General features: G+C 67.3%; 50 protein-coding genes (2 of these 50 running past the window's edge). 21 read left to right on the top strand and 29 right to left on the bottom strand.

The features are described 5' to 3' along the window. The 6 genes from mrdA to AC07XP_RS00465 form a co-directional block, all read right to left on the bottom strand. Positions 1 to 1,724 carry the 5' portion of a penicillin-binding protein 2 gene (mrdA, locus tag AC07XP_RS00490; RefSeq protein ID WP_495263455.1) on the bottom strand. It extends 253 nt beyond the left edge of the window, so the window shows 1,724 of its 1,977 coding nt (coding positions 1-1,724); the start codon lies at positions 1,722 to 1,724; its stop codon lies off the left edge, out of view. Between the two features lie 96 nt (positions 1,725 to 1,820). Next, positions 1,821 to 2,933 carry a DUF3800 domain-containing protein gene (locus tag AC07XP_RS00485; RefSeq protein WP_495263454.1) on the bottom strand — a complete coding sequence of 371 codons (1,113 nt, stop codon included), beginning with the start codon at positions 2,931 to 2,933 and terminating at the stop codon, positions 1,821 to 1,823. Between the two features lie 34 nt (positions 2,934 to 2,967). Then, positions 2,968 to 4,176: a branched-chain amino acid ABC transporter substrate-binding protein gene (locus AC07XP_RS00480; RefSeq protein WP_495263580.1), complete on the bottom strand. Its 1,209-nt coding sequence runs from the start codon at positions 4,174 to 4,176 to the stop codon at positions 2,968 to 2,970. 65 nt (positions 4,177 to 4,241) lie between these two features. Continuing rightward, the gene (locus AC07XP_RS00475; RefSeq protein ID WP_159276211.1) at positions 4,242 to 5,003 is read right to left on the bottom strand and encodes an SDR family NAD(P)-dependent oxidoreductase; all 762 of its coding nucleotides are present in this window, start codon (positions 5,001 to 5,003) and stop codon (positions 4,242 to 4,244) included. Next, positions 5,000 to 6,565: a class I adenylate-forming enzyme family protein gene (locus AC07XP_RS00470; RefSeq protein ID WP_495263453.1), complete on the bottom strand. Its 1,566-nt coding sequence runs from the start codon at positions 6,563 to 6,565 to the stop codon at positions 5,000 to 5,002. Before AC07XP_RS00470 ends, AC07XP_RS00475 begins: the two co-directional genes overlap by 4 nt. Before the next feature lie 102 nt (positions 6,566 to 6,667). Continuing rightward, positions 6,668 to 8,431, bottom strand: a complete 1,764-nt coding sequence (locus AC07XP_RS00465) for an acyl-CoA dehydrogenase family protein (RefSeq protein ID WP_495263452.1) — start codon at positions 8,429 to 8,431, stop codon at positions 6,668 to 6,670. Positions 8,432 to 8,716: 285 nt separating this feature from the next. On the opposite strand from AC07XP_RS00465, the gene AC07XP_RS00460 reads away from it, so the two are divergent. After that, positions 8,717 to 9,316 carry a TetR/AcrR family transcriptional regulator gene (locus AC07XP_RS00460; protein ID WP_495263451.1) on the top strand — a complete coding sequence of 200 codons (600 nt, stop codon included), beginning with the start codon at positions 8,717 to 8,719 and terminating at the stop codon, positions 9,314 to 9,316. 134 nt (positions 9,317 to 9,450) lie between these two features. Here the strand turns inward: AC07XP_RS00460 and AC07XP_RS00455 are convergent, their stop codons facing one another. Both AC07XP_RS00455 and AC07XP_RS00450 read right to left on the bottom strand, forming a co-directional pair. Beyond that, the gene (locus AC07XP_RS00455; protein WP_495263450.1) at positions 9,451 to 10,473 is read right to left on the bottom strand and encodes a hypothetical protein; all 1,023 of its coding nucleotides are present in this window, start codon (positions 10,471 to 10,473) and stop codon (positions 9,451 to 9,453) included. Positions 10,474 to 10,535: 62 nt separating this feature from the next. Beyond that, entirely contained in the window at positions 10,536 to 11,876 is a 1,341-nt protein-coding gene (locus AC07XP_RS00450; protein WP_495263449.1) for a UDP-glucose dehydrogenase family protein, read from the bottom strand. Between the two features lie 96 nt (positions 11,877 to 11,972). On the opposite strand from AC07XP_RS00450, the gene AC07XP_RS00445 reads away from it, so the two are divergent. From AC07XP_RS00445 to AC07XP_RS00430, 4 genes are read left to right on the top strand one after another with little or no spacing between them, the layout of a single operon-like run. Continuing rightward, a complete protein-coding gene (locus tag AC07XP_RS00445) occupies positions 11,973 to 13,004 on the top strand; it encodes a glycosyltransferase family 2 protein (RefSeq protein ID WP_495263448.1) in 1,032 nt (343 codons plus the stop codon). Next, positions 13,001 to 14,002, top strand: coding sequence for a hypothetical protein (locus AC07XP_RS00440; protein ID WP_495263447.1), 1,002 nt, complete (start codon positions 13,001 to 13,003; stop codon positions 14,000 to 14,002). The genes AC07XP_RS00445 and AC07XP_RS00440 overlap by 4 nt, the downstream gene beginning before the upstream one ends. Beyond that, positions 13,992 to 14,753, top strand: coding sequence for a hypothetical protein (locus AC07XP_RS00435; RefSeq protein ID WP_495263446.1), 762 nt, complete (start codon positions 13,992 to 13,994; stop codon positions 14,751 to 14,753). The genes AC07XP_RS00440 and AC07XP_RS00435 overlap by 11 nt, the downstream gene beginning before the upstream one ends. Before the next feature lie 8 nt (positions 14,754 to 14,761). Next, positions 14,762 to 15,895, top strand: a complete 1,134-nt coding sequence (locus AC07XP_RS00430; protein WP_495263445.1) for a glycosyltransferase family protein — start codon at positions 14,762 to 14,764, stop codon at positions 15,893 to 15,895. Between the two features lie 69 nt (positions 15,896 to 15,964). Here AC07XP_RS00430 and AC07XP_RS00425 read toward each other — a convergent pair whose 3' ends face one another. Then, positions 15,965 to 16,906, bottom strand: a complete 942-nt coding sequence (locus AC07XP_RS00425; protein WP_307693325.1) for a DMT family transporter — start codon at positions 16,904 to 16,906, stop codon at positions 15,965 to 15,967. Positions 16,907 to 17,042: 136 nt separating this feature from the next. Here AC07XP_RS00425 and AC07XP_RS00420 point away from each other — a divergent pair, with 136 nt between their 5' ends. The 7 genes from AC07XP_RS00420 to AC07XP_RS00390 all read left to right on the top strand — a co-directional run bounded on the left by AC07XP_RS00420 (position 17,043) and on the right by AC07XP_RS00390 (position 22,304). Beyond that, positions 17,043 to 17,639 (top strand): TetR/AcrR family transcriptional regulator, encoded by a 597-nt coding sequence (locus AC07XP_RS00420; RefSeq protein ID WP_495263444.1) that lies wholly within the window; start codon positions 17,043 to 17,045, stop codon positions 17,637 to 17,639. Positions 17,640 to 17,776: 137 nt separating this feature from the next. Then, a complete protein-coding gene (locus AC07XP_RS00415; RefSeq protein ID WP_495263443.1) occupies positions 17,777 to 17,896 on the top strand; it encodes a LuxR C-terminal-related transcriptional regulator in 120 nt (39 codons plus the stop codon). A 192-nt stretch (positions 17,897 to 18,088) separates the two neighbouring features. Further along, the gene (locus AC07XP_RS00410) at positions 18,089 to 19,051 is read left to right on the top strand and encodes a homocysteine S-methyltransferase family protein (RefSeq protein WP_495263442.1); all 963 of its coding nucleotides are present in this window, start codon (positions 18,089 to 18,091) and stop codon (positions 19,049 to 19,051) included. A 367-nt stretch (positions 19,052 to 19,418) separates the two neighbouring features. After that, positions 19,419 to 20,468 (top strand): SAM-dependent methyltransferase, encoded by a 1,050-nt coding sequence (locus AC07XP_RS00405; RefSeq protein ID WP_495263441.1) that lies wholly within the window; start codon positions 19,419 to 19,421, stop codon positions 20,466 to 20,468. Next, the gene (locus AC07XP_RS00400; RefSeq protein ID WP_495263440.1) at positions 20,468 to 21,259 is read left to right on the top strand and encodes a DUF1295 domain-containing protein; all 792 of its coding nucleotides are present in this window, start codon (positions 20,468 to 20,470) and stop codon (positions 21,257 to 21,259) included. The genes AC07XP_RS00405 and AC07XP_RS00400 overlap by 1 nt, the downstream gene beginning before the upstream one ends. Further along, entirely contained in the window at positions 21,256 to 21,876 is a 621-nt protein-coding gene (locus AC07XP_RS00395; RefSeq protein ID WP_495263439.1) for a DUF6134 family protein, read from the top strand. Before AC07XP_RS00400 ends, AC07XP_RS00395 begins: the two co-directional genes overlap by 4 nt. Next, positions 21,873 to 22,304 (top strand): DUF2177 family protein, encoded by a 432-nt coding sequence (locus tag AC07XP_RS00390; RefSeq protein WP_369646504.1) that lies wholly within the window; start codon positions 21,873 to 21,875, stop codon positions 22,302 to 22,304. The genes AC07XP_RS00395 and AC07XP_RS00390 overlap by 4 nt, the downstream gene beginning before the upstream one ends. Here AC07XP_RS00390 and AC07XP_RS00385 read toward each other — a convergent pair. Both AC07XP_RS00385 and AC07XP_RS00380 read right to left on the bottom strand, forming a co-directional pair. Beyond that, a complete protein-coding gene (locus AC07XP_RS00385) occupies positions 22,267 to 22,923 on the bottom strand; it encodes a ChrR family anti-sigma-E factor (RefSeq protein WP_495263438.1) in 657 nt (218 codons plus the stop codon). The genes AC07XP_RS00390 and AC07XP_RS00385 overlap by 38 nt on opposite strands. A 2-nt stretch (positions 22,924 to 22,925) precedes the next feature. After that, positions 22,926 to 23,474: a sigma-70 family RNA polymerase sigma factor gene (locus AC07XP_RS00380; protein ID WP_253252337.1), complete on the bottom strand. Its 549-nt coding sequence runs from the start codon at positions 23,472 to 23,474 to the stop codon at positions 22,926 to 22,928. A gap of 215 nt (positions 23,475 to 23,689) precedes the next feature. Between AC07XP_RS00380 and AC07XP_RS00375 the strand changes: the two genes are divergently transcribed. The 3 genes from AC07XP_RS00375 to AC07XP_RS00365 are packed head-to-tail and all read left to right on the top strand — an operon-like array spanning position 23,690 to position 27,083. Beyond that, positions 23,690 to 25,075: an NAD(P)/FAD-dependent oxidoreductase gene (locus tag AC07XP_RS00375; RefSeq protein ID WP_495263437.1), complete on the top strand. Its 1,386-nt coding sequence runs from the start codon at positions 23,690 to 23,692 to the stop codon at positions 25,073 to 25,075. Beyond that, complete coding sequence (locus tag AC07XP_RS00370) at positions 25,072 to 25,860, top strand: DUF1365 domain-containing protein (RefSeq protein WP_495263436.1); 789 nt, start codon at positions 25,072 to 25,074, stop codon at positions 25,858 to 25,860. Before AC07XP_RS00375 ends, AC07XP_RS00370 begins: the two co-directional genes overlap by 4 nt. Beyond that, positions 25,857 to 27,083: a class I SAM-dependent methyltransferase gene (locus AC07XP_RS00365; RefSeq protein ID WP_495263435.1), complete on the top strand. Its 1,227-nt coding sequence runs from the start codon at positions 25,857 to 25,859 to the stop codon at positions 27,081 to 27,083. The genes AC07XP_RS00370 and AC07XP_RS00365 overlap by 4 nt, the downstream gene beginning before the upstream one ends. Positions 27,084 to 27,361: 278 nt before the next feature. Here AC07XP_RS00365 and AC07XP_RS00360 read toward each other — a convergent pair whose 3' ends face one another. Then, the gene (locus AC07XP_RS00360; RefSeq protein ID WP_492727614.1) at positions 27,362 to 28,303 is read right to left on the bottom strand and encodes a LysR family transcriptional regulator; all 942 of its coding nucleotides are present in this window, start codon (positions 28,301 to 28,303) and stop codon (positions 27,362 to 27,364) included. 136 nt (positions 28,304 to 28,439) lie between these two features. Here AC07XP_RS00360 and AC07XP_RS00355 point away from each other — a divergent pair, with 136 nt between their 5' ends. Genes AC07XP_RS00355 through lhpI form a run of 3 tightly spaced genes read left to right on the top strand, consistent with a single transcriptional unit; the run spans position 28,440 to position 34,387 of the window. Continuing rightward, positions 28,440 to 29,918, top strand: coding sequence for a short-chain fatty acid transporter (locus tag AC07XP_RS00355; protein WP_495263434.1), 1,479 nt, complete (start codon positions 28,440 to 28,442; stop codon positions 29,916 to 29,918). Between the two features lie 16 nt (positions 29,919 to 29,934). Beyond that, on the top strand, positions 29,935 to 33,402 hold the full coding sequence (locus tag AC07XP_RS00350; RefSeq protein WP_495263433.1) for a molybdopterin-dependent oxidoreductase: 3,468 nt from the start codon (positions 29,935 to 29,937) through the stop codon (positions 33,400 to 33,402). A gap of 40 nt (positions 33,403 to 33,442) precedes the next feature. After that, positions 33,443 to 34,387 (top strand): bifunctional Delta(1)-pyrroline-2-carboxylate/Delta(1)-piperideine-2-carboxylate reductase, encoded by a 945-nt coding sequence (gene lhpI / locus AC07XP_RS00345; protein ID WP_495263432.1) that lies wholly within the window; start codon positions 33,443 to 33,445, stop codon positions 34,385 to 34,387. A 21-nt stretch (positions 34,388 to 34,408) separates the two neighbouring features. Here the strand turns inward: lhpI and AC07XP_RS00340 are convergent, their stop codons facing one another. Then, the gene (locus tag AC07XP_RS00340; protein WP_369629361.1) at positions 34,409 to 35,377 is read right to left on the bottom strand and encodes a LysR family transcriptional regulator; all 969 of its coding nucleotides are present in this window, start codon (positions 35,375 to 35,377) and stop codon (positions 34,409 to 34,411) included. Positions 35,378 to 35,480: 103 nt separating this feature from the next. Between AC07XP_RS00340 and AC07XP_RS00335 the strand changes: the two genes are divergently transcribed. Beyond that, a complete protein-coding gene (locus AC07XP_RS00335) occupies positions 35,481 to 36,467 on the top strand; it encodes a Bug family tripartite tricarboxylate transporter substrate binding protein (RefSeq protein WP_082818001.1) in 987 nt (328 codons plus the stop codon). 90 nt (positions 36,468 to 36,557) lie between these two features. Next, positions 36,558 to 38,189: a gamma-glutamyltransferase gene (gene ggt, locus AC07XP_RS00330; RefSeq protein ID WP_495263431.1), complete on the top strand. Its 1,632-nt coding sequence runs from the start codon at positions 36,558 to 36,560 to the stop codon at positions 38,187 to 38,189. Between the two features lie 151 nt (positions 38,190 to 38,340). On the opposite strand, the gene AC07XP_RS00325 is transcribed toward ggt, so the two are convergent. From AC07XP_RS00325 to AC07XP_RS00275, 11 genes are all read right to left on the bottom strand, one after another. Beyond that, on the bottom strand, positions 38,341 to 39,750 hold the full coding sequence (locus AC07XP_RS00325) for an amino acid permease (RefSeq protein WP_495263430.1): 1,410 nt from the start codon (positions 39,748 to 39,750) through the stop codon (positions 38,341 to 38,343). 74 nt (positions 39,751 to 39,824) lie between these two features. Beyond that, positions 39,825 to 40,589, bottom strand: coding sequence for a maleate cis-trans isomerase family protein (locus AC07XP_RS00320; RefSeq protein ID WP_495263429.1), 765 nt, complete (start codon positions 40,587 to 40,589; stop codon positions 39,825 to 39,827). Then, the gene (locus AC07XP_RS00315; RefSeq protein ID WP_495263428.1) at positions 40,586 to 41,632 is read right to left on the bottom strand and encodes a carbon-nitrogen hydrolase family protein; all 1,047 of its coding nucleotides are present in this window, start codon (positions 41,630 to 41,632) and stop codon (positions 40,586 to 40,588) included. The genes AC07XP_RS00320 and AC07XP_RS00315 overlap by 4 nt, the downstream gene beginning before the upstream one ends. 74 nt (positions 41,633 to 41,706) lie before the next feature. After that, positions 41,707 to 43,101, bottom strand: a complete 1,395-nt coding sequence (locus tag AC07XP_RS00310) for an FAD-binding oxidoreductase (protein ID WP_495263427.1) — start codon at positions 43,099 to 43,101, stop codon at positions 41,707 to 41,709. Further along, entirely contained in the window at positions 43,098 to 44,084 is a 987-nt protein-coding gene (locus AC07XP_RS00305; protein WP_495263426.1) for a tripartite tricarboxylate transporter substrate-binding protein, read from the bottom strand. Before AC07XP_RS00305 ends, AC07XP_RS00310 begins: the two co-directional genes overlap by 4 nt. A 70-nt stretch (positions 44,085 to 44,154) precedes the next feature. Continuing rightward, positions 44,155 to 45,348, bottom strand: coding sequence for an amino acid aminotransferase (locus AC07XP_RS00300; RefSeq protein WP_495263425.1), 1,194 nt, complete (start codon positions 45,346 to 45,348; stop codon positions 44,155 to 44,157). A 21-nt stretch (positions 45,349 to 45,369) separates the two neighbouring features. Further along, positions 45,370 to 46,281 (bottom strand): fumarylacetoacetate hydrolase family protein, encoded by a 912-nt coding sequence (locus tag AC07XP_RS00295; RefSeq protein ID WP_495263424.1) that lies wholly within the window; start codon positions 46,279 to 46,281, stop codon positions 45,370 to 45,372. A 109-nt stretch (positions 46,282 to 46,390) separates the two neighbouring features. Then, positions 46,391 to 47,512 (bottom strand): cupin domain-containing protein, encoded by a 1,122-nt coding sequence (locus tag AC07XP_RS00290; RefSeq protein WP_495263423.1) that lies wholly within the window; start codon positions 47,510 to 47,512, stop codon positions 46,391 to 46,393. Between the two features lie 40 nt (positions 47,513 to 47,552). Continuing rightward, positions 47,553 to 48,767 carry a kynureninase gene (gene kynU, locus AC07XP_RS00285; protein ID WP_495263579.1) on the bottom strand — a complete coding sequence of 405 codons (1,215 nt, stop codon included), beginning with the start codon at positions 48,765 to 48,767 and terminating at the stop codon, positions 47,553 to 47,555. A gap of 18 nt (positions 48,768 to 48,785) precedes the next feature. Next, positions 48,786 to 49,727: a tryptophan 2,3-dioxygenase gene (locus AC07XP_RS00280; protein WP_495263422.1), complete on the bottom strand. Its 942-nt coding sequence runs from the start codon at positions 49,725 to 49,727 to the stop codon at positions 48,786 to 48,788. After that, entirely contained in the window at positions 49,724 to 50,563 is an 840-nt protein-coding gene (locus AC07XP_RS00275) for an alpha/beta hydrolase (protein ID WP_495263421.1), read from the bottom strand. Before AC07XP_RS00275 ends, AC07XP_RS00280 begins: the two co-directional genes overlap by 4 nt. A gap of 153 nt (positions 50,564 to 50,716) precedes the next feature. Between AC07XP_RS00275 and AC07XP_RS00270 the strand changes: the two genes are divergently transcribed. Then, the gene (locus AC07XP_RS00270) at positions 50,717 to 51,208 is read left to right on the top strand and encodes an Lrp/AsnC family transcriptional regulator (RefSeq protein ID WP_495263420.1); all 492 of its coding nucleotides are present in this window, start codon (positions 50,717 to 50,719) and stop codon (positions 51,206 to 51,208) included. A gap of 110 nt (positions 51,209 to 51,318) precedes the next feature. Here AC07XP_RS00270 and AC07XP_RS00265 read toward each other — a convergent pair whose 3' ends face one another. The 5 genes from AC07XP_RS00265 to AC07XP_RS00245 form a co-directional block, all read right to left on the bottom strand. Further along, positions 51,319 to 51,555, bottom strand: coding sequence for a hypothetical protein (locus tag AC07XP_RS00265; RefSeq protein WP_495263419.1), 237 nt, complete (start codon positions 51,553 to 51,555; stop codon positions 51,319 to 51,321). A 360-nt stretch (positions 51,556 to 51,915) separates the two neighbouring features. After that, positions 51,916 to 53,529 (bottom strand): GMC family oxidoreductase, encoded by a 1,614-nt coding sequence (locus tag AC07XP_RS00260; protein WP_495263418.1) that lies wholly within the window; start codon positions 53,527 to 53,529, stop codon positions 51,916 to 51,918. A 39-nt stretch (positions 53,530 to 53,568) separates the two neighbouring features. Then, complete coding sequence (locus AC07XP_RS00255; RefSeq protein WP_495263417.1) at positions 53,569 to 55,041, bottom strand: aldehyde dehydrogenase; 1,473 nt, start codon at positions 55,039 to 55,041, stop codon at positions 53,569 to 53,571. A 23-nt stretch (positions 55,042 to 55,064) separates the two neighbouring features. Further along, positions 55,065 to 56,294, bottom strand: coding sequence for an ABC transporter substrate-binding protein (locus AC07XP_RS00250; protein WP_495263416.1), 1,230 nt, complete (start codon positions 56,292 to 56,294; stop codon positions 55,065 to 55,067). Then, positions 56,291 to 56,424 carry the end of a branched-chain amino acid ABC transporter permease gene (locus AC07XP_RS00245; RefSeq protein ID WP_495263415.1) on the bottom strand. The gene runs 886 nt beyond the window's last position, so the window shows 134 of its 1,020 coding nt (coding positions 887-1,020); its start codon lies beyond the right edge, outside the window — the gene reads right to left on this strand; the stop codon is at positions 56,291 to 56,293. The genes AC07XP_RS00250 and AC07XP_RS00245 overlap by 4 nt, the downstream gene beginning before the upstream one ends.

Below are 56,424 nucleotides of genomic sequence, written 5' to 3'. Positions count from 1 at the left end.
GCCATGTACAGCGCGTGGTCGCGCTGGCGCGCCTCCAGGGCCTTGCCGCTCGCGCGCGCCTTCGGGCTCAGGCCCACGGCCTGCGAGGTACCGGTCTTGCCGGCCGAGGTGTACGCTGCGCCCGCGAACACGCGCGTGCCGGTGCCGCCCTTGGTGACCGCCACCATCGCGTCGCGCACCACCTCGACGTGCTTGCGCGCATAGCCCAGGTCCTGGGCCGGTGGCTGGACCTGCCGCACCACCTCGCCGGTCGACGTGTCGCGGATGGCCCGCACCAGGTGCGGCTGGTAGCGCACGCCGCCGTTGGCCAGCGTGGCGTTGGCCGAGGCCAGCTGCAGCATCGTGAAGCTGTTGTAACCCTGGCCGATGCCCAGTGAAATCGTCTCGCCCGGGTGCCAGGTCTTCATGTCGGCGCGCCGGTAGGCCGCGCGCTTCCACGCCCTGCTGGGCAGCACGCCGCGCGACTCGCCCTGCAGGTCGATGCCGGTGAACTGCCCGAAGCCCAGGGGCGCCATGAAGTCGTGGATCAGGTCGACGCCCATCTCGGCGGCCAGCGAATAGAAGTACGTGTTGCTTGAAAACTGGATGGCGCGGTGCATGTCGACACCGCCCAGCCCACCCCGGTGGCTGCGGAAGGTGCGCCCGCCGAAGTTGTAGAAGCCCGGGTCGTTCTCCACCTTGTCCGCGCTGCGCTTGCCGGTCTGCAGCGCCGCCATCGCCATGAAGGGCTTGTAGGTGGAGCCCGGCGGGTAGGTGCCGCGCAGCGCGCGGTTCAGCAGCGGGTTGTCGGGCGACTCGGTCAGCGCCTTCCAGTTCTCGGTGTCGATGCCCTCGACGAACAGGTTGGGATCGAAGGTGGGCTTGCTCACGAAGGCCAGCACCTCGCCGGTCTTCGGGTCGATGGCCACGAGCGCGCCCCGGCGCTCGCCGAACATGTCTTCCACGAGCTTCTGCAGCTTGATGTCGAGCGACAGCATCACCGTCTGGCCCGGCCTGGCGGGGTGGCGCGACAGGCGGCGCACCGCGTGTCCGCCGGCCGAGGTTTCCATCTGCTCCACGCCGGTCTGGCCGTGCAGCGCCTTTTCGTAGCTCTGCTCGATGCCGACCTTGCCGATGTAGTCGGTGCCCCGGTAGTTGGCGCGCTCGTCTTCTTCCCAGTCGTCCATCGCGGTCTTCTCGCGCTGGTTGATGCGGCCGATGTAGCCGATCACGTGCGCGCCCACCTCGCCGTGCGGGTAGGTGCGAAACAGCCGCGCCCGGATTTCCACGCCGGGGAAGCGGTAGCGCTGCGCCGCGAACCGCGCCACCTCTTCGTCGCTCAGGCGGGTGCGGATGGGCAGGGAGTCGAAGCTGCGCGAATCCTCGCGCAGGCGCTGGAAGCGGCGGCGGTCCCTGGGCGTCACTTCGAGCAGCTCGCCCAGCTCGTCGATGACCGTGGCCATGTCGCCCACCTTCGACGGCGTGATCTCCAGCGTGTAGGCCGCGTAGTTGGACGCCAGCACCACGCCGTTGCGGTCCAGGATCTGCCCGCGGTTGGGAACCACGGGAACGATCGCGGTGCGATTGCTCTCGGCCCGGTCCGCCAGCGTTTCATGGCGCACCACCTGCAGGTAGACCAGCCGCGCGCCGATCAGTCCGAATCCGAACAGCACCGCGCAACCGACCACCACCACGCGGCGGCGAAAAAGAGCGAGCTCGGCGGCGGCATTGCGGATTTCATTCATCGGGCGAAACGGGGGGAAAGAAGCGGAGAAGCCAGATAGGAGGCCCTGCTCGCCCGAAGGTTCCGCGTCGGCGGTCGACGAGACGCGATCGTCCGCTCAGGCCCACGCCTCTTCGGCACCGATGCGAACCTGGCGGGTCGGCACCACCTGCTTGAGGCCGTACCCCGTGCGCTCGTCGCCTTCGGAGATCAGCCGCACCATGGCCTCGCGCAGCGCGGGGCACACGCCTGTGCCTGCGTGCAGGTCACGAAAAAACCGCATCGTGGCGCCCGCCACCACCTCGGCCATCTGCACGCCCGCCGCTTCGTGCGACTGCCTGAAATCGAGGGCGGCCACGTCCTCGAAGCGGTGGTCGGACGGGGGCGTGCACAGCAGCGCCATCGCACTCTCCGGTCCTTCGGCGGCGGCCTTCCCCTGGCCCAGGATGCGCTGCACCTCGAAATTCTGGTCATGCACCAGCCGGACATCGGCCAGGCAGTGCCGGTAGTAGAGATGGATCCGCGCGTAGATGCGCATGAACGACGTCAGGTTCGGCAGCGTCCAGGCCTGCGTCGACGACGTGTTGAGCTCGGGCGGCGGAAGAAACTCCAGCCAGGGCTGGTGCTGGGCCTCGCTCAGCGCGTGGTACTCGGTGTTCGCCGCTTCGACGATGCGGCCGAACCCCTTGGCGACCTGCGCCGCGGCCTCTTCCTCCTCCTCAGCGGTGTGCGTGGCCAGGTCGCGCAGGCTGGCAAACGATGCGTGAAGTGTTCCAGCCTCCGGCGTCAGGCAGGACGCGACGAAGCTGTCGAGCACCTGCGCATCGGCATGGGCGTGCAGGAAATCCGAGACGGCGTTCCTGAGGAAGTCCAGCCGCATCGACTCGGGGTAGCCAAGGCAGGACGGCAGCAGCTGGAACGACGTGATGCAGGTGCAGAGGAAGTAGCGCTTGTCGACCAGCTCGACGAACAGCGGGGCCCGCCGGTCGAGCAAGGCGTGGATCACGGCCGCGGAGAACTCCGGCCTGGAGGCCAGCGATCGGGCACCGGGTTCGCCCGAGGGAATGCGATGGCGATCGCGCAACGCCCGGAGGCGCGCATCCCACTCCTCCTCGTCTTGCAGCCCGACGCCCGCCAATGCAAAGTAGGGTTGCCGCTTGAAGTCGTAGCCCGTGCCACTGTCGACCATGTCGCCGCTGTGGCCGCTTTCGTCGATGTAGATGGTCGTCATGGTGCCGGGCCGAACGCCTCGCGCCGTCGTGCGGTCACAAGGGCCTCTTCATGCGGCAGGTCGTGGCCTGCTCGGCCGCCTTGGCGTCCACGCTCGCGATCTGCTTCCAGCCGAAGCCGGTGCCTTCCTGGTCGTAGCGGACGGCCGAGCCGTCGACCTTCTCCCAGCTCTGGACGAACATCGCCTGCTGGGCCTGGTGGTCGGACTTGCGCAGGACCACGGGACCGTTGATGCCGTCGAAGCGCAAGCCCTCGAGCTGGGCGGCCACCTTCGCCGGCTCGGCGGACTTCGCGCTGCGGATGGCGCCGGACAGCGCGACGACGGCGTTGTAGCCCATGCCGTTGATGAAGTCCTCGCCGAACTGCTTCTTGAAGTTGGCCAGCACGGCCGAGCTCTTCGCACCGGGGTCGTTGGGGTTGAAGGTCGAGACCAGCTTGACGCGGCCCTCGCCCGTCGCGCCGATGGTGCCGGGCACGCCGTAGTTGCTGCCGTTGAAGGTGTAGAAGTCGACCTTCAGCCCGAAGTCGTTGGCCGCGCGCACGATGAGCGCCAGGTCGGAGCCCGAGCTGGCCGTGATCACCGCGTCGGCACCGGACTGGCGGATCTTGGCCATGTAGGGCGCGAAGTCCTTCACCTGCGCGGTCGGGTGCAGGTCGTCGCCCACGATCTCGATGTCGGCGCGCTTGCGCGCGAGCGACTCGCGCGATGCGCGCGCCGTGTCCTGCCCGTAGGCGTAGTTGGGATTGAGCAGGTGAATCTTGCGGATGTCCTTGCGGCCGGCCAGGTAGGTGGTGAGCGCGTCGACCTTCATGTCCGAGTGCGCGTCGGTGCGGAAGTGCCAGTAGCTGCACTTCTCGTTCGTGAGCACCGGCGCCTGCGACGCGTAGTTCAGGAAGACGATCTCCTTGCCCGGATTGCGGGCGTTGTGCTTGTCGATGGCCTCGCCCAACGCGATGCCCACGCTGGACGAACTCGCGCCCTGAACCACATAGCGGATGTCCTTGGCCACGACCGTGCCGAGCAGCGCCACGGCCTCCTGGGGCGACAGCTTGTTGTCGAAGGGAACGATCTCGAACTGGTAGGGCCCCGCCCACCTCTCCTCGTTCGCCACCCGCGCCGCGTACTGGAAGCTCTTCAACACGTTCTGCCCCAGCCCGGCCATCGGGCCCGACAGCATGTCGAGCGTGGCGATCTTCACGGTCGGCACGGGTTGGGCGCTGGCGGCCAGGGCGATGCACAGCATCGGCGCGACGATGGTTTTCTTCAGGCTCACGGTAAGTCTCCTTGTGGATGTCGATCTGCGGGTGTTCAGACGATGACGGCGCCGCCGTCGGCGACAAGCGTCTGGCCGGTCACGAACGCGGCCGCGGGCGATGCCAGGAACGCGATGGCGCCCGCAATCTCTTGCGGCTGCCCGACGCGCCGCAGCGGCAATTTCTTCTGCGTGAACGACTGGATCTCGGGGTCCGCGAGCAGCATGCCGGCCATCTTGGTGTCGATCAGGCCCGGCGCGATGCAGTTGACGCGAATGCCCTGTGGGCCCCACTCGACCGCCAGGTCACGGGCCAGTTGCATGTCGCCGGCCTTGGACAACCCGTAGGCACCGATCGTCGAAGAGCCCTGCAGGCCCGCGATGGACGAGACGATCACGATGGCGCCGTTGCCCCTGGCCTGCATGTCGGGACGAACGAGATTGGCCAGCCAGAGATTGCTCAGCACGTTGTTGCGCACGATCTTCATGAACATCTCGTCCGCGATCTCGGCCAGCGGCCCGTAGTGCGGGTTGGTGGCCGCATTGCAGACCAGGATGTCGATGGCGCCGAAGCGCTCGCGCACCTGCGCCACCATCGCGCGCAGCTCCTCGGGCTGCGAGATGCTGGCCTGGCAGGCAAAGGCCTGCCCGCCTTGCGCCCGGATGCCCTCCGCCACTTCCTCGCAGGCCTCGAGCCGCCGGCTGGAGACACAGACTTTGGCTCCGAGCAGCGCCAGGTGCTCGGCGGTGGCGCGGCCGATGCCGCGGCTGGCACCGGTCACGACGGCGACTTTTCCGTTCAGGTCGAACAGGTTCATGCGTGGATATCCTTGGAAGTGGAAAGAAGAGAGGAAGCCGGTGCGCCGATGTCTTGCCGCAGCAGGTGCTTTTGCAACTTGCCCGACGGCGTGCGCGGCAGCGTGTCGACGCAGACGTAGTCGCGCGGAATCTTGTAGCGGGCCAGCTTGTCGGCCAGGAAGGCCTTGAGTGCCTCCGCGTCCGGCTGCCGGCCGGGCCGGGGCACGATGACCGCCACCACGGTTTCGCCCCAGTCCGGGTGCGGGCGGCCGATGACGGCCACGTCGGCGAGATCGGGATGCGGCGACAGCGCGTCTTCCACCTCCTTGGAGTACACGTTCTCGCCGCCGGTGGTGATCAGGTCCTTGAGCCGGTCCACCACGTAGTAGTAGCCGTCCTCGTCGACCCGGGCCAGGTCGCCGCTTCGGTACCAGCCGTCGGGTGTGTAGGCGGCGCGCGTGGCCTCAGCATCGTTCAGGTAACCGCGCATGGCGGCTTCGCTGCGCAACTGGATCTCGCCGACCTGGCCCGCGGGCGCCGCGCCGCCGTCTTCAGCGACCACGCGCACCTGCACGCCCGGCAGGCTGGAGCGGCCGATCGATCCCGCCTTGCGCAGCGCGTCCTCCGGGAACAGCGCGGTGCCCAGCGGGCCCATCTCGGTCATGCCGTAGACCTGCATGAACTGCGTCGTGCGATAGCGTTGCATGAGCCGCTTCGCCATGTCCTCGCCCAGCGGACCGCCACCGTAGATCCACAGCCGCATCGAGCCCAGGTCGTGGCGGTCGAAGTCAGCGAGTTCGAGCGGCGCGAGCAAGGCGATGGGCGCGCCGAAGGTCAGCGTGACGCGGTGCCGCGCAATGGCTTCCAGGAATCCGCGCGGCGCGTACTCGCGCAGGAAGACCAGCGTGCCGCCCATCAGCAGCGTCCCGAAGGTCCAGTTGTTGAGCGGCGCCGCATGCCAGATCGGCATGGCGATGAGCATCCGGTCGTTGTGCGTCATCGACAGGGCCGCCGCGCAGACCAGCGCCGTGGTGAAGACCGCGCGGTGGCTGTGCAGGCATCCCTTGGGCTGGCCGGTGGTGCCCGAGGTGTAGAGCACCTGCGCCAGTGCCTCGTCATCGACCGGCGCAGGCAACTCGCCCGCTTCGGTGCGCTGCACCAGCGTGTCGAAGTGATCGAAGCCGACGTCCACTGCGCCGGCCATGTCGCCGGTGCCCAGCAGGCAGGCCTCGGTCTCGATGCGTTGCGCCAGCGTGCCCAGGGCGACGTCGATGATGCAGAGCCTGGCGTCGCTGTGGCGCAGGATGAACTCGACCTCGGGCTTCTGCAGCTTGTGATTGACCGGCACGATGACCGCGCCCAGGCGCAACGCGCCCAGCACGCCGATGAGAAAGTACGGCGTGTTGAAGCACATGAGGGCCACACGGTCGCCCTGCCCCACGCCCCGGTCGCGCAGCACCTGCGCGGCGCGGCGGCTGAGCGCCTGGATCTGCGCGTAGCTGAAGGCCTCGTCGCCGTAATGCAGCAGCGTCTTCGTCGGCCAGCGCGACGCGCTCTCGTCGAACATCGAGATCAGGTTCATGAAGTTTTTTTCCAGTTGGATGCCGGGCCGGGCAACGCGATGCCGCCGGGCTTCGCATCCCGTGTTGTTCTGGGCGCAGCCGGGAGCGGCTGCGCGGCGGGATCAGAAGAAGTCGGCGTCCAGCGCCATCACGGCGTCGTCGTCCCGCGCGGCCACCTGCAGGTGCTGCTCGACCTCGGGGAACAGGTGCGCGAAATAGAAGCGGGCCGTGGCCACCTTGGCGATGTCGAAGGCATCGGACTGTTGCGCGTCGATCCTGCGCTGCGCGATCGAGGCCATGCCGATCCACTGCCACGCGAGGGCCAGCACACCGACGATGCGCAGGCAGCTGTGGCCGGACGCGCCAACCTGGTCGGGGTGCGACGGCGCCCGCGCGATCAGGTGCCGGGTCAGCGCATCGAGGCGCACGCACAGCGCGCGCGTCTGCGCCACCCACGGCTGTAGCACCGGATGCGCCTCGTTCTTCTCCAGGACCTGGTGCACCACGTCCATGAACCCGCGCAGCCTTGCGCCCCCGTCGCCGAGGATCTTGCGTCCGAGCAGGTCCTGGCCCTGGATGCCGTTGGCCCCTTCGTAGATCTGGCCCACGCGCACGTCGCGGAGGTACTGGTGAACGCCGCTGTCGTCCAGGTAGCCCCAGCCGCCCATGACCTGCTGCGCCAGCGTGGTGCTGGCGTAGCCGTTGTCCGTCGCGAAGGCCTTGAGCACCGGCGTGAGCAGCGAGACGAGCTCGTCGGCCTCGCGGCGCACCGAAGGCTCGGGGTGGAGCTTCGAGCGATCGACCTGCAACGCGAGCCAGTAGGCCAGCGCGCGCGAACCTTCCGTCCAGGCCTTCTGCACCAGCAGCATGCGGCGCACATCGGCATGCACGATCAACGGATCGGCGGCAGGCTGCGCCTCGGGCCTGCGCTCCCCGCTGAAGCCGCGCCCCTGCAGCCGCGTGCGGGCGTGATCGCGTGCAAGTTGGTAGGCCGCCTCGGCCTGGTTCACGCCCTGCATGCCCGTGGCCAGGCGGGCGATGTTCATCATCACGAACATGGCCGCCAGGCCGTTGCCGGCGGTGTTCAGCAATTCGCCCCGCGCACCGTCGAGCCGCAACCAGCAGGTCGGCGTGCCGCGGATGCCCATCTTGTCCTCGAGCCCTTCGCAGCGCACGCCGTTGCGCTCGGCCGCGCCGGGCAGGTGCCGGGGCACGATGAACAGCGAAAGCCCCCGCGCGCCCTCGGGCGCGCCCGCGATCCGGGCCAGCACGAGGTGGACGATGTTGTCCGCCAGGTCGTGCTCGGCGGCCGTGACCATGCGCTTGAGGCCCGCGAGGCGATAGCTGCCGTCCGGCTGCGGAACGGCCACCGTGCGCAGCAGGCCCACGTCGGTGCCGGCCTCGCACTCGGTGATGCACATGCTGCTGGTCCACGCGCCGCTGGCCAGGTGCGGAAGGTATGCCGCCTGCTGCGCGGGCGTGCCGTTGGCCCGGATGCATTCGTAGCCGCCGCGTGAAATGCTGTGGTACATCAGCCAGGAATGGTTGGCCGAGCCGATCAGCTCCGTCACCAGATGGGTCAGCACCGTCGGCCACGCGCGGCCACCGTGCTCGAGCGCCGCGCCCAGGCCGGCCCAGCCCTTGCCCCGGAACACGTCGTACGCGGCCTTGAAGCCGCCGGGGGTGGCGACTTCGCCATCGCGCCAGGTGCAGCCTTCGCGGTCCGCGCTCTGGTTGAGCGGTGCGAGCACCTCTTCGGCGAAGGCCGCCATGTCCTCCATCAGCGCGTCGATGTCTTCACGGGCGATGGCGCCGGGCAGGCGAAGCGACTTCAGTTCTCCGTCGATGCCGAGCAGATCGTTCAGGACGAAGCGCAGTTCGCGCAAGGGTGCTTTGTAGGTCGCAGGAGGTGACATGCAAGAATGACGAGTGCGCGCGTTGGCCTTGGGTTGATGTGAGGTTCGGGGCTCGCGGCCACCAGCTGCCTCGGGTTGAAAGAAGTCTAGGAAATCGACCGGGCAGGCATGTTCAGTTTTCGGGACACGCGCCGAAGCGTTGATTTCCCTCTGCAACGAGGCCCTCCTCCTTGCGTGCGCCGTCCCGGTGTTCGCTTTTCAGCCATGACGACCGCCCTCAAACCCCGACGCAAGCCCTCCCAGTCACGCGCATGGATGACGTCCATCGCCATCCAGGATGCCTTCGTGCTCCTGCTGCTGGAAAAGGGTTATGAGAAGACGTCGATGCGCGACATCGCCAACGTGGCCGGCGTCAGCGTCGGCAGCGTCTACCAGTACTTCCCCGGCAAGGAAGCGGTCGCGGCCATGACCGTGCGCACCTGGGTGCGCAAGCTCTCGACGGCGCTCTCGAGCGCGGTGGATGACGTCGTCCAGGCGGAAGGCCAACGCACGCTGAGCGAGATCACGCGTCTGCTGGCGCAGACCCAGGTGCACACGATGCTCGAGGGCGGCGGGCGCTGGCGGGTGCTGAGCTCCATCGAGCGCCGCGTCTCGCCGCAGCTCGTCTACAACCGCCTGTACCAGCACAACGTCAACCTCTTCGGCAAGGCACTGACGAGCGCGGTGGACTGGCCCGAGGGACTGCACGATGCGCGCGTGGCCTTCGGCGCGTACACCGTCGTCGATGCTTTGGTGAAGCAGACGCTGCTGGTGAGCGCCGCCCTGCCGAGCGCGGACGTCATGGTGGAGGAGGTGCTGCTGGCGTTGGACGGGTATCTGCACGCCGTGCGCCAAAGCAACGCGCGCCAGGAATGAGCGCAGGCCCGAATATGCGAGTGGGGATGCCCAAGCCGGTCAGTGCGGCCCTGCTCATGCAGGCCGCCTCCGAATTAATGAGTACAGACATCACCTCGCAGTTCAATGCGACGACAACACCAAGGGTCGCGATGTCACCGCCACCATCCGCCATCGTCCCACAGGCCTGATTCCTCGATCGCCTGTCGCGCGAGCTTGTGCTCGCGGGCGCTTTTCAACCCCACCATCAGGCGCCTCAGGGGGCCGGGCTGACGCAGGAGACTCTGGGCGTCACCGTGCGCCAGCGCTGGCATCTGAAACATGGCCAGGCTTTCGAGCGCCGGTGCAGAGGCCACCCACCTCAGGTCCTTCAGCCCCACGTTGTTGAGGACGATCAGCGCCAGATCCTTGAGCGCAGCCAACGAGGGCAAGCTGGCAAGGTGTGGCTGATCTTGCGCGGTCAACCTTTGCAGCGTCTCCAGTTGGCTGACGACGGACAGGTCCGACAAATCCTTGATCCGCAACAGTGCCAGGTGTCTCAGGGCGTTCAGGCCCGCAAGCGTGTCCAGGTTCTGCGCGCTTCCGAATCCCAGTTGAAGCATATGCAGGTGGGGCAGATGCCCTAGAAAGGCCAGATTCGACAGCGGCATCCCCATGAGGGACACCTCATTCAAGGTCGACAGCTTTCCAATCACCTCGAGGCCTCGCGTGTGGCCTGCAACAACGAGTTGCCTCAGATGGGAAAAGCGCTCCAGCCCGAAAAGATCGGTCTTCTTCGTTTTCGTCTTGCCGATTCTGAGTCTTTGCAGGTCTGTGGGCACTGCGTTCAACACATCCAGCGAATCTGCTTCATACACATCAAAGACGAACTCCTTCAGCTTCGGCAAGGCATCTACGGCATCCGCATTGCTGACCCGGGTGAGGCAGTCAAGGCTCAACCTTTCGACATGGGGCATGAGCCTCAGGCAAGAAAGATCGCACACACGCGCGTAGCTTCCATACATCCGCCATGTGATGTCCGGCCGATGCCTGAAGAGATCTTCGTTCAGGATTTCCAGCAGCGAAGGCGGTACCTCCTGTGTGGCGGAAAATTGCAGGATGGACAGCTCGCCGTTTGCGGCCAGTTGCCGGACCTGTTTTCTTGTCCAATCAAGCTTCAGTTCGATTCGTTCCGACATGGGGTTGACGTTTTCAATGGATCAAGAAGCCGGCGAGTGACCGGCACGCTGCTGACGACGATTCAGCGCCGCACTGACCGGCCGCGCCCGATGCCGTAGTACGCGATGCCGGCGGCTTCGACTTCGGCGGCGTCGTAGAGGTTGCGGCCGTCGAAGATCGCGGGCGCCTTCAATGTGCTGGCGATGCGCGCCAGATCGGGGCGACGAAACACGGGCCATTCGGTCACGAGCGCCAGCACGTCGGCGCCCTGCAATGCGTCTTCGGGCGTGTCGCACCAGCGCACGTCGCCGCGCTCGCCGACGATGGCGCGCGCGTTCGGCATCGCCGCCGGGTCGTGCACCTGCACGTGCGCGCCCGCCGCCCACAAGCGCTCCAGCAGCACGAGGCTCGGCGCATCGCGCATGTCATCGGTGTCGGGCTTGAAGGCCAGGCCCCAGAGGGCGATGGTCTTGTTCGCGATGCGGCCTTCGAAGTGATGCGTCATCAGGTCGAAGAGGCGCCCCTTCTGCTCGTGGTTCGCGGCCTCGACGGCCGCGAGGATGCGCAGCGGCTGCCCCTCGCGATCGGCGGCATGCCGCAGCGCTCGCACGTCCTTCGCCAGGCACGAGCCGCCATAGCCCGCGCCCGCTTGCAGGAAGTCGGGGCCGATGCGCCGGTCCGAGCCGATGCCGCGGCGCACCATCTCGATGTCGGCGCCCGCATGCTCGGCCACGCGCGCCATCTCGTTCATGAAGCTGATGCGGGTCGCGAGCATCGCGTTGGCGGCGTACTTGGTGAGCTCGGCGGAGCGCCGGTCCATCACCAGCAGCTGCTTCGCCGGGTCGCGCACGAAGGGTTCGTAGAGCCGTGTCAGCAGGCCGATGGCCGCGGGGTCGGTCGCACCGATCACCACGCGGTCAGGCTGGCGGCAGTCGCGCACGGCCGAGCCCTCGCGCAGGAATTCGGGGTTCACGGCCACCGCGACCCGATGTGCCGCACCGCGCTGCGAAAGCGCCGCGCGCAGCACGGCCTCGACCTGCTCCGCGGTGCCGACCGGCGCGGTGGACTTGCAGACGACCACGGCATCGCGGTCCCGGTGCTGCCCGACGCTGCGAGCCACGGCCATCACATGCCGCAGGTCGACATCGCCTTGCGCATCGGCCGGCGTGTTGACCACGATGAAGAGCACGTCGCCATGCAGGCTCGCCGCGCGCTCGTCGGCCGTGAAGCGCAGCTTCCCCGTCGAGAGGCCTGCGGACACCAGCGCCTCCAGCCCCGGCTCGTGCAGCGGCATCCGGCCCTGCTGCAGTCCCTCGATGCGGCCGGCATCGGCGTCCGCACACAGCACGTCGTGCCCCGCTTCGGCCATGCAGGCGGCGAAGCTGAGGCCCACATAACCGGCGCCGAAGATGGCGAGCCTCATGCGCAGCGCCCTCCCCCAAGGCACTGGCCGCGGCGGCGGTTGTGAGATAAAAGCAGGATGCAAGCCTTCAAAACAATGTCCCGACAGGAAAATTCGATGATGCCCGATCACGTTGCCGCGCGTTGCGCGCTGGTCCTGGAGACCAACAACCTGCGCGGCGGAGCGGATGCCGAAGCCGCCGCAAGCACCAGCCTGCAGCGCCTGATCGCCCTGTTGGCGAAGCAGAAGCTGCCGCTCTCGGCCCTGGCCCAGGTGGTCATCACGCACGACGGCCTGAGCGCCGCATCGTGCGAGGCCGTCACGGCGCTGGCGGGCCGCCCCATCGACTTCGTGCGCATCGACGCCGCCACCGGCTACTACGACGCCAAGAACGTCGGCTTCGCGGCCACCGATGCGACGCGCTGCGACCACGTGGTGTTCGCCGATGCCGATTGCCTGCCCGACGACGACTGGCTGCTGCAGATGCTCACGCCCTTCACGCGCGGCGCCGATGCGCCCGCGGTGGTGGCCGGCCGCACGAGCTACGCGGCCAGCATCGTGGGCACCGCGCTCACGACCATCGACTTCATGTACTTTCCCAACGCCGACCACGCGGGCGCGACGAGCAACTTCTACGCGAACAACGTGGCCTTTCGCCGCGACGTGTTCGAGCAGCACAGCTACCAGGCGCTCGATGGCGTGTACCGCGCGCACTGCCAGGTGCTGGGCATGCGGCTGAAGGCAGCGAACGTTCCCATCCACTACGCGGCCGCGGCCCACACCGAGCACCGCCTGCCCGACACGCGTGCCGAAGCGCTCAAGCTGCGCTGGATGCGCGGGCAGGACACGTATTCGCTCACGCCGCACCTCTTGCGCAGCTATGTGTCGGCGCGCTGGCAATGGCTTGCGAAGAGCGGGCCGATCGGGCCGCTGTGCGTGCTGTTCACGCGGCTGGGTTTCAGCGTGCGCGCGCTCAACCACCAGGACCTGCCGCCCCTGCGCGGCCTGCGCTGGCTCGCCGGCGTGGCGCTGATCGTGGGCTTCTCGACCATCGACATGCTCGGCGCCTTCGCGCGCGGCATCGGCCTGCACACGACGGGCCGCACGAACGCGGACGCGCAGGCGCTTTCGTACCATCGCCCGACATGAACAAGAAAAACATCCTCATCAGCCTTCTCGTGCTGACCGGCGCATGCGCCACGGCGGGCGCCGCCGACTTCAGCGGACGCGGCGTCTTCAATTTCAAGTCCGACAGCGGCTGCCCCTTCTCCGCGCTCGCAGGCCCTGCGAACGAGTGCAACCGCCTCGCGCTCGACGATGCCGACACGCGCGCCGCACTCGACAGCACGGCGCACACCCTGCGCTTTGCGAACCCGCGCAGCTACGGCCGCAAGACCATCGTGGGCGACGTGCTGCTGCAAGGCTCCGGCCAGTCGCGCCACAGTGGCCAGCGCGTGCCGCTGACCTTCCATGCGTTGCTGAGCCGCTCGGGCAACGAGTGGTCGGTGAGCAACCATGCGCACTCGCCCGTCGGCGGCGAATTCAGCGACATCCGCATCGACCCGTACCAGGTCGTGGTGATCGAAGGCGGTGCCGAGCGCGTGGTGCTCACGCCGGCGCAGATCGCCGAGACGCTCTCCAGGCCTTCGATCGCCGCGCGGCTCGCCAACGAGTTCGTGCAGGTGCGGGACAACCGGAAAGGCGGTGCCACCGATGCGGACATCACCGTCGGCCTGGGGTTGAGCCGTGCCTCCAAGTCGGTGGCGCGCGCGCATTTCCACGCGCCGGGGGCCAAGGGCGGCGAGCTGTCCGAAGCGATGCGGCAAGGCGACTGGTCGCTCGAGCTGCAGGCGCTGAGCGGGCAGATTCCGCGCCAGGTGGTGCAGCGCGACCTGTTCCTCTATGGCCTCGAATCGCAGTCGCTGCTGCTGCCGCTGATGCAGCGCGGCTTCCACAAGAACGAGAAGCTGGTGCTCGGTGCCGCGGGCGGCAAGGGCTACGTGCGCTACGACGGCCAGCAGCGCGAGTTCGCCGGTGCCGATGCATCGGCGCGCGCCTTCCTCCAAGGCAGTTTCATCGGCCTCGTGCTCGGTTGGCAGCAACTGCAGCCGCAGACCCCGGTGGCCAAAAAAGCCGATGGACGCTGACACCGCCCAGGCGAACGCGGCATTCGACTGCCTCTCGCCGCCGCAACTGCGTGGCTGGCCGGCGCTGCAGGCCCGGCTGGTGCACCACATCAAGCGCGCCGCGTTGCGCCAGATGCATGCGAGCCGCGCCGGCGAAGTGATGTTGCTGCGCCTGTATCTGATCGGCGAGGAATCGTCCGAGCAGGCGCTGCAGCGCGAGCTGCGCACCAACGCGCCCGAGTGGCTCACGCGCCAGCTCGACCAGCACCTGGCCGACGAGCAACTGCATGCGCGGCTCTTCGCCGACGCCATCGTCGCGCGCGGCGGCACGGCGCAGGCGGCTGCATCGCCGGAAGCAGCACCGAAGCCCGACTGGCTGAGCCAGCGCAAGCTTGCGCGCTGGCAGCGTCTCATCCAGCGCCATGCGCCGCACTTCGCACATGGTGGCCTCGTGCCGGCGTATGCGATCGGCCTTGCCGCCGAGCAGATGGCCTCGCGCATCCTGCAGCGCCACTGCGCGCTGATCGGCCCGCGGCATGCGCTGCACCCGCTGCTCACGCGCGTGCTGGCCGACGAAGACCGGCACATCCGCCTGTGCAGCCACACGCTGCAGCGCTGCGTGGCGCCGTACGAAGAAGCACGGCTCGCGCAGCTGATGCGCGAGGTGCGCGACACCGAGCGCGGCTTCGGCATCACCGGCGCGCTGGGCATGTACCTCGCGGGCGTGGCCTTGCGCCTGCGCCCCGGCCGTGCGCGGCCGGTGGCGGCCTGAGTCCGTCGATGCCGACGCGCATCGTCTACCTCGCGACTGCGGACGCGCGCGGCCACCTGATGCGCGCGCAGCTGCTCACGCATTCGCTGCGCGCCGCGGGCGCCAGCGTGCAGGTGCTCACCACCTCCGATGAAGGCGCGCGCTTTCTCGCCGGCTTCGGCATCGAGGCGCCGGTGCTCTCGCGCCATTACGCGGTGCAGTTCGACCGCGAGCAGAACATGCTGCGCCGCGAAACCGACCGCAACGTGGCGCACTACGTGTTCCGTCCGGAGCGCATGCTGCGCGACATCCTTCGGCTGCGCGCGTGGTTCCGCGATGCGGACCTGGTGGTGAACGATTCCTTCCACCCCGCGCTGCTGTTCATGGGCTGGATGCCGGTCTGGCGGCGCAAGGTGGTGCATGTGTACGGCGCGAGCCTGCGGCACGCGCTGCAGACCAACTTCAGCGGGCGCATGCCGGCGTGGATGGCGAGCATCTTCGGCCGCATCGTCGCGTGGCAGATCGACCGCAGCCGCGCGCGCATCGCGCACGATTTCGCCTACGGCGAGCCCCAGCCCGATGGACACGGCGGCCACCGGCTCGCCACGCCGGTGGCCGTAGTGGGCGTCGACACGGAAGCGCACGACGACCTCGCACCGCAGGCCGCCGTGTACCTCAACCCGCATTTCAAGGAAGCCGCACTGGCCGACGGCCTGGAGCGCGGGCTCGCCGAGGCGCGCGCGCCGGCGCACCTCGTCGGCGAAGGCTATGCACAGCGCGCGGGCTGGCACGCGCAGGACGAGCACTGGATCGAGAGGGCTGCGCGCAGCGCCTTCATCGTCTCCGCGCCCGGCATGGCGGCGCTGTCGGTCGCGGCGGTGTACCGCAAGCCGATCCTGCTGCTCCTGACCGACCAGCCCGAGCAGGCGATCAATGCGCAGCGCGCCGCGCAAATGGGCCTGCACCATCGCATCGTGGTGTGGCAGGGCCGCACCGAGGATTTCGCGCGGGCCGTGACGACGGCTGCCCACAAACTGATCGCGCTGGCCGACGACGGCAGCGGTCCACAAGCGGCGCAGAAAGGCCGCGAGGCCGCCATGGCCCGACTGCAGCACTGGACGGTGCTGCTCCACGGCCTCGCGGCTGCGCCGCCTGTTCGATGAATGAACCAGCGAGGAAGCTGCGCCCTTCGATGCAGAAACTCCTCGACGGAAATTGCCGGGTTCAGGGACTCAATGTCCCCTGGATTCAACGGGGGACGAAGATCGACGTTGCTGTATCAGCATCGCCGTCATGCCGCCTGTGACGATGACAAGCCCGGCAATGGCTGTGGCGCTGGGCCGCTCGTCAAGGACCAGCAGGGCGAGCAGCGTCGCTGCGCCGGGAACGAGTGCAGCGAACGTGGCACCGACGGCTGCGCCCAGAATCTGCACCGACTTGCTGAAAAAGAACAAAGCCACCGTGGAGACCATCACCCCCTGATAGAACGCCTGCACACCGATGTCACCCAGTGGCGCTTGCAACAGGTGCAGCCCGCGCGTCGCGAGGTAGGCGGGCAGGTAGATGATCATCGAGAACACCGAAACAATGGCGGTGGCGTGCAGCGCCGATGCAGAGAACTGCTTGGACGAGACCGTGTAGATGGCCCACAGCAGCCCGCCCAGAAGGAAGATCAGGTAGGCCCACGGCGAGGAGCGGACGGCGCTGAAATTGTGGAAGCCGACCAGCGCGACCCCGAGGATGATCAGCGCAATGCCCGCCGTCTCCCTGCGCGAGAGCCTGGCGCCGAGTCCCCAGGCACTGATGAGCGCCGAGAACAGGATCATGCTGCCAGGCGTGACCACGGCGAACTGCTCCACCGGCGCCATGCCGAGGCCGAAGGCGACCACCAGCATGTAGGGCGCGCCAATGCCGGCGGTCATGAGCGCGATGGCTGTCCAGCTCAGCCCCATGAGGCCTCGTCGTACGAGAAACGGCAACAGCATCACGCCCGAGACCGTGTACCGGATGCATGTGATGTCGTAGACGTCCAATGCCGTGTGAGTCAGCCCGAAGCGAGTCACGACCGGAAAGGCGCCCCAGATCAGGGCCGAAGCGAGTCCGAACAGCACACCCACCCATCGACGATCGATGCCGATTTGGGAAACAGGCGGTGAGGCAGAAAGCCGAGTCATCGATTGGGGTTCCTTCAGAACGATGGAAGTGTCTTGCCTGGCGCCGCGGGCATCGCCTGCGTGGCGGACGGACTATCATTGACAGTATTGTCAAGTTTGACTACGTTGTCAAAAATAGAAAGCGCGAGGATTTCTCATGGCAGGAGTCAGGCAGTTCGATGAGGCCAAGGTGTTGGACGCCGTGCTGGACGTGTTCTGGCAAAAAGGCTGGCGGGCCACGTCCATGGCCGATCTGGCAGAGGCCGCCGATGTGCAGCGTGGTTCGCTCTATCACGCCTATGGCGGCAAGGAGGAACTGTTCTTGCTGGCCTTCGAGGCGTACGCCACCAGGTTTCTGGACAACGCGCGCACAGCCCTCGACAAACCGCGCGCAGAGACGGCGTTGCGCGCCTTCTTCAAGGTCGCGATCGCCAACATGACGCAAGGCGTACCGCCTCGGGGCTGTCTCACCACGAAGACGGCAACGGAGGTCGACGGTGCAGGCCCGCGCATCCAGGAGCGGCTGCGTCAGTTGCTCGACGAGCTCCAGGGCGTCGTCTCAGCCGCCATGTCGAAGGGAGACATGTCGGCACAGCTTTCACTGTCCCCCAAGGAAACCGCGCAGGTTGTCATCACATTCACCCGAGGCTTGGCGGTGATGGAGCGGGTTTATCAGAACGCGCCGTCTCTTCATCGGATGGCCGACGCGGTGATCAAGGCCTTGGTTCCGAATGTGAAGCGCCGAACGAGCTGACGCCGTTGCACGGAGCCGCCGGGTGCAGGCGTCGACCAGAAAGGCTCAGCGGTTCGAGCATCGCCTGACTCCGCGCGAACAAACGGTCATGCGCTGGATGGCTGCTGGAAAGCGGCAGGCGGAAGCCTGCATCCAGCATGGACCTTTCCGAACGCACCATCGAGAATCACCTGCGGCGTGTCCGCCGACGTTTGGGGGCCACGACGACAGCCGAAGCTGTTCGCATGGCCATCCGATCCGGAGAGATCACTCCGTGAACTCCAGCCCCTTCGTCAGGCTTCGAGTGACCGCCACCGGCAGTTGATCGACAGCCGAAGCCTGAAGGGGGAGAAAGGCGCGCCGCCGGCCAGGCACTTGGCCCGCGAGGCGCTCACTGTCATCATCCGCTTCGCGGGCCCGGCGCCTTGGCGGCTGCGGCCATTCGGACACCCGAATGAGAGGAGTCAGCGATGGCAACCTACAGGAGCGCATTGCCGCAGCTCGGTGATGATTTCTTCATGGCCGACGGCGGCATCGAGACCACCCTGATCTTTCTGGAGGGGCAGGAACTTCCCGACTTTGCCGCCTTTCACCTGCTCCGGACGCCGGAAGGCGAAAGAGTGCTGCGGAAGTATTTCCGGACCTACGCGGCGCTGGCCAGAAGCTTCGACGTCGGGCTGATTCTGGAAACGGCAACCTGGCGGTCCAATCCAGACTGGGGGAGCAGGCTGGGCTACGGCCCCGAGGAGCTCGCGGCGGTCGACCGGCAGCTGGTGGGTCTGCTGGAGGACGTCCGCGATGCCTACCAGACCCGCCGGACGCCGATCGTCATCAGCGGATGCCTTGGACCTCGCGGCGACGGCTATGTCCCGGACCGTGCCATGTCGGTGCGCGAAGCGCAGGACTACCATCGTGCGCAGGTCGAGACCTTCGCCGGCACCGCGGCCGACCTGGTGAGCGCCATCACCATGAACTATGTCGAAGAGGCGTCGGGGATCGCGCTGGCAGCGAAGCAGGCGAACATGCCCGTCGTCATTTCCTTCACGGTGGAGACCGATGGCAGGCTGCCGACGGGGCAGTCCCTGGCGGACGCCATCCAGCAGGTGGACGGCGCCACCGCGGGTTATCCGGCCTACTTCATGATCAACTGCGCCCACCCCAGCCACTTCCAGCAGGTGGTGCATGGCGACGCGCCGTGGGCTGGGCGGATTCGCGGTCTGCGCGCGAACGCCTCCAGGATGAGCCATGCCGAGTTGAACGAGGCGCCCGAACTGGATGCGGGCGACCCGGTGGAGTTGGGGCAGGCCTATGCCGCGCTCAAGATGCACCGGTTGAAGCGCCTCAATGTCATGGGCGGTTGCTGCGGCACCGACGACCGCCACGTCAAGCAGCTTGCAATGGCCTGCCTGCCCTTGTTCCGGGGCGTGGTCTAGCCGTTCACTCAGGGTTCGCACCCGCCCGCCCATCCGGCGATTCAGACGGCCCCTGCGTCTGCGATCGGGATCGTCGGCCGGTCGCGCCACGCGCCGATGCATCAAGCCTCGTGAAATCAACGTAGGCGCGGGCTCAGCCCTCTCTTGACGCCGGGAGCCGTGTGCACAGCTACGTCCGCTTCGCAGCTCTCGCGGTGCATGTCCAGTTTGTCCAGAGATAGTGGGCCTGGCCTGTAGCGCCGCCAAGTGACCGACCGCCGTACTTCGCACCGTCGCCTCAGTCCCCATGCGCTGAAGCCGACGCACAGTGATCCATTGCGGCCGGCCTGGCGTAGGAAGAAGAGACTCTCTTCCTGCACCCACCGCCATGCCCCAAGCCTCGAGCACCTCCACTGCCATCCATTGGGTTGAACAAGGCCTGGTGCCCGACGGCGCCGTTCGGCTGGGCGTGCGGCGGCTGCTGCGCCAGCGCCTGGTCGAGCTGGACAGCGGCGACCCGGAAGCCGTCGCCCTGCGTTCGGAGGCATTTTTCGACGGACTGCGCGAGGCACCGCTGGCCCTGCTGCCCGAGAAAGCCAACGAGCAACACTACGAGCTGCCCGCCGAGTTCTTCACAGGCGTTCTGGGGCCCCACCGGAAGTACAGCTGCTGCTGGTGGCCTGAGGGAGTGCAGACGCTCGAGCAGGCGGAGGCGGCAGCCTTGGCCGAGACCTGCGCACGTGCCGGCCTGGCGGATGGGCTGCGCATCCTGGAGCTGGGCTGCGGTTGGGGTTCGCTGAGTCTGTGGATGGCCGAACACTTCCCACGCGCCCGCATCACGGCGGTCTCCAATTCGCACTCGCAGCGGCTGTTCATCACGGCCGAGGCCGCCGCACGCGGCCTGGGCAACCTCGAGGTGATCACCTGCGATTTCAATGATTTCGAGACCGGCGATCGCTTCGACCGGGTGGTGTCGGTGGAGATGTTCGAGCACCTGCGCAACTGGCCGCGCGCCTTTTCGCACGTGGCCCGCTGGTTGAAACCGCAGGGGCGGTTCTTCATGCACGTCTTCGTTCACCGCGAAGCGCCCTACCCGTTCGAGGAGCGCGATGCCAGCGACTGGATGAGCCGCCACTTCTTCTCCGGCGGCATGATGCCCAGCGACGATCTTGCCCTGCGCTGCCAGGACGACTTGCGCCTGCTGCACCGCTGGCGCTGGGATGGCCGCCACTACGCGCGGACCTCGGCCGCCTGGCTGGCGCACATGGACGCCCGGCGGGTCACCCTCATGCCCCTGCTGGCCGCCGTCTACGGAGAGCGCGACGCGCCGGTGTGGTGGACCCGCTGGCGGCTTTTCTTCATTTCGGTGGAAGAGCTGTTCGGCTACGCCGAGGGCGGCCAGTGGTGGGTCGGCCACTACCTGTTCGAGAAACGGTGATGCTGTCGCTCGCATGCCTGGGTCTGGCGATCGCCCTCGGCCTGGCGTTGCCCGTCTGGGTGTTCAGCGTCGCGGTGCGCGACGCCAGCCTGGCGGACCGGATCTGGCCCCTGATGATCGCGGCGCCGGCCCTTGCCTACGCTGGCGCCCATGCCCGCGCGCTCGACGCTCGCAGCGTCTGGATGCTCGGGCTGCTGCTGGCATGGGCTTGCCGGCTGGCGCTGCACATCGGGCGCCGCAACTGGGGCCACGGCGAAGACCGCCGCTACCAAGCCATGCGTGCGCGCAACGAACCACACTTCGGACTGAAAAGCCTTTACCTCGTGTTCGGGCTCCAGGCGGTGTTGGCATGGATCGTCGGTTGGCCGCTGCTGGCCGCGTTCGCGCACCCGTCGCCCCTGTCCTGGCTGGACGTGCTGGCCCTGCTGCTGGCCGGCGGCGGTGTGGTCTTCGAGGCCGTGGCCGACGCCCAGCTCGCCCGCTTCCTGCGCAACCCGCACCGCGAGGATGCGGTGATGGACCGCGGCCTCTGGGCCTGGTCGCGCCACCCCAACTACTTCGGCGAGGCCTGCGTCTGGTGGGGCCTCGGGTTGGCAGCGCTGTCGGCGGGCGGATGGGCCCTGGCGTGGTGCCTGGTGTCTCCGCTGCTGATGACCGTCCTGCTGCTCAAGGTGTCGGGCGTGGCGCTGCTGGAGCACGACATTGCCGAGCGCCGGCCCGCCTACCGCAGCTACGCGGCACGCACCAGTGCCTTCATCCCCTGGCCGCCGCGGCGTGGCGCCCGTCCATGAAGCACCGGGCCTTGGGGCTGATGCTGGCACTGGCGACCTGCCTGGCCGTGGCACAGGAAGGTGACGAGGAAGCGGGCGAATGGCACTTCACCGCCATGCTCGATGGCAAGCCGATCGGGACCCATCGCTTTGTCGTCGGCGGCACGGCGGCGACGCGCAGCGTCGACAGTCGTGCCCTGTTCACCGTGCGCATGCTCGGCATCCCGGTCTACCGCTACCGGCACCAGGCCGAGGAGCGCTGGGCCGGAGACTGCCTGCGTGAGCTGCGCGCCGAGACCGACGACGACGGCACCCGCCAGCAGATCGCGCAGCGCTTCGACGGCGACTGCCCGATGAGCTTTGCCTACTGGAATCCCCGGCTGGTGAAACAACAGCGCCTGATCGATCCCCAGACGGGCAAGGTCGAGCCGGTCCGCTTCGAGCCGCTGCCCGATGCGACCCTCGAGGTCCGCGGTCAGCCCGTGCGGGCGCGCGGCTGGCGACTGCAGGCGGCGCAGCAGCGCATCCGCATCTGGTATGCCGCCGACAGCGGACGCTGGATCGGGCTCGACGCTGACACCAAGGGCGATCGCCAACTGAGCTACCGACTGACCTCTCCTCCACGGAGCACCCCATGAAGCCATCCCCGCGTACCTTGCTCGCTGCCTACCTGTGGGCGCTCGTGTGTTTTCTGGTGCTGGACGCCGTCTGGTTGTCGGTCATGGGACCGCGCCTGTACCAGCCCGCGCTCGGTGCGCTGATGGCGCCGCAGGTGGACTGGACGGCGGCGGCGCTGTTCTATGCGCTCTACCTGGTCGGCCTGGTCGTCTTGGCGATCGCGCCGGCACTGGAGGCTGGCGAGCCCGCCGTGGCGTTGCGTCGCGGCGCGCTGCTCGGGCTCGTGGCCTACGCGACCTATGACCTGACGAACCAGGCCACACTGCGCGACTGGCCCTGGGCCGTCACGGCCGCCGACCTGGCATGGGGCACGGCCGTGAGCGGCGTGTCGGCGTGGGTCGCGGCGCGCATCACATCCCGACCAGCGCGCCGAAGAAACGCGCAATAGCCCCGTCGAAGTGCAGCCGGCCGTCCAGCGAGGCGAGGCAGATGCACTCGCTGCCGTCCTGGACCACCGGCTGGTGGTTGATCTCGGCATCGGCCGCATCGAAATCGCCGGCGCCGAACAAGGCACGGCCATCGTGGAAGCGGCCGTGCAGCACCTGGGTGAACTCCTGCCCCTGGTGCGTGTGCTGCGGCAGGTACTTGCCGGCCGCGATGCGCAGAAGAAAGACGTTGGCCTCCGGGGCATCGGGCACCGTCACGCGGCTCCAGCGCATGCCGGGGCCGATCCAGCGCCAGGGCGTGGCACTGCAGTGAGCGAGCGCGCGCGGCCAGCGCGCGCCGGGTGGCAGCGGTGGGGGCGCGCTGACCCGCACGCGAGCGGGTTCAGCGCCTTCGTGCGCATCGATCCGGGCCCAGGTGCGCGACAGCGCGTCGTCGGCCATCGGGACCGCTTCCAGGCCGTCGAGCAGGATGCCGCCCACGGCATCGAGTGCGCGCGCCCGCTCGCGGCACAGCGGGCACAGTTCCAGGTGGCTGGCCAGGACCAGTCGCATGCCAGCCGGCAAGTGGCCGGAGGACCCGGCCAGCAGCAGGTCGTCGTCGGGGTGGTGTCGGATGTCCATCGTCAATGTTCCAGCAGGCGGCGCAGTTGGGCGACCGCCAGGCGCACGCGCGACTTCACCGTGCCCAGCGGAATGCACAGCTGGGCCGCGATGCGGGCATGCGGCGCGTCTTCAAAATAGGAAAGGTGCAGCACCTGCTGCTGCTCGGGCGGAAGCTGGCGCAGCGCGCCGCGCAGCCGTTCGCTCAGGCGCGCGTCGTGCAGCTGGTCTTCGACGGCCGGGTCGTCCGAGGGGAGCAGGTCGAAGTCGACTGCGTCTTCAGACGACTGCACACCCTGGCGCCGCCGCAGCGCGTCCACACGCAGGTTCCGCGCGATGGCGAAGATCCAGGTCGTGGCGGCCGCCCGGGCCGGATCGAACAGCGCGGCCTTGCGCCAGACGGTGACCAGGGCTTCCTGGGCCAGTTCCTCGGCCTGGATGGCCGGGCTGCCGCTGTGCATCAGGTAGTGCTTGATGCGCGGCGCGAAATGCGAGAACAGCTGCGCGAACGCGTCCCGGTCCTGTCGCTGCGCCACGGCGGCCATCGCCTCGGCCCAGAGGTCGTCGGGCAAGGCAGATGGCTCGGAATCGGGGGAGACAACGGTCAAGAGGGACGCTCGACGACTGCGGGGCAACGGAGTGCCCGCAGAGGGGTTGGACGGATCAGGAGCCGCGGTCATGTGCTGTCATACGCAAGGAAGCCGCGTTCGGATCATCGCAGCGACACGCCGGTAATCCAAACGGCCATTTCCTGCGTACAGGCAGCACGACCCGACGGAGACTCTCCATGCTGCCTCTTCTTGCCCCGTCTGCCGCCTTGCCGACGCCTGCCTCCGTGCCTCCCGAGCAGCGCATCGCCGTCGTCGGCACCGGCATCTCGGGCCTGTCCTGCGCCTGGCTGCTGTCCCAGCGCCACGAGGTCACGGTGTTCGAGAGCGAGCCTCGGCTGGGCGGCCACAGCCATACCGTGGACGCGCCGGGCCGGGAAGGCCCGGTGCCGGTGGACACCGGCTTCATCGTCTACAACGAGCCCGCGTACCCGAACCTCACCGCGTTGTTCCAGCATCTGGCCGTGCCGACCGCGGCCTCGGACATGTCGTTCGCAGTGAGCCTGGACGCTGGCGGGCTCGAATACGCCGGCACCGACCTGCGCGGCTTGTTCGCGCAAAAGCGCAACCTGGCGCGCCCCCGCTTCTGGGCCATGCTGCGCGACCTGCTGCGGTTCTACCGCGAGGCGCCGCGCGATGCGCAGCTCGCAGGCGACCAGGCGCTCGACGACTACCTGGATGCCCACGGCTATGGCCGCGCGTTTCGCGACGACCACCTCTACCCCATGGCTGCGGCCATCTGGTCCACGCCGGCGGCGCAGGTGGGGCGCTATCCGGTGGCAGCCTTTGTGCGGTTCTGCGAGAACCATGGGCTTCTGCAGATCAGCGGCCGCCCCATCTGGCGCACCGTGGTGGGCGGCAGCCGCGAATACGTGCGGCGCCTCAGCCAGCCTTTCGCCGACCGCATCCAGCTGGACCGGGCCGTGCTCGAACTGCATCGCGAGCCGGCGGGTGTGCGGCTTCGCACGAGCGCCGGCTGGTGGCCCGAGCGCTTCGACCAGGTGGTCCTGGCCACCCATGCGGACCGCTCGCTGGCGCTGCTCGACGTGCCCGCCGGTGCCGAGCGGGCCCTGCTCGGTGCCCTTCCCTACAGCCGCAACCTGGCCGTGCTGCACCGCGACCCTGCCCTGATGCCGGCGCGGCGCGCCGTGTGGTCGAGCTGGAACTACCTCGGCACGCGCGGCAGCGGGGCGGCCCCGACGGTGACCTACTGGATGAACCGGCTGCAGCCCCACCTGCCGCAGGGCGCGGCGGCCGAGCCGCTGTTCCTGACCCTGAACCCGGCGATCGACCCGCGGCCCGAGCACCTGATCCGCACCGAGGTCTACGACCACCCGCTGTTCGATGCCGCGGCCATGGCCGCGCAGCGCCAGCTGTGGCAGCTGCAGGGCCAGCGCCGCACCTGGTTCTGCGGCGCCTACTTCGGCGCCGGCTTCCACGAGGACGGATTGCAGGCCGGCCTGGCCGTCGCCGAAGCGCTCGGCGGTGTGCGCCGGCCCTGGCGCGTGGCGCAGGAGTCCGGGCGCATCCACCTGCCGCACCCCGCGCAGGCCGTCGCCTCATGAACGCGCACGAAGGCTCCGCGCTCTACATCGGACGCGTCATGCACCAGCGGTTGCGGCCGAAGCGGCACCGGCTGAGCTACCGGGTCTACAACCTGCTGATCGACATCGACGAACTGCCGCAACTGCACGCCCGGTTGCGCTGCTTCTCGGTGGACCAGTTCAACCTGTTCAGCTTCCATGCCGCCGACCATGGCGACGGTTCGGGCCGCGACCTGCGGGCCCAGGTGGAAGCGCGGCTGCGCGAGGCCGGCCTTCCAACCGGCGGCGCGATCCGGCTGCTGACCATGCCGCGGCTGCTCGGCCACGTGTTCAACCCGCTCAGCGTCTGGTTCTGCCATGCACCCGACGGCGCGCTGCAGGCGCTACTGTACGAGGTCAACAACACCTTCGGGCAACGGCACAGCTACCTGATCCCGGTCGCTGATGACGGCGCGTCCGTCGTCGAGCAGCACTGCGACAAGCAGATGTACGTCTCTCCCTTCAACGGCATGGACCTGCACTACCGGTTCCGCGTCGCACCGCCGGGCGAGGCGGTCTCGGTCGGCATCAACGTGCACGACGCGGCCGGCGCCGTGCTCAACGCGCGGCTCGACGGCCAACGTGTCCCCCTGAGCGACCTGGCGCTGCTGCGCGTGTTCATCACGCATCCGTTGCTGACCCTCAAGGTGGTGGCCGCCATCCACTGGCAGGCCCTGCGTCTGTGGATCAAGCGCGTGCCGCTGCATCCGCGACCGGCTGCCCCCGACCACGACCTCACCATCGTTCCTTCGAACAAGACCCCATGAGCCTGACCACACCTTCCGCACCCGCCCTCGATGCCGCGCCGGTCTTCTCGCCGCTGCGCCGGCTGCTGGCCCGCACGCGTTTCGGCCGGCTGAGCTTGAGCCTTCCGGGCGGCCGGTGCATCGAGGTGGTCGGCCGCGAACCCGGACCGCACGCGAGCCTGCGCCTGCTGAGCTGGCGCCCTCTGCTGCGCCTGGCGCTGCAAGGCGATCTGGGCCTGGCCCTGTCGTTCCGCAATGGCGAGTGGGAAAGTCCGGACCTGCTGGCCTTGTTCGAATTCGGCCTGGCCAACGAATCGGCCTGGGGATCGCTGCTCAAGGGGCGCGGGCTGGCGCGCTGGGCGGCGCGGCTGCGGCACCTGACCCGCAGCAACAGCCGGCGCGGAAGCCGGCACAACATCGCATTCCACTACGACCTGGGCAACGCGTTCTATCGGCACTGGCTGGACGACAGCATGCTGTATTCGAGCGCGATGTTCAGCGACGCCGACGACGACACGCTGGAAGCCGCCCAGGCGCGCCGCCTCGCTGCCATCGCCGAAATGCTCGACACCCCGCAAGGGGGCGACGTGCTCGAGATCGGCTGCGGCTGGGGAACGCTGGCCGCGAGCCTGGCCCGCCGGCACGAAGCGCGCGTCACCGGCGTCACGCTGTCGAGCGAGCAACTGGCCTTCGCCCGCGAACGCGCGCAGGACTGGGGCGTGGCCGACCGGGTCGACCTGCGGCTGCAGGACTACCGCGACGTGCAGGGCCGGTTCGACCGCATCGTGTCCATCGAGATGATCGAGGCCGTCGGCGAAGCCTACTGGCCCACCTACTTCGCCACCTTGCGCGAGCGCCTCAAGCCCGGTGGCGTCGTGGTGCTGCAGGCGATCACGATCGCCGATGCGCAGTTCGACAGCTACCGCCAGGGGACCGATTTCATCCAGCACTGCATCTTTCCCGGCGGCATGCTGCCCAGCCCGCGCGTGCTGCGGGAACAGGCGCAACGCGCAGGGTTGGTGATCGAGGCTTCCCGCTGCTTCGGCAAGGACTACGCGCGAACCCTGGCAGAGTGGCGTCGCCGGTTCCTCGCCGCCTGGCCGCAGATCGAGCCACTCGGCTTCGACGCCGCGTTCAAGCGCTTGTGGACCTACTACCTCTCCTACTGCGAGGCCGGCTTCCACGCGGGACTCGTCGACGTCGGCCTCTACCGGTTGCGCGTCGCCGAAGCCGGAACTGCCTGATCGGTCGGCGCAGTGCGAACCGCCCCCTTCCTTCTTCTTAACAGGGTGACACACCGCAATTCCGGCCGTTCTGAAATATCCTGTGCGAACGCAGCAACTGCTGCCCGTATTGCGCGGCCTGCCGGGACAATGCCGATGAGGCTGCCAGAGACGCGGTCCTGGACGCGATTCTTCTGGCTTGCGATAAGCCCGCCTTCGATGACTGGGCGACAACTGCCGGTAGCTGTCGCTCACCCCACGCCTGCCATGCGTGTCGCAGGAAGCGGCCCACTCGAAAGCTACAGCGGCTCGTCATCCATCCGCGGCTGTGACTCTCTCGTCAGCGTCTTGGCCAACAACCGCAAGGTACTCGCAGAGGCTGCCGTAGCCTCGGAAAGAACAGCCCCGCGCCGATAGGCCAGTCCCAGGTCCATCGAGGGCACCGCGCTGGACACCACCGTCCTGCGAATACGCCCACCATCGTGCGACCATGGGCGAAACACCAGATCCGACAAGATCGTCACACCCACGTTCTGTGCAACGAGGCTGCGCACGGCCTCGATCGATTTGGTGCGGAACACGACCTTGGGCTTGAGCTTCATCGCGCTCCAGTAGCGGCCCACGGTGTCCACGTGCTCGTCCATGTCCAGCAGCACGAAGGGCATCTGCGCGATCTCGCGCAGCGACACCGACTTCTGCGCCACCAGCGGATGGTCGAACGACGTCCACAGACGGCGCTCCGACTTCAGCAGATTCTCGCGACGTATGTCCGGGGCACGAGACAGGTTCGACACCAGGACCACGGCCAGGTCGAATTCGCCGCTGCGCAAGCCGTTCTCGATCTCCACCCGGTTGCGCTCCACGGGCTCGAACTCGACCAGCGGCAGTTGCCTGCGCATCGCGCCGATGATCTTCGGCAGCATGTATTCGGACACGGTGTCGGTGATGGCGATCTGCACCCGCCCCTCGACCGAGGACACCGAGTTGCGTGTCTCCTCCACCGCCGCATCGAGCGTGTGCAGCATGTGCTCCGCATGCCGCAGGAAGCCCTCGCCCTGCACCGTGAGCCGCAGCCCGTCGGAGTGCCGCGTAAAGAGCTGCACCTTCAGCGTCGACTCCAGGTTCTTGAGCGAAGTGGTCAGCGACGGCTGACTCACATAGCAGCGCTGGGCTGCGCGGGACACCTGCCCCGTGTGCGCTGCGGCCACGAAGTGCTGCAGCTGCTTGATCGTTATCGACATAGATACATCCTATATCGCTCTATTGAAAATAGAGATTATGAATTGTCGATGGCAATTCCTAACATCCGGGCAGCACGCCATGTCAGGCGTGTGACGAGGACGCCCACCGTTCCAGCAGCAGTAGCAGGAGACCCCCATGCCATCGACATCACACACTTCCGCCGGACACGGCGCCCACCCTCCTGTACCCCAAGAGGCCTCGACCGATGCCGGCCTGTTGAGCCGCCTGGGCCTGCGTTTCACCGCCTGGGCCGAGCGCTGGTTTCCCGACGCCTTTGTGTTCGCGGCCATCGCCGTGGTGGTGGTCGCGGGCGCCGCGCTACTGAACGGATCGAGCCCGCAAGCGGTGGCCAAGTCTTTCGGCGACGGCTTCTGGAGCCTCATTGTCTTCACGATGCAGATGGCGCTGGTGGCCGTCGGCGGCTACGTGGTGGCGACCTCGCCGCCAGCTGCGCGACTCATCCGCAAGCTGGCCGCACTGCCCGTGTCGGGGCGCCAGGCCATCGCGTATGTGGCGGCGATCAGCATGATCCTGTCACTCTTCAACTGGGGCATTTCGCTGATCTTCAGCGCGCTCTATGTGCGCGCGCTGGCCGGCCGCCTCGACCTGCGCATGGACTACCGCGCGGGCGGCGCGGCGGCCTATCTCGGCATGGGCGCGACCTGGGCGTTGGGGCTCAGTTCGTCGGCGGCGCAGTTGCAGGCCAACGCCAGCAGCCTGCCCAAGAGCATTCTGGACATCACCGGCGTGATCCCGTTCAGCCAGACCATCTTCCTGTGGCAGTCGGTCGCCATGGCGCTGGTGTTGATGGTCGTGTCGGTGGCCATCGCACTGTGGTCGGCGCCCGACGCGAAACACGCGGTCACGGCGCAGGACCTGGGCGTGGACCTCACGGAAGCCAAGCCCGCTTCCGCCGAGTCCGCCGAGCGCCGCCCCGGCGAGTGGTTCGAGCGCAGTCCGCTGCTCACGCTGCTCCTGTGCGCGCTGGGCTTCGGCTGGCTGGCGCAGGAGTTCATGGCCAAGAGCCCGTTGATCGCGATCTCGGGCCTCAACACCTACAACCTGCTGTTCCTCATGATCGGGCTGCTGCTGCACTGGCGCCCGCGCAGCTTTCTCGACGCGGTGTCGCGCTCGGTGCCGTCGACGGCGGGCGTGATCATCCAGTTTCCTCTGTACGGTGCCATCGCGGCCATGCTGACCGGCGCCAAGGGCGACGCAGGCATCACGCTGTCGGACCGCATCGCGCATCTGTTCGTAAGCATCTCCAACGTCGACAGCTTCGCCGTGGTGATGGGCGCGTATTCCGCCGTGCTGGGTTTCTTCATTCCCTCGGGTGGCGGCAAATGGATCATCGAGGCGCCCTACGTCATGCAAGCGGCCAACGACCTGAAGGTCCACCTGGGCTGGGCCGTGCAGGTCTACAACGCGGCCGAGGCGCTGCCCAACCTGATCAACCCGTTCTGGATGCTGCCGCTGCTGGGCGTGCTGTCGCTGAAGGCGCGCGACATCGTGGGCTTTACCTTCCTGCAATTGCTGGTGCATGCGCCGCTGGTGCTCTTCATGCTCTGGGCCTTCGGGCGCACGCTGAGCTATGTCGCGCCGGTGATGCCTTGAGCCGCGCAGATTCCGGATGCAAGTGATGACGACGACGGCGCCCACGCAAACCAGGCAGGGCTACTGCACGCTCTGCCGTTCGCGCTGCGGCACGCTCAACGAGGTGCGTGACGACATGCTGGTGTCGGTGAGGCCCGACGCCTCGCACCCCACCGGCCAGGCGATGTGCATGAAGGGCAAGGCCGCGCCCGAGCTCGTGCACAGCCCGCACCGTCTGCGCTACCCGATGCGCCGCACGAGGCCCAAGACCGAAGCGGATCCGGGCTGGGTGCGCATCGGCTGGGACGAGGCACTGGCGGAGACCGCCAAGCGCCTGAGTGCCATCAAGGCCGAGAGTGGTGCCGAGTCGGTGGTGTTCGCCGTGACCACGCCCAGCGGCACGCCACTGACGGACAGCATCGACTGGATCGAGCGCTTCGTGCGCCTCTTCGGCAGCCCCAACATCTGCTACGCGACCGAGGTCTGCAACTGGCACAAGGACTTCGCGCACGCCTTCACCTTCGGCTGCGGGATGCCTGCGGCTGACTACGCGCAGGCCGAACTGATCGTGCTGTGGGGACACAACCCTGCGAACACCTGGCTGGCGCAGGCCAACGCGATCGGCCGAGGCCGCGCGAACGGGGCGAAGATGGTGGTGATCGATCCGCGCCCCACGGCGCTCGCGCGGCAGGCTGACACCTGGCTGCCCGTGCGGCCCGGAACCGATGCGGCACTGGCGCTGGGGCTGATCCACCTGCTGATCGCGGACGCGCGCTTCGACGAAGGTTTCGTGCGCGCGTGGACCAATGCACCGTTGCTGGTGCGCAGCGACAACGGGCACTTCCTGCGCGAGCAGGACCTGTGGCCCGATGCCCAGGGCAACCGCTTCGTGGCGTGGAACGACGCGCTCGCCTGTGCGGTGCCCTATGACACCGAGCAGGCAGCGAAATCCCAGGACGCAGCCCACTTCCGCCTGCGCGGTGCGGTCGAGATCGACGTGGGCGCACATCGCTTGTCGTGTGCGCCAGCGTTCGAACTGCTGGCCCAGGGCTGCGCGGCCTACACGCCGCCGAATGTCGAACGCATCACCGGCGTTGCTGAAGCGTCTTTGCGCGCGGTCGCAGAGCTTTTCGGCACTTGCCGCCGCGTGGCCTATCACGCCTGGACTGGCATCGGCCAGCACACCAACGCGACGCAAGCCGAGCGCGCTGTCGCCACGCTGTATGCGTTGTGCGGCAGCTTCGACCGCATCGGCTCGAACCGCGTTCGCGTCGGTCCGCGCGTCAACGCCGTCAACTCGCTCTCACTGCTGCCCGACGCGCAGCGCGCCAAGGCCCTCGGTCTGGCGCAGCGCCCGATCGGCCCTCCCGCGCACGGCTGGGTGACGGCGCGCGACACCTACCGCGCGATTCTCGAAGGCGAGCCTTACAGGGTGCGCGCGATGATGGCCTTCGGCACCAACCTGCCCGTGTCGCAGGCCGACACCGCACTCGCGCACCAGGCACTGTCGCAGCTCGAATTCCACGTGCACTGCGATCTGTTCGAAACACCTGCCGCCCGGTATGCCGACATCCTGCTGCCGGTCAATACGCCCTGGGAGCGCGAAGGCCTGCGCGTCGGCTTCGAGATCGACGACCGTGCGGCCGGCTGGGTGCAGTTGCGCCAGCGCATGGTGACGCCACGCGGTGAATCGCGCGCCGACAACGACGTGCTGTTCGACCTGGCCGTTCGCCTGGGCATGGGTGACGGCTTCTTTGGCGGCAGCCTCGACGCGGGCTGGAACCACATGCTCGAGCCACTCGGCATCACGGTCGACCAGTTGCGTGCCCGGCCCGAAGGCATGGCCTGCGCCATCGACGCGAGCGAGCAGAAGTACGCCCGCGCCACGCCCACCGGCGTGCGCGGCTTCGACACCCCGACGCGACGCGTCGAGCTCTATTCCGAAACCCTGCTGCGCCACGGCCAGCCGCCGGTCGCCACCTTCGTCGAACCGGCAGACACGCCGCGCGATGCGAAGGCCACGCGCCAGGGCCGCTTTCCCTATGTGCTGAGTTCGGCCAAGAACGGCTTCTATTGCCACAGCCAGCACCGCAGTCTGGCCTCGCTGCGCAAGCGCGCGACCGATCCGGTGGCCGAATTGAGCCCCGCGCTCGCGGCCGCCAAGGGCATCGTCGACGGCGACTGGATGCGCATCCGCACGCGCGTGGGCGAGGCCCGCTTCGTCGCACGCGTCACGCCCCAACTGGCGGACGACGTCATCGTGGCCGAGTTCGGCTGGTGGCAGAGCTGTCCCGAGCTCGACCGCGACGGCCTGCCGATTGAAGGCGCGTTGGGCAGCAACTTCAACGCGCTGATATCCGCCGACAGTTGCGACCCGGTGAGCGGCTCGGTGCCGCATCGCTCGTTTCTCTGCGACATCGAACGCGACCCGGCCACAGAGGTGCGGCAGCGCAAGTGGTCCGGCTACCGCCCCTTCCGCATCAGCGCGCTGCGGCCTGAGGCCGACGGTGTACTCGGCATCCACTTCGAGCCGGTCGACGACAGCGAACTGCCCGATTACCGCCCCGGTCAGCACCTCGAAATGCAATTGCATCTGGACGACGGCACGCAGGTCACGCGCGCCTACTCGCTCACGGGCGCGGCCGAGGTGCCGGGCCGGCGCAGCTACAGCGTGGCCGTGCGCCACCAGCGCGGCCGCTCGGCCGACGGCACGCCGCACGAGGGGCGCGTGTCGAGCCATCTGCACCGCGCGTTGAAAGTCGGCGACACCCTCGCGCTGCGGGCGCCGTCCGGCGGCTTCGTGCTGCCGCGCCACTCGCCGCAGCCGCTGGTCTTTTTCGCGGGCGGCATCGGCATCACGCCCTTCATCAGCCTGCTCGAATCGCTGCCCGACGGCGCGCAGGGGCCGGCCATCTGGCTCTACTACGCCAACCTGAACAGCACGACCCACGCGTTTCGCGAGCGCATTGCACAGCACTGCGCGCGGCTGCCGCAGTTGCAGGTTGTCGACCACTACAACGCACCACGGCCGCAGGAGCGCCAGGGCATCGACTACCAGTCGGATCGCTTCATCGAAGCGAGCGTGGTGGACGACGCGTTGATCGCGCAGCGCGCCCGCTTCTACCTGTGCGGACCGCCGGCCATGATGGACGCGGTGACCGCCGGCCTCGTGGCGCGGGGCGTTCCGCGCTTCGACATCTTCAGCGAGGTCTTCCGCTCGCCCACCACGCCGCCCGCCGACGGCGACCAGCGCTTCACCGTCAGCTTCGCGCGCTCGGGCCGCGCCCCCGCAACGTGGACGCCCCGGCAGGGCACGTTACTGACCTTTGGCGAATCGCTCGGCGTGCAGATGGCCAGCGGCTGCCGTGTGGGCCAGTGCGAGAGCTGTGCGGTGCGCGTGCTGAGCGGCAAGGTGCGCCATCTGCACGGCAGCGAACCGGAAGACCCGGCCGTGTGCCTGGCCTGCCAGGCCGTTCCACTCGAAGACGTGGTGCTCGAGGCATGACGGCCGGCACTTTCACTCAACTGACTCCATCCGTGACCCCATGAAAATCATCGATACCGAAAGCACCCGCCGTGCCTTGCCCTTCGACTGCCTGATCCCGGCGCTTAGGGAGATGTTCATCGCCGGCTGCGAGGTGCCCTTGCGGCACACGCATTCGCTCCAGGCCGGGACGCACACCTCGCCCCGCACCGTGCTGGTCATGCCGGCGTGGCAGCACGACCGCTACCTGGGCATCAAGACAGTGACCATCTTCCCGGACAACGCGCAACGCGGCCTGCCTGGGCTGTTCTCGACCTATGTGCTGTACGACGCCAGCACGGGCGAGCCGCTGGCGCAGATCGACGGCAACGAGATCACGTCGCGCCGCACCGCTGCCGCATCGGCCCTGGCCGCGTCCTATCTCGCGCCTGCCGATGCGCGCAGCCTGCTGGTCGTCGGCTGCGGGCGTGTCGGCAGTCTGATTCCCGAGGCCTACCGCGCCGTGCGTCCGATCGAACGCGTGGTGGTGTGGGACCGCGACGAATCTGCGGCGAAGGCACTCGCTGCGCGGCTGTGCGCGCAGAACATCGAAGCGGCCGTTGCGCCGGACCTTGCCCACGCGGTGAACGATGTCGACATCGTGAGCTGTGCCACGCTCGCCACGCAACCTGTGGTGCAGGGCGCGTGGCTGCGGCCTCGCAGCCACCTCGACCTGATCGGCAGTTTCACGCCGCAGATGCGCGAAGCCGACGACGCCTGCTTTGCGGGTGCACGTCTGTTTGTCGATACGCAAGAGGCGTTGCAAAAGAGTGGCGAATTGCTCGGGCCCCTGTCGCGCGGCGTGTTCGCCGCCGACGATGTGGCAGGGGAGTTGGCCGACCTGGCCGCGGGCCGGATCCAGGGACGCGCCGAGAGTAACGGGCGGACCGTCTTCAAGGCCGTGGGCACCGCCTTGGAGGACCTGGCCGCGGCAGTGGTGGTCTACGAAGCTTCTGGTTCGACCTGAGACACGTGCCTTGGCCGACCGCTAAGCGCTGGGCGCCTCCTGCACGTGTGCGGCAGGCAAGCCCCGCGCGTGCGCCTTCAGGCAGGCAATGAAGTCCATGAGCGTGGCCGAGACGTGCTCGCGGTTCCACACCACGGTGATGGGGCCGAAGCGGATGTTCGAATCGATGGCGACCTTGCGGAACAGCCCCAGCGAGGCCATGTAGTCCGCCATGGATTCCGCGCACACGCCGACATAGTCGCCCTTTTGCAGCAGCGCCTGCATCATGGCCAACGAGGCGGTTTCTGCCTTGGGCACCAGCCACGATGCCTGTTGCTCGATGAGATAGGCATCCATCTGGATGCGAGTGAGCGTGCCAAGGGGCGGCATCACCCAATGCTCGCGCAGCACGTCGGCAAAGCCCAGCGGCTGGTTGCTGTTCCAGTGCTTGCTGCCCTGGCCGATGACGATGCTCACCCGGTCGTCAAAGAGCACGTGATGCGCCAGTTGCGGCTGGTGCGCCCGCGCATCCAGAACGCCGATCACGGCATCCATGGCACGCGTGTCCAAGCCTTTGAGCAGGTCGTCGAACAGGCCGTCGTGGATGGACACGGCCACGTCGGCATGGCGCTGCTGGAACGCGGTCACGGCTTCGGGCAGGCCGCCGGCGATGCCTGCCCAGACGCTGCCCACGTTCAGTCGCGGCACGCGTCCCGCAGCCACCGCATGCATTTCGAGGCCGGTGCGGGCGATATCGCCCAGCACCGTGATGGCCAGGCGTTTGAGCAGATGCCCGGCAGGCGTCAGCTGCACCTTGCGCCCGCGCACCACCAGCGGCGTGCCCGCCACGCGTTCGAGCTCTGCCAGCCAGTGCGACATGGCAGATTGCGTCATGTGCAGCCGCGCCGCCGCTTCGGTCAGCGTGCCCGCCTCGTCCAGCACCAGAAAGGACTCCAGATGCCGGACCTTGATGCCTCGTGCCCATGACAGGCCTTCCGAACGCTCGATCATGAGTAAACCTTCATGCATCCATTTTGCATTTTCACTAGGCAGATGGCAGGGGTTGTCATGAAAATTACTTCATCTTCCATGACAGACCCTCTGAGGAATCCCTGTGCCCAAAGCAATCACGAACGTCTACAAGATCCTGATGGGTGTCGCGGTCGCAGCCGCCACGGCCACCACCGTGTTCGCGCAAGCCTCCTACCCCAGTCGTCCCGTGCGCCTGATCGTGTCGCAGGCCCCGGGCGGCAGCAGCGACACGATCGCGCGCATGTGGGCTGAACACGCAGGCAAGGCCATTGGCGCCACCATCGTGGTGGAGAACAAGCCCGGTGCGGGCGGCCTCATTGCCGCCCAGAACGCGCTGAATGCGCCCGCCGATGGCTACACCCTGCTGCTGGGCAGCGTGTCGCTGATGGTGCTCAATCAGTTCACCTACAAGCCACTGCCCTACAACCCCGAGAAGGATTTTGTTGGCGTGACCATGCTGACGACGGTGCCGTTCGTGCTGTCGGCCAACCCGGCCACGGGCATCAAGACGCTCAAGGATCTGACGGAAAAAGCCAAGGCGGCGCCCGGCAAGCTGAACTTCGCGTCCGCCGGCCTGGGCAACTCCACCCATCTGGCGGTCGAGCTGGTGTCCAATGCCCTGGGCATTTCGATGACCCACATCCCTTACAAGGGCGAGGCCGACGGCATCCTGGCCACCATCGGCGGGCAAACCGAGGTGATGGCCCCGGTGTATGGCACCGCCCTGCCCCACATCAAGAACCACAAGCTCAATCCACTGGCCGTGTTGTCGCCGCAACGCACCCCTGAGCTGCCCGATGTACCCACCCTGGGTGAGCTGGGTGTGAAGGGCTTTGACAACATGGGCTGGAGTGCCGTGGTGGCACGCGCCGGCACGCCGGCCGACATTGTGGAAAAGCTCAACAAGGCGACGACGGCCTTCCACCAGAGTCCCGACGTGCAGGCCAAGCTCAAAAGCATGGGCGTGATCCCCATGTCCGGCCCTTCCGCACTGGTCATGGAAACGGCGGCGCGTGACGCCAAGGCCTGGGGGCCCACGCTCGGGGCACTGAACCTCAGCGCCAAGTAAGCCGGCGACCGCACAAGCACCGCCCCCTTTTCTTCCATCTTCACCCCTTGCCGTATCGCCGATGCAGCAAGGGGCTCGTCTTCACACCTCATGAAAAAAGAAGCAATGGTGGTCTGCCCGCAGCCGGAGGCGGCCGAATCCGGCATCGACATCCTGCGCGCAGGCGGTAACGCGGTGGATGCCGCCGTGGCCACCGCGCTGGCCCAGACCGTGGTCGATCCGCTGATGTGCGGTATCGCAGGTTTCGGCACCGCCGCCGTCTACCTGCCGGGCGCCCAGGTGCATGAATATTTCGACTTCCACTCGCCCGCGCCGCTGGCGGCCAGGGAAAACATGTGGGAGCACCTGCTGGAGGGCGAGACCAAGGACGGCTTCGGTTTCATCCTCAAGGGCCGCGTCAACGACATCGGCCCCCAGTCCATCGGCACGCCGGCCACGCTCAAGGGCCTGGAGGCCATGCACCAGGCGCACGGCCGCCTGCCGTGGCAGCAGGTGGTGGAGCCCGCCATCCGCTGGGCCGCGGACGGCTACTTTGTGCGACCCGGCATGCACGCCTTCTGGATCGACGAACCCACCATGGGGCGCGTCGGCAACCTGGAGCGGCTGCAGTACTGCGAGGAAAGCCGCCAGCTGTACTGCCGCCCCGATGGCCGCCCCAAGCCCATCGGCGCACCACTGCGCAACGAAGGCATGGCCGCCGTGCTGCGCCAGATTGCCGAAGAAGGTGCGCGCCCGTTCTACCAGGGCGACCTGGCGCAAAAGATGGTGACGCACCTGCAGTCGCTGGGGGCGCTGATCACGCTCGACGACCTGGCCCGGTATCAGGTGCAGCGCAACCCGCCGTTGGTGGGCCGCTACCGCGACCGCACCATCACGACCAACCAGCCCCCGGGCGGCGGCGCCATGCTGCTGGAGATGCTCAACATCCTCGAGCACTTCGATCTGGCGAGCCTGGAGCACAACAGCCCCGCCTACCTGCAGCGGGTGTGCGAGGCCATGAAGAAGGCGACGATCGACAAGGACCGCTGCATCGGCGACCCGAAGTTCTTCGATGTGCCGCTGGATCAGCTCCTGTCCAAGGACATGGCCCGGGAAGTGGCCGAGCAGATCCGCACGGGCCATCGCTTCAACGTGGAGCGCGTGAACCCTGGCGCGCCCGTGCCGCGCGACACCACCCACCTGAGCGTGGTGGACGCCGACGGCAACGCCGTGTCCCTGACCCACTCGCTGGCCATGCCCTCAGGCATCATCACCCCGGGCATGGGTTTTCTGTACAACGGTTGCATGGGCGTGTTCGACCCGCGTCCGGGCCGCGCCGGCAGCATCCAGCCGGGCAAGAGCCGCTTCACTTCGTCCTGCCCCACCATGACCTTCAAGGACGGCGAGCTCGACGTGGTGCTCGGCGCCCCGGGGGGCACGCAGATCGCCATGGGCGTGCTGCAGGTGCTGCTCAACGTGATCGATCACGGCATGGAGATGCAGGCAGCCGTGTCGGCACCTCGCTTCTCGTCCACCAGCAACTCCATCGACGTGTGCAACCGCATTCCGCGTTCCACCACACGCGCGCTGGAAGCACAGGGCTACGCCATTGGCCGCAACCCGTACAACTACACCATCGGCTGGGTGCACGGCGTGCAGGTCCAGGCCGATGGCCTGCACGGCGGTGCCGACCCCGGCCGCGATGGCGTGGCGTACAGGCTGCGCATGGATCCGGCGCACTGATCGGCCACCGGAGTTCCCGAGCAGCACGATGCGCCGGAACCCACGGGTCTTCAAATGAGCCAGGGCAGCGGCCACGTCGTGCCCGGGACATGGACAGTCCGCGATGGCTGCGTTCCTGCCCATGGGTCGAAACAAGGGATGGCGTTTCCCGTCAGTTGGCGAATTGCTTCGGCATTTCCGGGCGTCGCCACCGTGCACACCGGTAAGCGGCCAACACGGTTCCCACCCAGATCGGCATCGCAAGCGCCGAGGCACGAATCGCAGGCGTCAGAAGAATCACGACGACGACCAGCACGAGGAACCCGAGGCACAACCAGTTGCTCACGGGGCTGCCCGGTGCCGGGAAACCCGTGACGATGCCCAGCGCGCGCATCCTTCGCCGGAACTTGAGGTGCGTCAGCACGATGACGAACCAGGTCAGCACCAGGCACGCCACGGCCAGCGAGATCAGCAGCTCGACGGCCCCGTTCGGCATGACGTAGTTCAGCACCACGCACGAGCCCGTGAAGAACGCCGGCAGCAGGATGGCGGCCGAAGGCACGCCGCGCCGGCTGACCTTCGCCAGCCCCTTCGGGGCATGCCCTCGTTGTGCCATGCCGTACAGCAGCCGGCTGTTGCCGTACACCATGCCGTTGTAGACCGACAGCGCCGCCGTCAGGATGATGAAGTTCAGGGCATCGGCCGTGAAGCGGTTGCCCAGCGCGGAAAAGATCCTGACGAACGGGCTGCTGCCATAGGTGTCGCCGCCCGCCTGCAACGACGCCAGCAACTGGGTCCAGGGCGCCAGGCACAGCAGCACCAGCATCGAGCCGATATAGAAGATCAGCACCCGGAAGATGACCTGGTTGATGGCCTTCGGAATCGTCCGCCCCGGCTCGGCCGCCTCCGCAGCGGTGAAGCCCAGCATCTCCAGGCCGCCGAACGAAAAGAGGATCAGGGCCATCGCCATCACCAGGCCGTGCACGCCGTTCGGAAAGAAACCACCGTGGCGCCACAGGTTGCCGACGCTGGCCTGCGGCCCGCCGTCCCCGGAGATCAGCAGGTAGCCACCGAGCGCGATCATGCCGACCACCGCCGCGACCTTGACCATGGCGAACCAGAACTCCGTCTCGCCATAGACCCGCACGCTGACGAAGTTCATGGCGTTGATGAGAACGAAGCAGACCGCGGCCGTGACCCAGGTCGGAACTTCGGGCCACCAGAACTGCACGAACTTTCCCGCCGCCGTGAGCTCGAGCATGCCGACAAGCACATACATCACGACGCAGTTCCAGCCCGCGAAGAAGCCCGCGAAATCACCCCAGTGCTCGCTCGCGAAATGGCTGAACGACGACGATGTCGGCGTCTCGACCAGCATCTCGCCGAGAAAACGCATGATCATGAAGGCCACGATGCCGCCGATGCCGTAGCCGAGGATCATCGAGGGGCCGGCCAGCTCGAGCACGCCCGCAGAGCCCAGGAACAGGCCCGTACCGATCGTGCCGCCCAAGGCGATCATTTGGATGTGCCGGTTGCTCAGCCGGCGCTGCAGATGGCCCGGGGTGGGCTCGTTGCCTTGCATGGGTTTGTCTTCCTTTTTCTTGTGGCCGATGGGCCTGGTTTTCTTGAGCGCGCACCACTGGCGCTTCGGGTCGGCTAATACCTGCCGCCGAGCAGCGACCCGCTCCCCGGCGCATGGGTGCGCAGGCCCAGGCGCTTGAGCATCATGAAAGTCGTCGACACCGCTGACGACACCACCGGCAGTCCGGTCCGTTGCTCGATGAGATCGACCGATGCCAGCGACGGCATCTGCACGCAGGCCGATGCCACGATGGCATCCACACCCGCGGTCTTCAGGCGCTTCGTGATCTCCGCCGGAGCCAAGGGGTCCTGGCGCCCCACTTCCAGGTTGTCGGGAATCTCCAGCGAGATGCTGTCGACGACCTCGATGCCTTCGTGCTCGATGTAGTCGATCACCAGCTGCGTCAGCGGCTTCATGTACGGCGCCAGGATCGAGACCTTCTTCGCACCGATCGCATGCAGGCCGTCGACCAGCGCGCCCCCCCGGGCGGTGGCCACGACAGGCGCGGGCGCTGCGTTGTCCACGGTCCGCTGATGCAGCCGTTGCTCGGAGATGCGGTGATACCCCTTGCCCATGCTCATGATGGCCACCAGGCAGGCGTACCCGAGCACGTCCACGCGCGCATCGGACAGCTCCAGCGCGCAGCGGTCGCTGTCGGCGTCCATCGCGGCCAGCTCTTCGCGCGTGACCTTCTTCATGCGCATCCGGCTCGCGTGGAAGCTGAAGCGCTCGGGCGCCACCGCTTCGCGCGCCCGCAGGATCGCGGGGATCTCGGTTTCCATGGTCGTGTTGGACGACGGCACGATCTGCCCGATGCGAAACACACGGCCTTGCGTCATGGCGTGCCCTCCCCGGCCTGGCCTGCGGCAAGCGCCATCGGCAACGCCGCACCGCCGCCATCACCCGGGTCGGGAGCGTCGTCGTCGCGAAACCGCGCCGGTGCCAGTCCCCGGCGATCGACGCGCAAGTCGAAGATGTCGAAACGGTTGTAGTGCCCCGTGATGTCGTGCATCTGTCGCGGCTGGATGCAACGCGACAGGTCGATGTCGGCATAGACGATGCCTTCTTCGTCGATCAGCGGCTTGCCGATCACGCGGCCGTCGGGCCCCAGGATGCCCGAGAAGGCGCTGCTGCGCCGCGACAGCAACTCGCGCGACTTCGGATGCGTGGCGGCCATGGCCTCGATGATGTCCTCGGAGACCGTCGAGCACGAAACCACGGTGAACACCTTGCCTTCGAAGGAATGCGCGGCGGCCCGAAGGCGGATGGCCTCGGCCATGTCGTAGTCCGGCGGCGCGACCGGCAGCGAGATGTAGCTGGCCACGTGCACGAGCTCGCCCTGGGCGAGCAGGCTGAACCGGGCCAGCGTGTTGGTGTTCTCGCCGCAGGCCAGCGACCCCAGCGGACCCACCGCGGTCTGATGCACGCGCAGCGACGAGGCATCGCCGTTCGCCCAGGTGAGCTTCTCGGCCCAGGTCGGCACCAGCTTGCGGTGGCGGCCCAGCAAGGCGCCATCGGGGCCGATGGTCAGCAAGGTGTTGTAGAGGGTGCCGACGCCGGTCGGGCTGCGCTCGTTGACGCCGATCACGACATGAGCGCCGTGGTTGCGCGCGGCCTGCTGCAGGCGCTGCACCTGCGGCCCGGGCACCTCGATGGCCGAGCGGCACAGCCGTTCGAACCACGGGCTGCCCTCGATCGGGTTCATGACCCAGTTCCAATACGGATAGCCGGCCACGAAGACCTCGGGAAAGGCGATGAGGGTGGCCCCGTGCGCCGCGGCTTCGGCGATGAGCGCGCAAGCCTTGTCGATGGTCGCGTCGGTATCGAGGTACACCGGCGCGGCCTGCACGGCCGCGGCCTTGAATGTGGGCAGATCAAGCATGTGTCTGTTTCCTGTAGTTCGGGATTGCAATGAAAAGAAGAAGAAGAAAAAAGGCGCGCCGATGCGGCGGGCCGTCAATGCGCGGCGTCGACCGTCGTGCCCACGACCCGCCCGGGATTGAGAAGCCCCAGGGGATCGAGCGACTGCTTGAGCCGCCGCATCAGGTCGATCTCTTGCGTCGTTCGCGTGACGGAGAGCCACGGCCGCTTCGCCATGCCGATGCCGTGTTCGGCGGACACCGCACCGCGGCAGCGCGCCAGCGGTTCGTAGACGAGCGCTTCGACGATCCGCTGGATGCCGGGCTCGTGCGAAGCGGGTGCCACGGAGACATGCAGGTTGCCGTCCCCGATGTGCCCGAAGACCCAGCAGCGTCCACCCGCCCAGCGGCGCCGTACCTCGGCCTGCAGCTGGCGGACGTAGGCCTCCATCTCCACGATGGGCAGCGACACGTCGAAATGAAAGACCGGGGAGAAAGCGTGCAGCGCCTCGACGCTGTCGCGAATGCGCCAGAACGCATCGCGCTGCTCGACGCTCTGGGCGATGGCGGCATCGGCCGCCCAGCCCGCCGTCATGGCGGCCTCCAGTGCATCGGCAAAGCGCGCGGCGTCCGATTCGCCCGCGGACCCATCGCACTCGACCAGCACGCAGAGCGCAGGCTCGCGCGCGAAGGGCGAGCGCCCCTTTGCCGGCGAGGTCGTGACCAGGTGGAAGTAGTCTTGCCACATCACCTCGAAAGCGGCCAGGTCCCCGGCCAGATGGCGTCCCATGTGCTGGAGCAGGCGCTGCACGCTGTCAAAGTCGTCGCACGCGACCAGGGCCGTGCATCGGCTGGTCGGCATTTCGTGCAGACGTAGCACGGCGCGCGTGACGACGCCCAGTGTTCCTTCGCTGCCGATGAACAACTGCTTGAGGTCATAGCCGGTGTTGTTCTTCAGCATGGCGTTCATCGACGAGATCACCGTGCCGTCGGCCAGCACCGCTTCGAGCCCGAGCACCGAAGCGCGCGTCATGCCGTAGCGGATGACGCGGGTGCCTCCGGCATTGGTGGCGATGCTCCCGCCGACGGTCGCGCTGCCGCGCGCGCCGAAGTCGACCCCGTAGCACAGACCTTCTTCTTGCACGGCTTCCTGCAGTACCTGAAGTACCACACCCGCCTGCACGGTGACGGTGCGCCCGACGGCATCGATCCCTTCGATGCGGTTCATGCGTTCGGTTGAGAGCACCAGCTCGCCCGGCCCGGCCTCGCAGCCGCGGACCAGCCCGGTGCGCCCGCCCTGGGTGACGACGGGTTGCCGCGCGTCCTTGCACAGGGCCAGCACGGCCGAGACTTCCTGCGTGCTGCGTGGGCGGACGATGGCCAGGGCCGCGACGTCGACGCCCGTCAGCACACCGGCTTCGCCCGTCACCGCGCGCAACTCTTGCAGCAGCGCGCCTGGCGCCGCCTGCGATCCTGATGCGCCTGTCGTCATTGCGGAACGTAGCCGGCGTTGCGAACCATCACCGACCACGACCGGGTCGTCGCCGCCATGCGCTGCGCCAGCTCGGCCGGCGTGCTGGCGCTGGGAACGATGCCCAGCTTGTTGAGCTTGTCGGCGAAGCTCGCGGAATCGACGATGCGTACGATGGCCGCGTTGTAGCGCTGCACCAGTTCGCGCGGCGTTCCCGTCGGCGCGAACATGGCGGTGAAGATCACTTCCTCGTAGCCCTCGATACCCAGCTCGGCATAGGTCGGCACCTCCGGCAGCAGGGGAAGCCGCTTCGTGCCGTTGACTGCGACGATCCGGATCTTTCCGGTCTTCGCGTGCTGCAGCATGGTCCCGACCGAGCCGATGCCGCCAGACAGTTGCGCGCCGACCAGGTCCAGCGCGATGGGACTGTCGCCGCGGTAAGGCACCGACTGCAAAGGGGCGCCCAAGGCCCGGCCGACGAGGCCCACCGCGAAGTCGGGTGCGCTGGCCTGTGCCGGCACACCGACATTGCCCTGGCCCGGGTGCGTCTTCGCCCACTGGGCGTATTCGCGCAGGCCGGCATTCGCAACGTCCACCGCCGTGGTGCTGATGGCGAAGACGTCGGGGTTGATCGCGACCAGCCCCACCGGTGCGAAGTCCTTGACCGGGTCGAAGCCCGGCTTGCGCATGGTCAGCGGAATCATCGACACGGTGTTGCTGTTGGCCAGGTAGAGCGTGGCCCCGTCCGCCGCGGCAGCCTTCAGCGCCAGCGCCGCCACCTGCCCGCCGGCCCCCGCACGGTTCTCCACGATCACGCTGCGCCCCAGTTCGCGCTGCATTCCCTCCGCCAGGACACGGGCGATGGCGTCGGTGCTGCCGCCGGCGGCATAGCCGACAAGCACCCTGATCGGCCCCTCCTCCGCAGCCGATGGCTGCGCCACGCACGCGCAGCCGATCAGCAGCACCGTTTGGAAGAAACCGAAAACAATCTGCCTGGTTCTCATGATGAAGACTCCTTCGAAGGGTATGAAGCGTGGGGAAGAAGAAAGAGGAAGCGCCTCGAACGGCACGACCTCAGCCGATGACGCGCGCGATCGCATCGGCCACGCGATCCACGTTGCCGCCGTTCAGGCCCGACAGGCACATTCGCCCGGAGCGCACCAGGTAGACCGCGTGCGACTCCCGCAACGCATCCACCTGCGCGGGCGAGAGGCCCGTGAAACTGAACATGCCGCGTTGGCGCAGCAGGTAGCCGGCGTCGTACCCGGGAAGACGCTGGCGCAGCGCCTCATGCAGTGCGACGCGCATGGCGTTCGTGCGAAGGCGCATGCCTTCGACCTCGCGCGCCCATGCCTCGCGCAAGGCGGCGTCGTTCAGCACCTCGGTCACCAGCCGTCCGGCGTGCATCGGCGGGCTGGAATAGTTCTGTCGAACGATCGCCTTCAGCTGCCCTAGGACGAGCGTCGCCTGCGCGGCATCGGGGCAGACCACGCTGAGCGCACCGCAGCGCTCGCCGTACACGCCCATGTTCTTGGAAAAGGAATTCGCGACCAGCAGGCCGAGCCCCGCATCCGCCAGAAGGCGGACGGGTGCCGCATCGGCCTCCAGCCCTTCGCAGAAGCCCTGGTAGGCCAGGTCGACGAAAGGGATCAACGCGCGCTTGGCCATCAACGCCGCGAGCTGCTTCCACTCGACGGCAGTCATGTCGACACCGGTCGGGTTATGGCCGCAAGCATGGAGCAGCACCACGCTGTGCGCGGGCAGTGTGCCGACGGCCTCGCACATGGCGTCAAAGCGCAGGCGCCCTGTGCCGTGGTCGAAATACGGGTACGCACACACCGCCAATCCGGCGCTCTTGAAGACGGCGCGGTGGTTCTCCCAGGTCGGGTCGCTCACCCAGACTCCGCTGCCAGGAAAGGCCTGCCGAAGAAGCTCGGCGCCGACGCGCAGCGCGCCACAGGAGCCGACCGTCTGGAGCGTGGCAATGCGGCCCGAAGCGACGGCCTCATGGCCGTGCCCGAACAGCAGCGCGCGCACGGCCTGCGAGAAATCCGGCTGACCCTCGATGAGCAGGTAGGGCTTCGCCCCTCCGCGCGCGGCCATTCTTCGCTCGGCTTCGCGCACGGCATCGAGCACCGGCAGCGCTCCGGTTTCGTCGAAGTACATACCGATCGACAGGTTGACCTTGTGCGTCCTGGCGTCGCGCATGAACGCCTCGTTGAGCGCCAGGATCGGATCGTCGGGACTGGCTGCGAGGTGGCTGAACATGGGGCGTGCCTCGTTGCAGGCTCAGACAGCGACCACGGGATGGCGCAACGTGCCGATGCCTTCAACACCGGCCTCCACCACATCGCCCGGCCACAGCCATTCCTGTGGCGTGCGGCCCGCGCCCACACCCTCGGGCGTGCCCGTGGCGATGATGTCGCCGGGCTCCAGCGAGATGCCCGCGCTGATGTCTGCGATCAGGTGTGGCACATCGAACAGCAGATGGCGCGTGTTGGACGACTGCTTCATCTGGCCGTTGACGGTGAGCCAGAGGTTCAGGCCGTGCGGGTCAGGGATCTCGTCAGCGGTGACGATGCAGGGACCGAACGGACCGTAGGTGTCCTGCCCCTTCGAATAGATCCATTGCCCCGCGCGGCGGCAGTCGCGGGCGCTCACGTCGATCATCACGCTGTAGCCGAAGACATGCGACAGCGCCGCCTCTTTGGTCACGCGGCTGGCGCGCGTGCCCACGACCACCGCGAGCTCGACCTCCCAGTCGAGCTGTTGCGTCAGCCTGGCGTTGTGCGCAATCGCTTCGCCGGGGCCGATCACCGTGGTCGGCGGCTTGGAGAAGATGACCGGCTGCCTTGGCAATTCCTTAGCGGTGTCGAGCGTGCGGCTCGATTCGGCCACGTGCTCCACGTAGTTGAGCCCGATACCAAAGATGTTCTTGCGCGGCCTGGGAATCGGCGCCAGTAGGCGCACGTTGGCCAGCGGCTGCGCCGATGCAAGGGGCCATCGCCCGGCGTGCTCCTTCACCAGTGTGCTGGCAACGCGAACGGCGTGCGGCCCCAGGTCGATGAAGGCCAGCATGTCGTCGGGCAAGGCCACGCCGGCGGCGGCGCCCAGCGTGGCAAGGTCGACGACCTGTTCGTCCACCAACGCGCCCAGTCGGGCGGCGGTAGCAGGATGGGCGCGGTAAGTGACGAGACGCATGGATCGGATCTCCGAGAGAAAAAAGACGGCAAGGCACCTCCCCGCGCTCGGCGAGGAGCGCATGCGGACGGGACGGTGGAGAAAAGAAAAAAAAGCGCGCGGCGCGCGGTCAGCCCACGGGCTGGTGGCCTGCGTTCTCGGCCAGCGCCTCTTCGCGATACAGGCCCAGCGACTGCATCACCGGCAGGTCGCTGAAGCAGAACAGGCAGGCGTCTTCGGTCGCAGAGACGTTGGCATGCTCATGGAACATCCACGACGGCACGCAGAAGATGTCGCGCTCCTGCCAGTCGAAGCGCTGGCCATTGACGACACTGAAGCCGCGGCCCTTGGCCACCTGGTACAGGAAGCTGCCGGTGTGGCGATGGGCTTTCGTGTGCTCGCCGGGACGCAGCAGCTGCATGCTAGCGCCGATGGTAGGCATCACCGGGCCGCCGGTCACGGGGTTGACGTAGTGCATGAGGATGCCGTCGAACGGGCTGCCGTCGCTCACTCTTGCGCGCTTGCGCAGCGCCTCGTAGGTGGGACCCCACTCGTACTTGAACAGCGGCGAGTAGTTCTTCTGCCAGGCCACGTCGTGCGGCCGCAGGGCCACGCCGCCCCAGGTGGCGGTGGCGTCGTCGACCGCGTGCGTCACGGCCTGCGACAGGTCGGGATGCACCACGTAGAAGCCCGCTTCCAGCGCGTTGATCAGCGGAATGTCGAGCCCGTCCTGCCAGATGCAGGTGGTGCCTTCGGCACCGACACCGTGTTCGTGCCAGGTGCCGTTGGGCGTGAGCACGAAGTCGTTGGCACCGAGCGTCATCTTGTGGCCGTCGACGACGGTGTAGGCCCCCGTGCCCTCCATGATGAAGCGCAGCGCCGACGCGGAATGCGCATGTGCGGAGGCGGCTTCGCCCGGGTGCATGACCTGCAGGCCCGAATAGAGCCAGCCGACGGCCGCCGCCACGTCGCGGCGGCCCGGGTTGTTCAGGTAGATCACGCGGCGGCCGGCCTTCTCCGGTGTCACCAGGTCGATCGAACGCAGCACGTGCGCACGCAGGTCGCGGTAGCGCCAGAGCACCGGCACCGAAGCCGATTGCGGCTGCCAGGGTTCGATCTTGTTGGCCACCGTCCACAGCGCGCCGGTGTCGAGCCGTTCCAGCTCGTCGTAGTACGCCAGCAGCTGCGGTGTGTCGGCCACGTCGGCCCGGCCGGCCACGCTTTCGCGAAAAGCATCATGAACTTTGACCATGGGGTGTCTCTCTTTGTTCTGGCAACGGGAAGGGAAGGCGTCAGGTGAAGGCGTGCCGGACCCGGTGCGCGTCGCTGTTCCACGATGCATCGCGCATGATCTGGTCGATGGCATCGATCAACGCCTGCACGTCGTCGAAGGTGTTGTAGAGCGGCGCGAAGCCGAAGCGCATGAAGTCCGGCATGCGGAAGTCGCCGATCAGCTGGCGCTGCGCGAGCGCCTGCATCACGCCATAGCCCTCGGGATGCCGCAGCGAGACATGGCTACCGCGCTGCTGCCTGTCGCGGGGCGAAGCAAGCGTGAAGCCATGGCGGGCCAGCCGGGTGTCCACGCCGTGGATGAAGGCATCGGTGAGCGCCAGGCTCTGCGCCTGCAGCGCTTCCATCGACGTGCCGTCGAAGGCATCGAGCGCCGCATGCAGTGCCGTCAACGCCAGCACCGGGCTGGTGCCGCACTGGAACCGGTCCACGCCCGGTGCCGGGGCATAGCCGGGCGAGAACTCGAACGGCCGCGCGTGGCCGAACCAGCCCGCCAGCGGCTGGTCGCAGGCCGCCTGGTGGCGATGCGCCACATACAGGTAGCCCGGTGCGCCCGGCCCGCCGTTCAGGTACTTGTAGCCGCAGCCCACGGCGAAGTCCGCGCCGCTGGCGTCCAGTGCGCAGGGCACCGCACCCGCGGTGTGCGAAAGGTCCCAGACCATCAGGGCGCCCACCGCGTGGGCGGCCTTGTTGTATCGCCCCATGTCGTGGACCTGCGCCGTGCGGTAGTCCACGTGGGTCAGCACGACCGCCGCGACGTCCGCATCCAGGCTGGACGGAATGTCCGCCGCGCGCACCTGCTGCACGCCCAGACCGAACTGCCGGGCGACCTCGTCGATGATGTACAGGTCGGTCGGGAACGAGTCCACATCGGTGACGATGCGCGTGCGGCCGGCACGCAGCCGCACCGCGCTGACGAGCACCTTGTAGAGGTTGACCGACGTCGAATCGCAGGCAATGACCTGTCCGGGCTCGGCGCCGACCAGGCGGGCGATCTTGTCGCCCGCGCGCTGCGCCAGCGTGCGCCAGCCCGCGCCGTTCCACGAACGGATGAGACCGTCCGCCCATTCGTGCAACACCGCGTTGGAGACCGCCTGTGCGACGGCGCTGGGCATCAGCCCCAGCGAATTGCCGTCGAAGTAGCGCAGCCCCGGCGGCATGTGGAAGCGGTGCCTGAAGCGGCCGGGCGCCGCCTCTGCCAAAGAGCCCGGATGCATGTCGATGACGCTCACGACTCAGGCCCCCATCACGGTGCGGATGGCCCAGAGCTCGGGAAAGAACCGGTGCTCCACCACGTGCTTGAGCCAGCCGACGCCGGCCGACCCGCCGGTGCCGGGCTTGAAGCCCAGGATGCGCTCCACCGACGTGAAATGCTTGAAGCGGAACTGCGAGAACAGGTCGGCGATTTCGATCAGCGTTTCGCCCAGCTGATAGAGCGGGTTCTCCGGCCAGGGCTGCGCATACACCGCGAGCCAGGCCTGCTCGACCGCGGGGTTGGACTGGTAGGTTTCGCTCCAGTCGCGCTGGAGCGCGCGCTCGGGCACCGCGAAACCGCGCCGGTGCAGCAAGGCCAGTGCCTCGTCGTAGAGGCTCGGGGACTCGAGCGACTGCAGCAGGTACGGATAGACGTCGGGATTGTTCTCGTGCGCCTGCGCCAGCCTGCGCGACTTGTTGCCCAGCACGAACTCGACATGGCGGTACATGTATGACTGCTGTCCCGAGGAAACGCCCAGGCAGTCCCTGAACTCGTTGAAGCCGCTGGTGGTGATGGTCGACAGCACGTCCCAGGTCTTGGTGAGGTACTCGAACAGGCGCTTGATGCGCGGCGCCAGCGCCAGCGCGCCCGCCAGGTCGTCGTCGCGCAGGCGCAGCTGCATGTTGAAGGCTTCGTAGTGGATGGCCTTGAAGATCAGCTCCTTGCACTGCGTCATCAGGATGAAGACCATCTCGTCGTGCCCCTCGCTGCGCATGTGCTGCGTGCTGAGCAGCAGGTCGTTGCGGTGGTAGTCGATGAACGGATTGCTCTTGCCGGCGAACTCGATCATCGGCTGACCGTCGGTGGCCTTGACGGCCTCGTCGCGGCTGTCGTGGGTGGAGATGTCCACCGCCCGGACGAGCGACAGCTCCAGGGCCGGGTCTCTCACCGTCGGGATGACACGGGGTGTTGGCTTTCTCATGGGGTTCCTCGCAGCAGTTGGAAGGTGTCGCGGCCCAGGCGGGTGGCCGGATCGCACAGGTCGAAAACAATGTCGAAGTGGTTGCGGCCCGCGACTTCGTAGACGCTCGCCGGGCGGCCGTTTGCGCCGATGCGGGCGGCGTAGTCACGGCTCTGGCGCTTGAATGCGTCGGTCTCGTTTTCTCCCCAGCAGACGACGGCGGGCACCTGCGCCGTCACCGGCAGGAACAACGGACTCAGCCGCAGTGCCGCCGGCGCATCGAGCCCCAGCTTGTCGTTGATGTAGGTGCCGACCAGGGGCTGCAGGTCGTACACGCCCGACAGCAGGACGGCACCCTGGAGCGGCGCGTCGATGTCGTCCAGCGCCGCCAGCAGCGTCGCCGCCAGGTGCGCGCCAGCCGAGCTCCCGGCGATCACGATGCGGGCACCGGGATGCCGGCGCCGGTAGAAGGCGCAAAGCGTGCGCACCGCCCGAATGCACTGCCCGACGATGGTCCCCAGCGATGCATGCGGCGCCAGCGTGTAATCGATCGCGGCATAGGAGATGCCTTCGTCCACGCATTGCAGGGCGGGAAAACATGAAACCCGCGCGGACAATTCCTGCCAATAACCGCCGTGAATGAATACCAGCAATGGCGGTGATGCTGCAGGTTTCGCCTCGAAAAAAATGGCTTTTTCACCCGGCGAATCGCCATAGCCAATTTCAAGTGAAGGATGCCGTTTCGACGCGAGCACACTGAGGCTTTCGTATTCGGCAATTGTTTTTGCAAAATCCGGCGCCACGGAGCTTGGCGAATACGCTTTCGCCCTGGCTTCTGAATTGATTGAATCCTGCATTCGTGGTGCTCTTTGAATGCATGAATTATGGTTAATTCATTCTGAAAATTCTTGCCTGTATGGCCACCTCAAAGACCGCGAAAAGGCATGAATTTTCTCTGTCCATTGATAAACTGGAAAAACATCCCCATCCAGAGAATCACGGAGCAAAACATGAGCGAAACAGCGCTGACAACGGTCGACCTTGCCCTGCTGGCGCAGCTTCAGCAGAACCCGCGCATCTCGATGGCCGAGCTGGCGGAGAAAACGAACAGCTCCGTCTCTCCCTGCTGGCGGCGCGTGAAACGCCTGGAAGAGACGAAGGTCATTGAAGGCTATGGAATTTCACTGAACCGGAAAGCGCTGGGCTTCGGCATCGAGGCTTTTGTCTTCGTGAAGATCACCTCGCATTCGGAAGAACAGGCGGTCCAATTCGAAACGGCGTTGAAACCGGTCAGGAATATTCTTTCCTGTCATATTCTTTCCGGGCAGGACGACTACCTGCTGCGCGTCGTGGCCCGCGACATCGACGACTTCGCGGAATTCGGACGCAAGGTGCTCGCGGTCTTGCCGCATGTGCGCGAGGTGCGCAGTGCCTTCGTGCTGCACACGATCAAGAGTTCGTCGCACCTTCCCTTCGACGCACCGGGCGCCAGCGGCGGCTGAACCGGCCATGGCCCCACGGTCTCATCCCACGACTTCAGATGCCCAGCGTCCGCGTTCGGGATTCAGCATATTCAGTCAGTCGCTGAGCGTTGCCATACGCACGTTGCGCTTCACGCAGCAGTCCTTGTTTTGCCCGAACGCTTCAGGGCCTTCTTGACACCAGCCTCCTTCGGCAACCGAGGCGTCAGGTCCAGTACGCGCGCCATGGCCCGCGCGTCTCCGCCGAGCCTCTGCTGCGCGAGCTGCGCCGCTTCCGTCAGCATTTCTTGGAGCTGATGCCGGCCCATTGACTCGCCAGTGTCTGGATGGTCCCACCGCTTGTCTGGGTTGGCCATCATGCGCAGCATCAGGGATCTGAAGCGCACGGTCGCTGACAGCCAACGAATGACTGCTTCCGAGGCAGGCAGTCATTTGGGCTCAAGATCTGAGCGGCTGCAATCAGTCTGGAACGGGCGTACGCGAAGGACAGCTATGCAGCGGTTGCTGCCGGTCGCAACCGCATCGCGATTGACCGCTCCCCGCCCCGGAGCAGTCAACCAGGCACCAGCGCTTTCACCGATCCAGTGGCCAATTTCGGAGGTACAACCGCCCGTCCTGTCCAAACGCCCCTGGCGAAGATCACATCAGCGCCGCCGATGTGCAGGCGGCCAACAGACGACACCGACGGGCAAGAAAGAACCCAGTTCTCGGCAGTTCGGGATCTGGCGTCAACGTCCCTCTGTCGCACGGATCATGTCGGCGCCTTTTTCCCCAATCATGATCGCAGGCGCGTTCGTGTTGGAAGAGGTTATTCGAGGCATGACGGAGGCATCCACGACGCGCAGTCCATCGATGCCGCGCACTCGCAGTTCGTGATCCAGTACAGCCATGCCGTCGTTGCCCATCGCACAGGTGCCCACCGGGTGGTAGACGGACTGAGCCGAGTCGCGGATGAAATCCTCCCACTCGCTGTCCGACTGGACTGCATTTCCCGGCGCGTGTTCGCGCTGGATGAACCGCGAGAGCGGTTCAGTCTCGAAGGTCTTGCGTATCCAGCGAAGTCCCTCGCGCATCACCTGCAGATCCTCTGTGTTGTCCAGGTAGTTGGCGTGGATCCGCGGGTAATCGCGCGGATTGGCGCTGGCCAGGCGAATGCGCCCGCGGGCCCGGGGACGCAGCAAACTGCACGAGGCGTTGATGCCCGGGAAGCTGTCCAGCGCGATGTCGCCCTTCTTGCTGATGTTCAGGCTCATCGGCCGGAAGCTGACCTCCACGTCGGGTCGGGTGGCCTGTGGCCCGACGCGGGCAAACGCAGTCGCCTGGACCGCGCCGATGTTCAGGTAGCCGCTGCGGTTCGCGAAGTACTTCATCGCCTCGACGTACAGGTTCGGCCCCGAGAGCTTGTGGTTCAGGGAGATGGACTTCTCGCACTTCGCCACGTAGTACACGTACAGGTGGTCCTGGAGGTTCTCGCCCACGCCCGGCAAGTCCAGCGCAACGTCGATGCCGTGCTCGCGCAGATGTGCCGCCGGGCCGATGCCCGAGAGCATGAGAAGCTGCGGTGAATTGATCACGCCGCCGCACAGGATGACCTCGCACCGGGCGGTGGCAACCTTGCTGACGCCGCGCTGTGAATAGCTCACGCCTGTGGCGCGCTTGCCTTCGAGCACCACTTTTTCGGCGAGCGCTTCGACGGCGACGTGCAAGTTGGCACGCCCGCGCACCGGATGCAGGAAGGCGACGGAGGTCGAGCTTCTGCGGCCATCGCGCACGGTGACCTGCGCCCGCCCAACGCCTTCCTGCACGCCGTCGTTGAAATCCTTGCGCAAGGGCGAGCCGGTGTTGATCGCCGACTCGATGAAGAGCCGCCCAGCGGGGTCGTCGATGACCGGGTCGGTCACGGCCAGCGGGCCGCCGGCACCATGCAGTGCACTGGCGCCGTGCTGCTGATCTTCGCTCTTGCGAAAGTACGGCACCACGTCATCCCACCCCCAGCCCGGATTGCCCAGGCGCGCCCACTGGTCGTAGTCTTCCGGATGGCCGCGCAGATAGACCATGCCGTTGATCGAGCTCGATCCGCCCAGTGTCCTGCCGCGCGGCCAGTAGATCTTCCGGCCGCGCAGGTTCGGTTCGGGCTCGGTGAAGTAGCCCCAGTTGACGGCGCTGGGCCGGAAGACCTTGGTCGTCCCGGCGGGGATCTTCATCCACATGCTGCGGTCTTCGGGGCCGGCTTCGAGCAGCAGCACCGTTTTCGAAGCGTCTTCGGAAAGCCGGTTGGCGAGCACGCAGCCCGCCGATCCCGCGCCGACGATGATGTAGTCGTACTGTTCTGTCTGTGTCATGAGAGGCGTTGTTCCTGATGGCTTGGGGCTGGGCTGGCACTAGATGCGCATCACGAACGGATTCGCGGTCGGCGCGTCGTAGTTGAGCCACACGCTCTTCGTCTGCAGGTAGCCTTCGATGGCCTCCAGGCCGTTCTCGCGCCCCAGCCCGCTGCGCTTGAAGCCGCCAAACGGCATGTGCACGCCCAGCGCCCGGTAGGTGTTGATCCAGACCGTCCCGGCCTCCAGTGCGTTGGCCATCCGGAACGCCCGGCCCATGTTCTGGGTCCAGACACCCGAAGCCAGGCCGTAGAAGGTGTCGTTGGCGATCTCCAGCGCCTCGCGCTCGTCCTTGAAGGTGAGGATCGACAGCACGGGCCCGAAGACCTCCTCGCGCGCGATGCGCATGCCGTTGTGGATGCGGGTGAAGATCGTCGGCTCGACGAACAGGCCGCCGAGCTCTGCGCTCGGGCGTCCGCCCAGCACGCAGTGGCCGCCTTCGTTCTTCGCGATCTCGATGTACTTCAGGATCTTGTCGTACTGAGGCCGGGTCGCGATCGGACCGATCTGGGTGTCAGGCAGGTTCGGATCGCCCAGGCGCGCGACCTTGGCGACCGCCACCAGCCGCTCGACGAATGCGTCGTGGATGCTCTCCTGCACGAGCAGGCGCGAGCCCGCGATGCAGGTCTGGCCCGCGGCCCCGAAGATGCCCGCGACTGCGCCGTTCACCGCATCATCCAGGTTGGCATCGTCGAAGACGATGTTGGGCGACTTTCCACCCAGCTCCATCGTCACGCTCTTGAAATCGCGCGCGGCCAATTCGTTGACGCGCTGACCGGCCGCCTCGCCGCCGGTGAAGGCGATCTTGGCCGTCATTGCATGCGTCACCAGCGCTTCGCCCAGGTCGGCACCCAGGCCGGTCACGATGTTCACGACACCCGGCGGGAAGCCGGCCTGCTCGAACAATCGACCGAGCTCCAGCGAAGAGGCCGAGGTGTACTCGGACGGCTTGACAACGACCGTGCAGCCGGCGGCCAGCGCGGGAAAGGCCTTCGACGCGAGCAGAGCCAGTGGCGAATTCCACGGCGCGATGCAGACGACGACCCCCACGGGCTCGCGGCGCGTGTAGGTGAACATGCCGCTGCGATCGGGCGGCGGCACGCTGCCCTCCACCTTGTCCGCCAGACCCGCGTAGTAGTGCGCCATGTGCGCCACCGCGTTCAGCTGCGCGCGCATCTCGGCGAAGAGCTTGCCGTTGTCGCGGACCTCGGTGCGCGCCAGCGCCTCGGCCTCGCCGGCGATCAGGTCGCCCAGCCGGCGCAGGAGCGCGCCGCGTCCGCTGGCGGTGAGCGACCCCCACGGGCCCTGCTTCAAGGCCCGGTGGGCCGCGCGCACGGCGGCATCCGCATCGTCGGGCGCCGCCTTGGGAATGCGGGCCCAGGGCTTGCCTGTGTAGGGATTTTCAGTGTCGAGCGTCTGACCGGAACGGGCGTCCAGCCATTGCCCGTCGATGAGCATCTTGTAGTCGTGCATGGTTCTTTCCTGGATTCCGTGGTCTATTCGTCGCTGCCCATGACGGAGCCGAACGGCTCCCATTTCTGGCCATTCAGGCGCACCATCTGCAGCTGCCGCACAGGGAAAAAGTTCTTGTCGCTGCTGTTGGCGAAGATGCCCGGCAGCATCAGCTTGAAGCGCACGTTCTTCATGCTGGCGGCCTGCTTCATCAGGTTCTCGCGCGAGAGGTCGTCGCCGCACTGCTGCAGCACATGCACCAAGGCCTGCGCAGCCACATAGCCGAAGACGTTCATCCAGTCGGCCTTGTTGGCGTCGGGCAGGTACTTGTCCATGAAGGCGTTCCACTCCCGCATCTCGGGGTAGTCCTTCCAGCGGTCGTCGGTCGCCTCCATCAGGTAGGCCGCGCTGATGATCCCCTGCCCGTTCTCCAGGCCCGCGGGCCGCATCACGGCGCCCATCGAGATCGAGATGCTGGTCAGGAAGTGCGTCGGCTTCCAGCCGATCTCGGCCACCTTCTTGATGGTCTGGGCGGCGAACTTCGGGGTGGTGATGTTCACCAGCACGTTGGCGCCCGAAGCCTTCATCTTGAGGATCTGCGAGTCGACGGTCGCATCCGTGGGCTCGTAGGTGGTCTCCGAGACGATCAGGCTCTTGGCCTTGTCGCCGAATCCCGCCTTGAGGCCGCCGAGATAGTCGCGACCGAAATCGTCGTTCTGCGACAGGATGGCGACCCGCGCATCGGGAATGTTGGCCAGGATGTACTTCGCGTAGATCGCGCCTTCGCTGTGGTACGTCGGCTGCCAGCCGATGGTCCAGGGGAAGGTCTTCGGATCGATCAGCCGCGTCGATCCGGCGCCGATCATGAGCTGCGGCACCTTCTTGTTGTTCAGGTACTTCTGCACCGCCAGGTTGGCCGCGGTGCCGACCGAATTGAACACGGCGAGCACCTGGTCCTGTTCGACCAGCTTGCGCGTCTGCTCGACGGTCTTGGGCGGGCTCAATGCATCGTCGTAGGAAAGGTAGTTGATCCGGCGGCCGTTGACCCCGCCCTTCTCGTTGATCATCCTGAAGTACGCCGCATGCATCTTCGCGATCGCACCGTAGGCCGACCCCGGGCCGCTGTAAGGGCTGGTGTTGCCGATCTTGATCTCGGTGTCGGTGACGCCGGGGCCGTATCGTTTCTGAGCCCGTCCGGTCAGCGGTCCCCCTATCAGCAGGGCGGCCAAGGCCGTGAGGCCGGTTCTTCTGGAAAAGCGCGTGTGCGTGTTCAAGATCCTGTCTCCTTTTCTTGTGAAAGCGATATCTGGCGCGTCGTGCGCCCGGTGCGTGAAAGCAGTCCGCGCCAGGCGGCGCCGAACCCTGCCGAGCCGCCGGGGCGCAGCACGATGAGTGCGATGAGCA

The organism is Variovorax sp. GW531-E2 (assembly GCF_059423125.1).
This window is presented reverse-complemented; position numbering and strand designations above follow the sequence as displayed.

Bases quoted from the DNA above. Each gene is read 5' to 3' on its own strand.
- AC07XP_RS00435 (WP_495263446.1), top strand. From the start codon at position 13,992: ATGGACGCTGACACCGCCCAGGCGAACGCGGCATTCGACTGCCTCTCG.
- AC07XP_RS00350 (WP_495263433.1), top strand. From the start codon at position 29,935: ATGCAAGTGATGACGACGACGGCGCCCACGCAAACCAGGCAGGGCTAC.
- AC07XP_RS00450 (WP_495263449.1), bottom strand. From the start codon at position 11,876: ATGAGGCTCGCCATCTTCGGCGCCGGTTATGTGGGCCTCAGCTTCGCC.
- AC07XP_RS00360 (WP_492727614.1), bottom strand. From the start codon at position 28,303: ATGTCGATAACGATCAAGCAGCTGCAGCACTTCGTGGCCGCAGCGCAC.
- AC07XP_RS00310 (WP_495263427.1), bottom strand. From the start codon at position 43,101: ATGACGACAGGCGCATCAGGATCGCAGGCGGCGCCAGGCGCGCTGCTG.
- AC07XP_RS00315 (WP_495263428.1), bottom strand. From the start codon at position 41,632: ATGCTTGATCTGCCCACATTCAAGGCCGCGGCCGTGCAGGCCGCGCCG.
- AC07XP_RS00355 (WP_495263434.1), top strand. From the start codon at position 28,440: ATGCCATCGACATCACACACTTCCGCCGGACACGGCGCCCACCCTCCT.
- AC07XP_RS00480 (WP_495263580.1), bottom strand. From the start codon at position 4,176: ATGCTGTGCATCGCCCTGGCCGCCAGCGCCCAACCCGTGCCGACCGTG.
- AC07XP_RS00255 (WP_495263417.1), bottom strand. From the start codon at position 55,041: ATGCACGACTACAAGATGCTCATCGACGGGCAATGGCTGGACGCCCGT.
- AC07XP_RS00445 (WP_495263448.1), top strand. From the start codon at position 11,973: ATGATGCCCGATCACGTTGCCGCGCGTTGCGCGCTGGTCCTGGAGACC.
- AC07XP_RS00295 (WP_495263424.1), bottom strand. From the start codon at position 46,281: ATGCGTCTCGTCACTTACCGCGCCCATCCTGCTACCGCCGCCCGACTG.
- AC07XP_RS00340 (WP_369629361.1), bottom strand. From the start codon at position 35,377: ATGATCGAGCGTTCGGAAGGCCTGTCATGGGCACGAGGCATCAAGGTC.
- AC07XP_RS00405 (WP_495263441.1), top strand. From the start codon at position 19,419: ATGCCCCAAGCCTCGAGCACCTCCACTGCCATCCATTGGGTTGAACAA.
- kynU (WP_495263579.1), bottom strand. From the start codon at position 48,767: ATGCATCCGGGCTCTTTGGCAGAGGCGGCGCCCGGCCGCTTCAGGCAC.
- AC07XP_RS00420 (WP_495263444.1), top strand. From the start codon at position 17,043: ATGGCAGGAGTCAGGCAGTTCGATGAGGCCAAGGTGTTGGACGCCGTG.
- AC07XP_RS00395 (WP_495263439.1), top strand. From the start codon at position 21,256: ATGAAGCACCGGGCCTTGGGGCTGATGCTGGCACTGGCGACCTGCCTG.
- AC07XP_RS00305 (WP_495263426.1), bottom strand. From the start codon at position 44,084: ATGAGAACCAGGCAGATTGTTTTCGGTTTCTTCCAAACGGTGCTGCTG.
- AC07XP_RS00280 (WP_495263422.1), bottom strand. From the start codon at position 49,727: ATGAGAAAGCCAACACCCCGTGTCATCCCGACGGTGAGAGACCCGGCC.
- lhpI (WP_495263432.1), top strand. From the start codon at position 33,443: ATGAAAATCATCGATACCGAAAGCACCCGCCGTGCCTTGCCCTTCGAC.
- AC07XP_RS00290 (WP_495263423.1), bottom strand. From the start codon at position 47,512: ATGGTCAAAGTTCATGATGCTTTTCGCGAAAGCGTGGCCGGCCGGGCC.
- AC07XP_RS00300 (WP_495263425.1), bottom strand. From the start codon at position 45,348: ATGTTCAGCCACCTCGCAGCCAGTCCCGACGATCCGATCCTGGCGCTC.
- AC07XP_RS00270 (WP_495263420.1), top strand. From the start codon at position 50,717: ATGAGCGAAACAGCGCTGACAACGGTCGACCTTGCCCTGCTGGCGCAG.
- AC07XP_RS00415 (WP_495263443.1), top strand. From the start codon at position 17,777: ATGGACCTTTCCGAACGCACCATCGAGAATCACCTGCGGCGTGTCCGC.
- AC07XP_RS00375 (WP_495263437.1), top strand. From the start codon at position 23,690: ATGCTGCCTCTTCTTGCCCCGTCTGCCGCCTTGCCGACGCCTGCCTCC.
- AC07XP_RS00385 (WP_495263438.1), bottom strand. From the start codon at position 22,923: ATGGACATCCGACACCACCCCGACGACGACCTGCTGCTGGCCGGGTCC.
- AC07XP_RS00390 (WP_369646504.1), top strand. From the start codon at position 21,873: ATGAAGCCATCCCCGCGTACCTTGCTCGCTGCCTACCTGTGGGCGCTC.
- AC07XP_RS00260 (WP_495263418.1), bottom strand. From the start codon at position 53,529: ATGACACAGACAGAACAGTACGACTACATCATCGTCGGCGCGGGATCG.
- AC07XP_RS00275 (WP_495263421.1), bottom strand. From the start codon at position 50,563: ATGCAGGATTCAATCAATTCAGAAGCCAGGGCGAAAGCGTATTCGCCA.
- ggt (WP_495263431.1), top strand. From the start codon at position 36,558: ATGAAAAAAGAAGCAATGGTGGTCTGCCCGCAGCCGGAGGCGGCCGAA.
- AC07XP_RS00430 (WP_495263445.1), top strand. From the start codon at position 14,762: ATGCCGACGCGCATCGTCTACCTCGCGACTGCGGACGCGCGCGGCCAC.
- AC07XP_RS00400 (WP_495263440.1), top strand. From the start codon at position 20,468: ATGCTGTCGCTCGCATGCCTGGGTCTGGCGATCGCCCTCGGCCTGGCG.
- AC07XP_RS00440 (WP_495263447.1), top strand. From the start codon at position 13,001: ATGAACAAGAAAAACATCCTCATCAGCCTTCTCGTGCTGACCGGCGCA.
- AC07XP_RS00455 (WP_495263450.1), bottom strand. From the start codon at position 10,473: ATGTCGGAACGAATCGAACTGAAGCTTGATTGGACAAGAAAACAGGTC.
- AC07XP_RS00370 (WP_495263436.1), top strand. From the start codon at position 25,072: ATGAACGCGCACGAAGGCTCCGCGCTCTACATCGGACGCGTCATGCAC.
- AC07XP_RS00460 (WP_495263451.1), top strand. From the start codon at position 8,717: ATGACGTCCATCGCCATCCAGGATGCCTTCGTGCTCCTGCTGCTGGAA.
- AC07XP_RS00475 (WP_159276211.1), bottom strand. From the start codon at position 5,003: ATGAACCTGTTCGACCTGAACGGAAAAGTCGCCGTCGTGACCGGTGCC.
- AC07XP_RS00425 (WP_307693325.1), bottom strand. From the start codon at position 16,906: ATGACTCGGCTTTCTGCCTCACCGCCTGTTTCCCAAATCGGCATCGAT.
- AC07XP_RS00325 (WP_495263430.1), bottom strand. From the start codon at position 39,750: ATGCAAGGCAACGAGCCCACCCCGGGCCATCTGCAGCGCCGGCTGAGC.
- AC07XP_RS00410 (WP_495263442.1), top strand. From the start codon at position 18,089: ATGGCAACCTACAGGAGCGCATTGCCGCAGCTCGGTGATGATTTCTTC.
- AC07XP_RS00365 (WP_495263435.1), top strand. From the start codon at position 25,857: ATGAGCCTGACCACACCTTCCGCACCCGCCCTCGATGCCGCGCCGGTC.
- AC07XP_RS00485 (WP_495263454.1), bottom strand. From the start codon at position 2,933: ATGACGACCATCTACATCGACGAAAGCGGCCACAGCGGCGACATGGTC.
- AC07XP_RS00265 (WP_495263419.1), bottom strand. From the start codon at position 51,555: ATGCTGCGCATGATGGCCAACCCAGACAAGCGGTGGGACCATCCAGAC.
- AC07XP_RS00470 (WP_495263453.1), bottom strand. From the start codon at position 6,565: ATGAACCTGATCTCGATGTTCGACGAGAGCGCGTCGCGCTGGCCGACG.
- AC07XP_RS00320 (WP_495263429.1), bottom strand. From the start codon at position 40,589: ATGACGCAAGGCCGTGTGTTTCGCATCGGGCAGATCGTGCCGTCGTCC.